The 57,671-nt window shown below is 37.2% G+C and carries 49 protein-coding genes (2 of these 49 cut by a window edge); 1 reads left to right on the forward strand and 48 read right to left on the reverse strand.

Annotated features, from left to right (window positions below; all coding sequences use genetic code 11):
- The 14 genes from recA to HNP81_RS00335 all read right to left on the reverse strand — a co-directional run.
- Positions 1 to 67, reverse strand: the start of a protein-coding gene (recA, locus tag HNP81_RS00270) for a recombinase RecA (RefSeq protein ID WP_028392771.1). Its footprint begins 980 nt before the window's first position; only the first 67 of its 1,047 coding nucleotides appear in the window; it begins with the start codon at positions 65 to 67; its stop codon lies beyond the left edge, outside the window.
- Between the two features lie 464 nt (positions 68 to 531).
- Positions 532 to 1,770, reverse strand: a complete 1,239-nt coding sequence (locus HNP81_RS00275; protein ID WP_028392772.1) for a competence/damage-inducible protein A — start codon at positions 1,768 to 1,770, stop codon at positions 532 to 534.
- Positions 1,771 to 1,791: 21 nt separating this feature from the next.
- Entirely contained in the window at positions 1,792 to 2,376 is a 585-nt protein-coding gene (gene pgsA / locus HNP81_RS00280; protein ID WP_028392773.1) for a CDP-diacylglycerol--glycerol-3-phosphate 3-phosphatidyltransferase, read from the reverse strand.
- A 78-nt stretch (positions 2,377 to 2,454) separates the two neighbouring features.
- The gene (locus HNP81_RS00285) at positions 2,455 to 3,363 is read right to left on the reverse strand and encodes a helix-turn-helix domain-containing protein (protein ID WP_312859634.1); all 909 of its coding nucleotides are present in this window, start codon (positions 3,361 to 3,363) and stop codon (positions 2,455 to 2,457) included.
- Positions 3,364 to 3,371: 8 nt separating this feature from the next.
- On the reverse strand, positions 3,372 to 4,163 hold the full coding sequence (locus HNP81_RS00290; RefSeq protein WP_028392775.1) for a DUF3388 domain-containing protein: 792 nt from the start codon (positions 4,161 to 4,163) through the stop codon (positions 3,372 to 3,374).
- 880 nt (positions 4,164 to 5,043) lie between these two features.
- Positions 5,044 to 5,304, reverse strand: coding sequence for a DUF3243 domain-containing protein (locus tag HNP81_RS00295; protein ID WP_028392776.1), 261 nt, complete (start codon positions 5,302 to 5,304; stop codon positions 5,044 to 5,046).
- Positions 5,305 to 5,373: 69 nt separating this feature from the next.
- Positions 5,374 to 6,096 carry an elongation factor P 5-aminopentanone reductase gene (gene ymfI / locus HNP81_RS00300; protein ID WP_028392777.1) on the reverse strand — a complete coding sequence of 241 codons (723 nt, stop codon included), beginning with the start codon at positions 6,094 to 6,096 and terminating at the stop codon, positions 5,374 to 5,376.
- Positions 6,097 to 6,178: 82 nt separating this feature from the next.
- Complete coding sequence (yfmH, locus tag HNP81_RS00305; RefSeq protein ID WP_182501239.1) at positions 6,179 to 7,465, reverse strand: EF-P 5-aminopentanol modification-associated protein YfmH; 1,287 nt, start codon at positions 7,463 to 7,465, stop codon at positions 6,179 to 6,181.
- A 3-nt stretch (positions 7,466 to 7,468) separates the two neighbouring features.
- Positions 7,469 to 8,740, reverse strand: coding sequence for an EF-P 5-aminopentanol modification-associated protein YfmF (gene yfmF, locus HNP81_RS00310; RefSeq protein WP_182501240.1), 1,272 nt, complete (start codon positions 8,738 to 8,740; stop codon positions 7,469 to 7,471).
- Positions 8,741 to 9,262: 522 nt separating this feature from the next.
- A complete protein-coding gene (locus HNP81_RS00315; protein ID WP_028392780.1) occupies positions 9,263 to 10,222 on the reverse strand; it encodes an ABC transporter permease in 960 nt (319 codons plus the stop codon).
- On the reverse strand, positions 10,223 to 11,269 hold the full coding sequence (locus HNP81_RS00320; protein ID WP_028392781.1) for an ABC transporter permease: 1,047 nt from the start codon (positions 11,267 to 11,269) through the stop codon (positions 10,223 to 10,225). It lies immediately after the preceding gene.
- A complete protein-coding gene (locus HNP81_RS00325) occupies positions 11,262 to 12,797 on the reverse strand; it encodes a guanosine ABC transporter ATP-binding protein NupO (protein ID WP_028392782.1) in 1,536 nt (511 codons plus the stop codon). The genes HNP81_RS00320 and HNP81_RS00325 overlap by 8 nt, the downstream gene beginning before the upstream one ends.
- Before the next feature lie 566 nt (positions 12,798 to 13,363).
- The gene (locus HNP81_RS00330) at positions 13,364 to 14,452 is read right to left on the reverse strand and encodes a BMP family lipoprotein (RefSeq protein WP_028392783.1); all 1,089 of its coding nucleotides are present in this window, start codon (positions 14,450 to 14,452) and stop codon (positions 13,364 to 13,366) included.
- 85 nt (positions 14,453 to 14,537) lie between these two features.
- Positions 14,538 to 15,263: a GntR family transcriptional regulator gene (locus HNP81_RS00335; RefSeq protein ID WP_028392784.1), complete on the reverse strand. Its 726-nt coding sequence runs from the start codon at positions 15,261 to 15,263 to the stop codon at positions 14,538 to 14,540.
- A 551-nt stretch (positions 15,264 to 15,814) separates the two neighbouring features.
- Here HNP81_RS00335 and HNP81_RS00340 point away from each other — a divergent pair.
- Entirely contained in the window at positions 15,815 to 16,105 is a 291-nt protein-coding gene (locus tag HNP81_RS00340) for a DUF6509 family protein (RefSeq protein ID WP_028392785.1), read from the forward strand.
- 225 nt (positions 16,106 to 16,330) lie between these two features.
- Here HNP81_RS00340 and HNP81_RS00345 read toward each other — a convergent pair whose 3' ends face one another.
- The 34 genes from HNP81_RS00345 to rseP form a co-directional block, all read right to left on the reverse strand.
- The gene (locus HNP81_RS00345; RefSeq protein ID WP_182501241.1) at positions 16,331 to 18,676 is read right to left on the reverse strand and encodes a DNA translocase FtsK; all 2,346 of its coding nucleotides are present in this window, start codon (positions 18,674 to 18,676) and stop codon (positions 16,331 to 16,333) included.
- Between the two features lie 116 nt (positions 18,677 to 18,792).
- Positions 18,793 to 19,020, reverse strand: coding sequence for a YlzJ-like family protein (locus HNP81_RS00350; RefSeq protein ID WP_028392787.1), 228 nt, complete (start codon positions 19,018 to 19,020; stop codon positions 18,793 to 18,795).
- Positions 19,017 to 19,769, reverse strand: a complete 753-nt coding sequence (locus HNP81_RS00355; RefSeq protein WP_051405046.1) for a ClpP family protease — start codon at positions 19,767 to 19,769, stop codon at positions 19,017 to 19,019. The genes HNP81_RS00350 and HNP81_RS00355 overlap by 4 nt, the downstream gene beginning before the upstream one ends.
- Positions 19,770 to 19,979: 210 nt before the next feature.
- Positions 19,980 to 21,191 carry a hypothetical protein gene (locus HNP81_RS00360; protein ID WP_182501242.1) on the reverse strand — a complete coding sequence of 404 codons (1,212 nt, stop codon included), beginning with the start codon at positions 21,189 to 21,191 and terminating at the stop codon, positions 19,980 to 19,982.
- Between the two features lie 13 nt (positions 21,192 to 21,204).
- A complete protein-coding gene (locus HNP81_RS00365; protein ID WP_028392790.1) occupies positions 21,205 to 22,041 on the reverse strand; it encodes a hypothetical protein in 837 nt (278 codons plus the stop codon).
- A complete protein-coding gene (locus HNP81_RS00370; protein ID WP_028392791.1) occupies positions 22,038 to 22,727 on the reverse strand; it encodes an ABC transporter ATP-binding protein in 690 nt (229 codons plus the stop codon). The genes HNP81_RS00365 and HNP81_RS00370 overlap by 4 nt, the downstream gene beginning before the upstream one ends.
- Positions 22,728 to 23,111 carry a GntR family transcriptional regulator gene (locus tag HNP81_RS00375; RefSeq protein ID WP_028392792.1) on the reverse strand — a complete coding sequence of 128 codons (384 nt, stop codon included), beginning with the start codon at positions 23,109 to 23,111 and terminating at the stop codon, positions 22,728 to 22,730.
- A gap of 665 nt (positions 23,112 to 23,776) precedes the next feature.
- Positions 23,777 to 24,292 carry an RNA polymerase sigma factor gene (locus HNP81_RS00380; protein WP_028392793.1) on the reverse strand — a complete coding sequence of 172 codons (516 nt, stop codon included), beginning with the start codon at positions 24,290 to 24,292 and terminating at the stop codon, positions 23,777 to 23,779.
- A gap of 21 nt (positions 24,293 to 24,313) precedes the next feature.
- Positions 24,314 to 26,284, reverse strand: coding sequence for a DUF6449 domain-containing protein (locus tag HNP81_RS00385; protein ID WP_182501243.1), 1,971 nt, complete (start codon positions 26,282 to 26,284; stop codon positions 24,314 to 24,316).
- A complete protein-coding gene (locus HNP81_RS00390) occupies positions 26,259 to 27,158 on the reverse strand; it encodes an ABC transporter ATP-binding protein (protein WP_028392795.1) in 900 nt (299 codons plus the stop codon). Before HNP81_RS00390 ends, HNP81_RS00385 begins: the two co-directional genes overlap by 26 nt.
- The gene (locus tag HNP81_RS00395) at positions 27,151 to 27,540 is read right to left on the reverse strand and encodes a GntR family transcriptional regulator (RefSeq protein WP_182501244.1); all 390 of its coding nucleotides are present in this window, start codon (positions 27,538 to 27,540) and stop codon (positions 27,151 to 27,153) included. Before HNP81_RS00395 ends, HNP81_RS00390 begins: the two co-directional genes overlap by 8 nt.
- 843 nt (positions 27,541 to 28,383) lie before the next feature.
- Positions 28,384 to 30,051: a ribonuclease J gene (locus tag HNP81_RS00400; RefSeq protein WP_182501245.1), complete on the reverse strand. Its 1,668-nt coding sequence runs from the start codon at positions 30,049 to 30,051 to the stop codon at positions 28,384 to 28,386.
- Positions 30,052 to 30,652: 601 nt separating this feature from the next.
- Complete coding sequence (dapA, locus tag HNP81_RS00405; RefSeq protein WP_182501246.1) at positions 30,653 to 31,519, reverse strand: 4-hydroxy-tetrahydrodipicolinate synthase; 867 nt, start codon at positions 31,517 to 31,519, stop codon at positions 30,653 to 30,655.
- Positions 31,520 to 31,582: 63 nt separating this feature from the next.
- Positions 31,583 to 32,827 (reverse strand): aspartate kinase, encoded by a 1,245-nt coding sequence (gene dapG, locus HNP81_RS00410; protein WP_182501247.1) that lies wholly within the window; start codon positions 32,825 to 32,827, stop codon positions 31,583 to 31,585.
- Positions 32,828 to 33,037: 210 nt separating this feature from the next.
- Entirely contained in the window at positions 33,038 to 34,093 is a 1,056-nt protein-coding gene (gene asd / locus HNP81_RS00415; RefSeq protein WP_182501248.1) for an aspartate-semialdehyde dehydrogenase, read from the reverse strand.
- 206 nt (positions 34,094 to 34,299) lie between these two features.
- Positions 34,300 to 34,905, reverse strand: coding sequence for a dipicolinate synthase subunit B (locus HNP81_RS00420; protein ID WP_028392801.1), 606 nt, complete (start codon positions 34,903 to 34,905; stop codon positions 34,300 to 34,302).
- Complete coding sequence (gene dpaA / locus HNP81_RS00425) at positions 34,902 to 35,804, reverse strand: dipicolinic acid synthetase subunit A (protein WP_028392802.1); 903 nt, start codon at positions 35,802 to 35,804, stop codon at positions 34,902 to 34,904. Before dpaA ends, HNP81_RS00420 begins: the two co-directional genes overlap by 4 nt.
- Positions 35,805 to 35,995: 191 nt before the next feature.
- Positions 35,996 to 36,244 carry a YlmC/YmxH family sporulation protein gene (locus tag HNP81_RS00430; protein ID WP_028392803.1) on the reverse strand — a complete coding sequence of 83 codons (249 nt, stop codon included), beginning with the start codon at positions 36,242 to 36,244 and terminating at the stop codon, positions 35,996 to 35,998.
- A 321-nt stretch (positions 36,245 to 36,565) separates the two neighbouring features.
- Positions 36,566 to 37,795 (reverse strand): M16 family metallopeptidase, encoded by a 1,230-nt coding sequence (locus HNP81_RS00435; protein WP_182501532.1) that lies wholly within the window; start codon positions 37,793 to 37,795, stop codon positions 36,566 to 36,568.
- A 58-nt stretch (positions 37,796 to 37,853) separates the two neighbouring features.
- Positions 37,854 to 38,810, reverse strand: coding sequence for a polysaccharide deacetylase family protein (locus HNP81_RS00440; RefSeq protein ID WP_182501249.1), 957 nt, complete (start codon positions 38,808 to 38,810; stop codon positions 37,854 to 37,856).
- Positions 38,811 to 39,104: 294 nt separating this feature from the next.
- On the reverse strand, positions 39,105 to 41,222 hold the full coding sequence (pnp, locus tag HNP81_RS00445; protein WP_028392806.1) for a polyribonucleotide nucleotidyltransferase: 2,118 nt from the start codon (positions 41,220 to 41,222) through the stop codon (positions 39,105 to 39,107).
- 280 nt (positions 41,223 to 41,502) lie between these two features.
- On the reverse strand, positions 41,503 to 41,772 hold the full coding sequence (gene rpsO, locus HNP81_RS00450; protein WP_028392807.1) for a 30S ribosomal protein S15: 270 nt from the start codon (positions 41,770 to 41,772) through the stop codon (positions 41,503 to 41,505).
- 127 nt (positions 41,773 to 41,899) lie between these two features.
- Complete coding sequence (gene ribF / locus HNP81_RS00455) at positions 41,900 to 42,850, reverse strand: bifunctional riboflavin kinase/FAD synthetase (RefSeq protein ID WP_028392808.1); 951 nt, start codon at positions 42,848 to 42,850, stop codon at positions 41,900 to 41,902.
- 30 nt (positions 42,851 to 42,880) lie between these two features.
- Positions 42,881 to 43,804: a tRNA pseudouridine(55) synthase TruB gene (truB, locus tag HNP81_RS00460; protein ID WP_028392809.1), complete on the reverse strand. Its 924-nt coding sequence runs from the start codon at positions 43,802 to 43,804 to the stop codon at positions 42,881 to 42,883.
- 348 nt (positions 43,805 to 44,152) lie between these two features.
- Positions 44,153 to 44,518 (reverse strand): 30S ribosome-binding factor RbfA, encoded by a 366-nt coding sequence (rbfA, locus tag HNP81_RS00465; protein WP_028392810.1) that lies wholly within the window; start codon positions 44,516 to 44,518, stop codon positions 44,153 to 44,155.
- Between the two features lie 20 nt (positions 44,519 to 44,538).
- Entirely contained in the window at positions 44,539 to 44,820 is a 282-nt protein-coding gene (locus HNP81_RS00470; protein ID WP_028392811.1) for a DUF503 domain-containing protein, read from the reverse strand.
- Positions 44,817 to 46,988, reverse strand: a complete 2,172-nt coding sequence (gene infB / locus HNP81_RS00475) for a translation initiation factor IF-2 (protein ID WP_028392812.1) — start codon at positions 46,986 to 46,988, stop codon at positions 44,817 to 44,819. The genes HNP81_RS00470 and infB overlap by 4 nt, the downstream gene beginning before the upstream one ends.
- A gap of 19 nt (positions 46,989 to 47,007) precedes the next feature.
- A complete protein-coding gene (locus tag HNP81_RS00480) occupies positions 47,008 to 47,307 on the reverse strand; it encodes a YlxQ family RNA-binding protein (RefSeq protein WP_028392813.1) in 300 nt (99 codons plus the stop codon).
- Positions 47,304 to 47,579, reverse strand: a complete 276-nt coding sequence (rnpM, locus tag HNP81_RS00485; RefSeq protein ID WP_034302013.1) for an RNase P modulator RnpM — start codon at positions 47,577 to 47,579, stop codon at positions 47,304 to 47,306. The genes HNP81_RS00480 and rnpM overlap by 4 nt, the downstream gene beginning before the upstream one ends.
- 17 nt (positions 47,580 to 47,596) lie before the next feature.
- On the reverse strand, positions 47,597 to 48,721 hold the full coding sequence (nusA, locus tag HNP81_RS00490; protein WP_028392815.1) for a transcription termination factor NusA: 1,125 nt from the start codon (positions 48,719 to 48,721) through the stop codon (positions 47,597 to 47,599).
- 22 nt (positions 48,722 to 48,743) lie between these two features.
- A complete protein-coding gene (gene rimP, locus HNP81_RS00495) occupies positions 48,744 to 49,217 on the reverse strand; it encodes a ribosome maturation factor RimP (protein WP_182501250.1) in 474 nt (157 codons plus the stop codon).
- Between the two features lie 308 nt (positions 49,218 to 49,525).
- Complete coding sequence (locus HNP81_RS00500; RefSeq protein ID WP_182501534.1) at positions 49,526 to 53,836, reverse strand: PolC-type DNA polymerase III; 4,311 nt, start codon at positions 53,834 to 53,836, stop codon at positions 49,526 to 49,528.
- Positions 53,837 to 54,204: 368 nt separating this feature from the next.
- Positions 54,205 to 55,908 (reverse strand): proline--tRNA ligase, encoded by a 1,704-nt coding sequence (locus tag HNP81_RS00505; protein ID WP_028392818.1) that lies wholly within the window; start codon positions 55,906 to 55,908, stop codon positions 54,205 to 54,207.
- Positions 55,909 to 56,676: 768 nt separating this feature from the next.
- Positions 56,677 to 57,671 carry the 3' portion of an RIP metalloprotease RseP gene (gene rseP, locus HNP81_RS00510; RefSeq protein WP_182501535.1) on the reverse strand. The gene runs 265 nt beyond the window's last position, so 995 of the gene's 1,260 nt are visible here — the last part of the coding sequence; the start codon falls outside the window, past its right edge — the gene reads right to left on this strand; it ends in the stop codon at positions 56,677 to 56,679.

Here is a 57,671-nt window from a genome sequence, read left to right on the forward strand (position 1 = left end):
AACCTTTACCAAATTGTTTTTCAATTTGTTTCAATGCCATTTCTAGTGCCGCTTGACGATCGCTCACTTAAGTTCCTCCTCTATAGGTTAATCAGCTTGGCTGATTAGATAATAATTTTATTAAACAATAGCTCGTCCCAGGCTTAGATTGCCAGGTAAAATATCAAAAAACTTCTATACTATTTCGACTTATAAAAAAGAAGGGGGAGAAATGCTCGCTTCATTCCCTTTCAAATGTCTATCTCTACTATATACTTTTTCCTTGCATTTGCCAAGGAAAAAACGAACATTCATTCGTTTATTTCTAAAGCTATAATAACTTAAAAACTACATTTCTGTCTAGCAAAAATTCTATTTCTAATTAATATATGCTTTAATAATGAAATTTTAATCTTCTTGTATACTAAGGCTATATTATATAATGATGCAATATTAAGGACTTTTTTATATAACAACATTATTTTCCATCAAAAATAAAAAGAGAATGTCTAAAAAAGCAAAATTCACCTTTTAAGACACCCTCTTAGAAAATTAGTTAGAAAGATGATTCAATAAATAATGGCAGCCGTATTTTACACTTCGTATTCTAATTTGTGTTCTGCTACCAGAGAGATTTAGTTTCTCAACCTTCGAATCTCCATTACGGAAAGCTATACCTATAAAGACGGTTCCTACTGGCTTAGATTCCTGTTCATCTGGACCAGCTACTCCGGTAAAGCTAATTCCAACATCTGCATCGAGCTGTGTTCGAATATTTTCGGCCATCTCGATTGCACATTGCTCACTTATGACACCAGATCCAGAGATGGTTTCATCACGAATTTGAAGCAAATTAGACTTAGCTTCATTTGTATAACTAACGATCCCTCCTTTAAAGACTTTACCAGCTCCTGGAATGGTCGTTAGCTGCTCTTGGAACATCCCACCGGTCAAACTTTCAGCAGCGGCAATTGACATACCTCTTGCAGTTAACTCTTTTACTAATTCCTTAATTAATGAAGTCTGTTCACTTCCATAGTAAAAGTCTCCCACACGTTTCATTATTTCCGTTTCCACTTCACTAATCAGCTGATTACATATTTCTATTGATTCATGTTTTGCAGTAATCCTTAGCGTTACTTCACCATCACCTGCAAGCGGAGCAATCGTTGGATTGGTTTGATTTTCAAGCAAATCATCAATTTTCGTTTCTAACAATGACTCTCCAATTCCAAAAAATCGCAGTACCTTTGATTCAATGCGTTCTTGTTTATCTAGTTTTTCCATTAATTTTTTATAGCCATAAGTTAAGAACATAGGCTCCAACTCTTTTGGAGGTCCAGGCAACAACATATATGTCTTATCCTTTAAAGTAAGAATCATGCCTGGGGCCATACCATGATCATTTGCAAGTACTTCTGCATGTTCTAAAATGAGGGCCTGCTTTTTGTTATTCTCTGTCATCACCCGTCCAGTTTTTGAAAAATAAGCTTGGATAGCTGTTAAAGCATGATTGTCAAAAACAAGATTTTTTCCTAAATGACGGGCAATCGTTTCTTTCGTCAAATCGTCTTTTGTTGGTCCAAGTCCGCCTGTAAAAATAATTAAGTCAGCACGAGATTCCGCAATCTCAATAACAGATTGAAGTCGTTCACTATTATCCCCTACGACAGTATGAAAATAAACGTTAATTCCTATTTCTGCTAGTTGCTTGGATAAAAACTTTCCATTCGTATTGGCAATTTGACCAAGTAGTAATTCAGATCCAACCGCAATGATTTCTGCGTTCATGCTCATCCCCCACAAATTCGATTACTTAGAATTAATAAATACAGCTTTGTTTTTTGCGAAATAATCCCATCCAGACCAAACAGTAAAAACTAACGCAATCCATAAAGTAATGTTAGCGAATGGAAATGAAATTAATACAAAAGGAATATTATGTAATAATAAAGCTGAAATGGCTACAATTTGTGCCCACATTTTTATTTTTCCTAAAATGTCAGCGGCAACTACTTCACCCGTTCCCGCAAGTACAAGCCTCAAGCCTGTAACGGCAAATTCTCTACTAATAATGACAATAGCGATCCATGACTGATTGTACATTAAATCCAAATCAATTAATACGATTAAAGCTGCTGAAACGAGTAATTTGTCAGCAAGAGGATCGAGAAATTTCCCAAGGTTTGTAACCATATTAAATTTGCGGGCATAGTGTCCATCCACCCAGTCTGTTGACGCAGCCAGAATAAAAAGCAGAGTTCCTACCAAGTGATTAACTGGAAGAGTGTAGTCCCCTAGTCTCATCTCTCCCCAAGAAAAAGGTACGAGCATAATAATCACAAAAATAGGTATTAAGATAATTCTCGATATTGTTATTTTATTTGGTAAATTCACTATAGTACCCTCCAAAATTGAATAGCATAAGATTGATTACTTTATATCACAAGCGAAAAATAGCCATCATAAAGATGACTATTCAGCTTTTGTAAATTGTATCGTTACATTTTGAACGTCTTTCTCTGTTGGAGAAATGGCATATTCAAGTTTTTGATCATTAGCAAAAATCTCGGTTTCATAGGCTCTGCCTGTGCGGATGACTACTTCGGATTCATTGGTTGCATCAATTTCTTTTGCTTCTCCAGATTTTATAAGTCCGTTAAAAAGTGTCTGTCCACTGCCGTTTTTCACTTTAACCCATGCTTCGCCTGTAGAAACAACTTTCAATTTAAAAGTTGCAGCGTTTTTCAGTGCATATATGCTGTTTGAGCCACTAGTACTAACCATCGCTAATTCCTGAGTTGGTGTTTCTACAACATCCTCTTCTTTTACTGGTTCATCCTCTTTGCTCTTATCTGTTTTATCCGTGTTTTTGTCTTTATTAGCATCAGGATTACTACCTTTATTTAATGGTGAATTATCAGGTTGTCCGTGATCCACAACTCCTGTACTATCATCAACTACCTTTGGCTTTTCATTTGGAGCAAATTTCAAATATAAGAAATAAATTAAGACTATGATTCCAACGAAAAATAATATTCCTAATATTTTCGGAAATAGCTCCATTGCTTTCGAACTTGTTGGTGATAGCGATTTCCTTGATTGAACACGTGATAACTCTGGTAAATCATCATGATAAATGGCAGGAACCTCATTTTTATACTGATCAAAAATCTCCTCTGGTTCAAGTTCTACCGCTTCACAATATTGTTTAATAAACGCCCGAACATAAAACTGCCCTGGCATCATCGAATAATTTCCTTCTTCGATCCCTATCAAATAACGTTTTTGAATCTTTGTAGCTTCTTGTAAGTCATCTAGACTTAAGCCCTTTTTTTCCCTAGCTTCCTTTAATCTGTTACCTAATTCCGTCAAATCAAACACCTGCCAAATTAAAAATCAAATGAACCAAATTCCGAACCTTGTAATTGATCATTTTGGTTTACTACTTCGTATGTAATCTCTTCATCAGGAGTATTTCTTAATTCAATAATGTAATCAAAATCCTCAAGTTTGTACTCTGAATTTTGAACAAATATATCTGGATGTTCAATCACTTTCACTGCATTTAACCTCATAATTTCCCGTATCAACTGCCAGTGCCTCTCATTGGCTCGTCTTGTCGAAACAATACCGTCTAATATAAAAATATTATTATTATTGTACTCATCTTCAATTAGTTGACTGCGAATCGTTTGTTTAAGAAGGGTGGAAGATACAAATAACCAGCGCTTATTCGCACAAACACTAGATGCAACAATCGATTCCGTTTTCCCAACCCTCGGCATTCCACGAATCCCAATCAATTTATGTCCTTCCTGTTTGAATAGTTCAGCCATAAAATCAACTAGAATCCCTAAATCATCCCTCACGAAACGAAATGTATTTTTTTCATCTGCATCCCTTTGTATGTATCTGCCATGTCTAACAGCTAGCTTGTCAAGTACATGCGGTTCTCTCAGCTTTATTACTTTTATTGTATCCATTGTAGATAAAATTGACTCAAACCTCTCAATATTTCTGCTGTCATTAGCAAGCAAAAGCAAGCCCCTTCTCCCTTCATCGACTCCATTTATCGCTACAATATTAATAGATAGCATACCAAGCAATGAAGAAATATCCCCTAATAAACCCGGTCTATTTTTTTGTATTTCATATTCAAAATACCATTCTTTATTCTCCAATATACTCACTCCTTATCACGAAAGGGGAACCTAGACTTTTTATCATATTTAAAGATTACGCAATTTATCAATGAAGAAGGGATTTTTTCTTTGGCTCTGTTAAATTTGCCTATTGATTGCAACGAGAGGCATTCGCTTTCCGCGGGTGTCCGGAAGCCTCCTCGGCGCTGTGCGCCTGTGTTGTCTCCCTTTGACTCGCTTTTTTCCGCAGGAGTCTCACCATTCCGCTCCAATCAACATAGTGCCGAAAACAACAACGAGCTTTAACATTGCCTTTTCTTTTAGAACATCGATTTCATAAAAGTAGATTTATCTTGTCTCTATAATATAGCATTTTAGTAAAAGTTAAAAGGGAAAACCTTTGTTTTACTTAACATAAGATTAAGCTTTATACAATCTTGGCAATTAATATGTACAAAACATCCATAAGCATCTACTCTAAAGCCCAACGATGAAAAAAGTTCAGGTTCTATAAATGAAACTTCAATAGTGGGCGTTTTCTTCTTCCCCCACTGATTGTAATATCTCCTCTTCGATAAAACGACTTTATGAACCCGAATCAATGAATCACAGACTAAGTGCACCGCATCCTGCGACAACGTCTGTGTGACCCACATCCTGTGGGAGCAAACTTTACCTCTGCTCACGCATCGATAAGTTTCACTGTAACTCACAAATCGGGCTTTTATAGTCAAGTTCTCCTCCTCAATTCCTCTAAGCCTTGGTGGGGTTTTAATGCCCGTCAAATGCGGGATTATGAAGGAGGCGGTGCGAGGCTGGTTTTACGAAGACCTCCCTTTTTCTACAGAAAAAAAGGATGATTCAATTAGTAGATCCCTCAAAAATGAGGTACAAAACTTTTGAATCATCCTTTATGTGTTTAGCTAGAAATACCGTTGTTGTCGACCAATTTAACCATTAAGCAGGCGATCGCATGCTTCTCATCTTCATTTGCTACCGACCACAGATCAGATAATACACGTTCTTGATCGTTTTTGGGATCTACTTGTTTCGCCAGATAATCCCCAATCTCAACTGCCAAACCAGTTATTGCATCTTGGGAAAGGCCTTGCTTTTCCCCTTGATTCAATCTGTCTCCTAAGAAATCTTTCCATTGATCCCAATTTTCTAATACAGACATTGATATCATCCTTTCATTTATTGGTACCATGTTAGCATGTGACAATCGATAATTTTTTATGCAAACAAGTCACATGTACCAGCCACCATTTACCCCTATGATTTGTCCCGTCATATAAGAGGCTTTTTGAGAAAGGAGAAAGGAGACAACATCAGCAATTTCATTTGCTTCACCGATTCTTCCCATTGGAATGTCTCCCTGTAAAATCTCAAGTTCCTCTTCTGTAAAAGATTCTAGCATGGTCGTTGAAACTGCTCCCGGCGCGACAGCATTGACCCTGACACCATTTAAAGCTGTTTCTTTACTCAATGCTTTAATAAAAGCATTTTGGCCTCCCTTGACCATCGAGTACAACACTTCACATGCGCTACCCGTTTGTCCCCATATTGATGTAACTGCGACGATTGAACCTCTATTACTCATTAGTTTAGGGAGTAAGTTTCTTGTTAGCTGAAAAGGGCTTGTCACATGAAGTTGAATCATTTGAGCAACAGTGGAATCAGTCATATCAGTTATTAAGCCATAAAAACTATTGCCGCTATTTAAAACAATCGTATGTAAAGAGAAAATTTGATTACATAAATGTTTATATCCATCTACTTCGCCTAAATCAGCTTGTATGGGAATAAGTTCGATATCATAAGATGATAATTCCTTAATAAGTGCAACAATTGCTTCCTCATTACGATTGTAATGGAGATACAATGAGTAATTTTCTGCTGCAAGCTTCCTTGCAATTGCACTCCCGATTCCCCCGCTTGCTCCTGTAATAAGTGCAAACCGTTTTTCCATCTTAATTTCCTCCTTGAACCACTTCAAAAAGAGAACAGCTCATACAATGAAAAATCATTTGTATGAGCCATTCTCAAAAAACTTATTTAGGCAATACTTGACAAACCGTAATAAATTTTTCATCAATCAATTTTTCAGTAGTAGCCTTAACATCCTTAAACTCAATTTGTTCTAGCACTGGTACAACATCAAATAAATTCATATCATTAAATGCATATCGCGTAAATTGATTAGCGATATATTCTGGGGAATTTAGTGAACGTAAAAACAAGCCAATTCGTTTTTTGATCACTCGTTTCATGCTTTCTTCACTAATTCCTTTCCCTGTTTTTGCCTCAAACAGAATTTGTTTCAACTTTGCTGTTAATTCATCAGGATGTTTCGTATCTCCACCGATTAACGCAAATCCAAAGCCAGCCTCTTGGGTAAAGTCATAGGAAAATGTTTGATCAATCAACCCGTTCATATACAGTTCTTCATGAATAGGCGAGCTTTTTCCTAATAACATTTCAAGCAAGATGCTTACAGTTAATTCTTTTTTTAATAACTCTTGACCACTTAAATCAGGATCTGGCGACTTAATTCCAAGCATAATTTTCGGTGTTTGAACACTCATGTGTAATGTTCGGTCTTTCATCGCTACATCTGAAGGCTCCGTTTCAAATTGGCGTTTAATTTCTTGAGGCGGTTGAAACTCCTTACCGTCTTGATTGTTGCGGATTTTCTCCATAATTTCTTCTGGCTCTACAGGTCCAACAATAAACAATAACATATTGCTCGGATGATAAAAGGTTTCATAACACTCATAAAGTAAATCTTTCGTAATTTCGGCAATAGTTTCAACTGTTCCAGCAATATCAATTTTCACCGGATGGTTATGGTACATGTTTTCGATGGTGCCAAAATAAAGCCGCCAGTCAGGATTATCATCATACATCTTAATTTCTTGACCAATAATTCCTTTTTCCTTTTCCACTGTTTTCTCAGAAAAATAAGGATCTTGCACAAAGTCAATCAGTGTCTTTAAGTTAAGGTCAAAGTCTGCAGTACTTGAGAAAAGGTATGCCGTTCGTGTAAAAGAGGTAAAGGCATTGGCAGAGGCACCTTGTTTACTAAACTGTTGAAATACGTCTCCATCTTCTTTTTCAAATAGCTTATGCTCAAGAAAATGCGCGATGCCATCTGGTACCTTTGCATAGTCTTCTTTACCTAGTGGAATAAAACGATTATCAATCGAACCATATTTCGTTGTGAAAGTCGCAAAAGATTTATTGAATCCTTTCTTTGGTAAAATAAATACTTCCAGTCCGTTCGTCATTTTTTCATGGAATATATCTTCTTGAAGTTGTTCAAATGTTATTTTCTCCATAATTTACACCTCCGTTCCTTTCATGAAATAAATGGTATCTAATTCAACCTTTTGGGCAACTGCTACAATTTCCTCTTTAGTAATTGCTTCTGTTTTTTTCAGCCATTCTTCCAAAGAAACTGCATAACCAGAAACAACATTATGGTAAAGTATTTCTACGAGACCGCGAGCTGAATCAACTGTTTCTAATAGTTGATTTTTGATTACAGCTTTTGTTTGAGATAATTCCTCATCAGTGAAATTCCCCTGTTTCATATCATTCATTTGCTCGTGAATAATGTTAACAGCCTGATCATAATTGGCTGATTCAATGCCCGACATTACCATTAGCAAGCCTTTATGGCTTTCTAGACGAGATGCCGCATAATATGCCAAACTCGCTTTCTCTCTGACATTTATAAAAAGTTTCGAATGTGAAAAGCCACCGAATATTCCATTAAAGACTTGTAAAGCATAATATTCAGGGTCTCCATATACAATATGCGTGCGATATCCGATATTTAATTTCCCTTGTTTAACATCCATTTCCTCTATCTTTTCCTTCACTTCGCTTACCTTTTTCTGCTCACTTTTCATTCTTACAGGCTCACGGTTAGGAAGCTTGAAATGCTGATCGATTAGCTTATGAACTTCTACTTCATTAATATCGCCTATTACATAAACATCCATTTCATCTTCTAAAAGTGCTTTTTTATAATAACTATACAATGATTCTTTTGTAATGCTGCCTAATGACTCGACATCACCCGATGCATCAATACCATATGGTTCATCATCACACATAACTTCCACCAGGCGAGTCGTTGCATACCTCATTTTGTCATCATAAATGGATTGAATTCTCTGTTGAAGCGATCTTTTTTCATTATTAAACGTAGCTACATCAAAACTTTCGCCATCCTTGTTAGGATTAAATAGAACATCTGCTAAGAAGGCAATTCCTTTTTCTAATAAAGGCTCAGAATTATGAAGGAATTTTTCATTGGCTATTTCAAGAACAAAACTAATGATTTGATATTCCCCTTTTTTGGCAACATCTACATAAAAGCTCGCTCCGTATAATTCATCCAAATACGAACGTAATAATGGTGTCGATTTGTATGTAGCTGTATTACTTTGTAATATATACGGAAGCAATGAACGATATGTCGCTGTTTCATGTTTAAGCGGTGCTTTCATTTTTAGTACAAGTGTATTCGTTTTGTATTGAGCTGTTTTAACGATATGCACGGAATAGCCAGGGTTTTTCTTTATTGTGTCAAGAGAGATTCCCATTAAATAGTCCTCCTCATTCATTTTTTATCTTTATATTGTTTGTTAGTTTAAGTGCTTTTAAACCTGTTAGACGAAATTGACCGCATACGATTTTTCTTCAATAACTTTTCTCTTCTTCTAAAATATACCTTGAATAAGAAAATTCATGCAAGTAACATGTTTTTTTATATTTATTTTTAAGCTTTTATACTATTTTTATTAATGGCTCCCATAAACTTTCCTGTAGATTGCAGCGAGAGGCGTTCGCTTTCCACGGGCGGTCCGGGAGCCTCCTCGGTGCAATGCGCCTGTGGGCTCTCCCTTTGACTCGCTTTTCTAAGCGAGAGTCTCACGCCTTCCCCTTCAATCAACAAAGTGCTAAAATCAACAACGAGCTTTAACATTGCCTTATTAATAATAGAAACAGCTACCACGGAGTAGGTACTTGATACGGATATTTAAAATATGTTAATGACATAAAGTACTATGATCAATAAAAAAACCCAGTCACATTTATTAATGTGACTGGGGTTCAATTAATTATTATCTTTTTCCTTTAATATAAGGCAGACCTGATGCTTTCGGAGCGTCTGCACGTCCGATAAATCCAGTTAATGCAATAACGGTTAACACATATGGAGCTATCAATAAATAGACAGCTGGGATATCTTTAAAAAATGGCAAACTAGCTCCAACAATACTTAAACTTTGAGCTAAACCAAAGAATAGTCCTGCTCCCATTGCGCCAATTGGATGCCATTTACCGAAGATCATCGCAGCAATTGCCATAAACCCTTGGCCATTTATGGTCGTATGGCTGAATTCATTGGATACTGTCATGGCATGGACTGCTCCGCCGATTCCAGCAAATGCACCTGATAAAAGGACACCTGCGTAACGAATTTTTGCGACATTAACCCCCATAGTATCTGCAGCCATTGGATGCTCTCCAACAGCCCGAATACGTAATCCAAATGGTGTTTTAAATATTACATACCAAACAATAATTGCTAAAATAATCGCAATATAGGAGATATAATACCCGTTTGAGAAAAATATTTTACCGATAAACGGAATATCGCTTAAGAATTTGATATCAACACGATCAAAATTTTCTGTAACCATGTCTGTTTGGCCTTTTCCATAAAGTTTTTTAACTAAGAAAAGGGTAAGGCCAATAGCTAATAAATTAATAGCAACCCCACTGACCGTTTGATCAGCGCGAAACGTAATCGATGCTACAGCATGCAAGAGGGAAAAAATTGTTCCTGCAACCATAGCGACTAGCACAGCGACCCAAGGGGTAGCAGCTCCAAATACATCAGCAAATGTCAGGTTAAACACAATACCTGTAAATGCACCAATTACCATTAAACCTTCTAAACCAATATTGACAACACCTGAACGTTCTGAAAACACACCGCCAAGCGCAGTGAAGATAAGTGGAGCTGCTAGACCAATCATCGATGGAACAATAATTTGCAGTACTTGATAAAAATCCACTTATTTCACCCCCTTTTTATTAATTCGGTTTAAGATCCAGCGAATGAAATAGCTAGATGCAACAAAGAAGACGATCAAAGCAATGACGATGTCTACGATCTCGTTTGGAATCGGCGTCTCAACGGGTATATTCAGGGCTCCTGCTTTTAAACCACCGAATAAAAATGCAGCTAGTACAACTCCTATTGCTGTATTAGCACCTAAAAGGGCAACAGCAATTCCATCAAAACCAATTCCGGTAAATCCGCTTTTAATCGAAGCATAACCAAATGTGCCGAGTCCTTCCATTGCACCAGCAAATCCAGCAAATACTCCTGATATAACCATTGACATCATAATGTTCCGGTTTACATTCATTCCAGCATATTCAGATGCATGTTGGTTAAAACCAACTGCTTTCAGTTCAAATCCAGTTGTCGTTTTCTCAAGAATAAACCACATAATGATAGCACAGATTATCGCAACAATGATTCCCCAGTGAAGGCGGGATCCATCCGTTAATCCAGATAATAATGGCGACCTTAGTGTTGCTGTTTCAAAGATATTATTTGTCTTGTCTAATTTATCAGTTAACACATAGGAAATAATATAATTGGTCACATGAAGAGCCGTGTAATTTAACATAATCGATACAATTACTTCATGTACTCTGAATTTGGCTTTTAATAAACCAGGTATAAATGCCCATACAGCTCCTGCTAATCCACCAGCAAGAATAGCAAGCGGCAAATGAATCAGCATTGGTAGTTCAAAAGTTATTCCCACCCAAACAGCTGCCAACCAACCGACAATAAGCTGACCTTCAACACCAATATTGAATAGACCTGTTCTAAAAGCAAATGCTACAGCTAAACCAGCAAGAATGTACGGCGTAACTGTTCGGATCGCTTCCCCGAGAAAATATGAATCACCAAATATCCCAAAAAATAAGGCCATATATGCGTCAACTGGATTATATCCACTAACAAGCATGATGATAGCTCCTGCTAATAAGCCTAGCACAACCGATAAAACGGGTATTAATAAACCAAACATTTTTTTAACCACGAGATTTGTCACCTGCTTCCATACGCTTGCTTCCTGCCATCATCAATCCTAGCTCTTGCTCAGTTGTTTCTCTTGGGTTGACGATAGCAACAATTTCTCCTTCATAAATAACAGCAACTCGATCACTAACATTCAAGATTTCGTCAAGTTCAAATGAAATAAGTAAAACAGCTTTCCCATTATCCCGTTGTTCGATTAAACGTTTATGAATGAACTCAATCGCGCCAACATCAAGACCACGTGTCGGTTGTGCAGCAATCAATAGATCAGGATTACGATCTACTTCACGTCCGATGATCGCTTTTTGCTGATTACCACCTGATAGTGCACGAGCAGGTGTATATTCACTTGGAGTTCTAACATCGTATTCCGCGATAATATTTCTGGCTTGATCATAAATCTTCGAATAATTTAAGACTCCAGTTTTAGAAAACGGCTTTTGATAATACGTTTGTAAGACGATATTTTCACCAATGCTATAATCCAAGACTAAACCATGTTTATGACGATCCTCCGGAATATGTCCTACACCAGATTCACTGATTTTTCTCGGTTTTAAATTTTGAATGTTTTTACCGTTTATTTTAATCGAACCATTAATCGTTTTTTTCAATCCAGTAATCGCTTCGATTAATTCTGTTTGTCCATTGCCATCAATCCCAGCAATTCCGACAATTTCACCAGCTCTAACAGCGAGATTTAACTGGTTTACTACTTGAATGCCACGGGCATCCTTCACACTAATCCCATCAATATCTAAAACAACATCTGTTGGAACACTTTCTTTTTTCTCTGTTTTAAATACAACATCTCTTCCAACCATCAGACTTGCTAAAGAGTTCGGATCTGATTCACTAACATTTACTGTGCCAATTCCTACGCCTTTTCGCATAACAGTAACTCGATCACAAACTTCCATAATTTCCTTCAATTTATGCGTGATCAGAATAATCGATTTCCCTTCGTTCACAAGAGATTTCATAATCAACATTAATTCTTTGATTTCTTGTGGTGTCAGTACAGCTGTGGGTTCATCAAAAATCAAGATTTCAGCTCCGCGATACAACGTTTTTAAGATTTCAACACGCTGCTGCATTCCTACTGAAATATCTTTAATTTTTGCATCAGGATCGACACTAAGTTGATATTTCTCAGAAAGCTCTCTTACCTTTTTACTGGCATCCTTTATATTAATTTTTCCAGCCTTTGAAGGTTCTTTACCAAGAATAATATTTTCTGTGACAGTGAAAGGATCCACAAGCATGAAATGTTGGTGCACCATCCCGATTCCTAATTCGTTGGCAATGTTAGGATTTGTAATTTTCACTGGCTTACCATTTACACGAATTTCTCCTTTTTCCGGCTGGTAAAGGCCGAAAAGAACGTTCATTAACGTTGTTTTCCCTGCTCCATTTTCCCCAAGTAAAGCATGTATTTCTCCTTTTTTTACTTGTAGTGTTACATTATCATTTGCAACTATGCCCGGGAACTCTTTACGAATATTGAGCATCTCAATTACATATTCCACGTGTAATCAACTCCTATAATTAAGTAAAACTTTAAAACTGATCCCCTGACATTCGCTTCTGGATGACTTAATCCATAATGCGAAGCGACGTCTCCTTTATCATCTGCCCATTTACTTACGTATTACGAGTAATGGAGCATTTTCCAATGGAATCAATTGGTTCAGGTGTTCAAGTAGTTTCCCACAGTCCACCCAAACAAGACTATCGCAGGTTAAAGTGATACTTCAATGGGTGGGGGTTTTCTTCAGCCCCCACTGATTGTTAGTTGAACCAATCGGGCTTTTACGGGCAGTTAACCCCCACCTCCGCTTCCTCGATTCCTCTAAGCCTTGAGGTGGGGGTTTTACAGCCCTTTATTACTGGATAAAAGTGATTTTTTATAAAGATGTAGATAAAAAGGATTACGTCTACGATCTTTACTTTAGAAAAAATCAAATGAAAAACTATGAATAATCATAGCTTTTCCTTCACTTTTTTCTAAATACACTAAATTAAATCCCCATAAAAAGAAGGAATAAAAGGCAAAGTGCTTGCCCCTTTTATTCCTTCTTCCTTTAGTTCTATATTAGAATCCCATTGCTTCGTATTCTGCCTTAGTCTTAGGAACTTCAATTTCACCAGCTTTGATTTTAGTAATATATTCATCAACAGCTTTTAAAGCCTCTTCAGATACATGGTCTGTATGCTCAGAAATTGCAATAGCGTTTTCTTCAAGACCATATTCAACGTTTTCTCCACCTGGGAATTCACCGTTCATCGCTTTGTTAGATAAATCTTGAACAGCGACGTCAACACGTTTAACCATTGAAGTTAACGTTATGTTTTCTTTTTTACCATTAACTTCAACTGCACCTTCATCATACTGGTCACGGTCAACACCGATTACATAAATTTCTTTGCTAGGATCTTGCTTCTTTAAATCTGTAGCAGCTTTAAATACACCTTTACCTGTTCCTCCAGCTGCATGATAAATAATATCTGCACCAGAAGAATATAAAGTATTCGCAATAGCTTGTCCTTTTTCAGGAGCACCGAAGTTTCCTGCATATTGAATAATCACTTCAGCTTTAGGATTTACTGTTTTCACACCAGCAATAAATCCTGATTCGAACTTCTTAATCAATTCACTGTCCATTCCACCGACAAAACCAACCTTATTTGTTTTTGTTGTTTTTCCGGCAATTACCCCTACAAGGAATGAACCAACATGTTCTTTAAATGTGATACTTGCGACATTATCCCCTTTGGAAACGGCATCAATAATAGCAAAATTGGTATCTTTGCGTTGTGCAGCCACTTCTTCAATCGAATTTTGTAGTAAGTAACCAACACCGAATACTAAGTTATAGTTTTGACGGGCTAATTGAGTTAAGTTCGTATTATAATCTGCATCTGATTTAGATTGAAGGTACGTGTATCCTTCTTTCTCAGTTAAGTTATTTTCTTTACCGAATGCTTGCAGGCCTTCCCAAGAAGATTGGTTGAAAGATCTATCATCAACACCGCCAATATCCGTTACCATAGCAACTTTAAATTTGTCGCTTTCTTTTTTAGCCCCTTCATCCTTTTTGCCATCATCTGAGCCACATGCAGCCAAGATTGTTCCAGCAGCAAGTACTAGTGACATCATTAACCCCATTTTACGCTTTTTCAAGGTTTGTACCCCCTAAATTTAATTGACGCTTAGTAGAGATGCATCCAACGACAGATTGTCCTTCGTTTCAATGCTTGTAAAAAAATTAAATTCGTTTACGAAGCACATGAAAGCTAAACACATCCGCTTTAAAATAATTGACCGAATAAAGGATTGGTTCGTCCATATCATCGAAGTGCATTTGTTTTAAAACAAGTAATGCAGCTTCAGGTTCACATTCTAGAATCGGAGAAACTTTTTCATGATAACCAATCGGCTCAATTTGAGCGACCGCATGAGTAATTGTACGGTTGGATTCTCTTTCAAGAATATGAAAAATCGATTCTTCACTGTACGAGAAGTTCTCCTTAAGAATACTAGCCGGAATCTTATCAATACAATAGACGACAGGCTTACCATTTGCAGTTCTCACTCTTTCAATCACTACAATTTCCTCGTCACAGGAACAAGAAAAACGGCGGATATCGTCTTCGGTCGGTTCCAGGGTTGTCGAGCTCAAGAAAATAGTTCCTGGTTTCATCCCTGCTTGTTTAATCATATTTGTAACACTATTAAGCTGCTCAATTCCAGAGCTAAACACTGGTTTGGCATGCACAAATGTCCCGACCCCGTGCCTTCGGATTATTACGTTTTCTTCTTCAAGAATTCGTAATGCTTCACGTAAAGTAGCTCTACTTACGCCGAGTTTCTTCGCAAGGTCAAATTCTGAAGGTAATTTCTCTTTCTCTTTATATGTACCCTCTTCAATATCCTGCTTGAGGTGATCGATTACTTGTAAGTATAAATGTCGATGATCAGACTTAATAGACATGCAGGTTCCTCCAACTTATTTTCTTCAGACTTCAGACCTCTGAGGTATAATCATTCCTACTAATCCAAAATACTATACCATTTTTCCTATTATAAATAAATAGAGATTTGCAATTTGTCGAAAAATAACGACTAGGGCATTATTCCCTTTTCAGAAATTTCAAAGCTTCAGAAATTTGAGAAATAAACCTTTTGAATAGTTATACATTTACCCTTTACGCCTTGTAGTGGTAAAGATGTATAATCCGCTTAACTTTCGTTATATTACAACACAATAATAATCCCCTAAACGAATAACTGAATTTTACCAATGATCTATCATTTATATTTATTCATTATTACCGACTGAATTAACTCTCTTTTATTAACTTTATCTTTTTCCTTAAACATTCGTTTGTATTGTATCATGTTAGATTATATTAGAATTTTTTAGTAAAAATTACATATTATTCGCTCGTTTCGTTCCATAATTTCTATTAAAAATTTTGTTCAGCATACTAATTAAGTTTTATGAGGTATAATAATATCGATAAGCTTTGGAAGGATGATTAGATGGTAATTACAGAATATAGTATTGAAAAACTTAAAGATCCATTTGGGATATTAACTGGGGAGCGATATGAGGTATTCCTAGATATTACTGTTCCTGAAGATGATGAACTATACACTGAAGCAGGAATTTACATCCGAATATTATATAAGGTAGAAGATCATCAAACAGAAATGATTAAATATGATCTTCTTGATAGAGGATCAGATAAAATTCTGGACTTCGAATTGGAAGATGAAGAGATTAAGGCTGTTCAAGCCTTTTGTATAGAACACTTAGATGAAGCTTTATAGTTCATAAAACTACTTCCAAAAGAAGATAGCCCCATATTGTATATACAGCAAAGATGTAACATCCACATTTTACTGTATTTCCAATATGAGGCTTTTTCTTCATTTTTTTGGACAGATTTCTTTAACACGACCATTATTCATTAAAGTGAAATTGGATGTTAATAAGGTGAAACCATCCACTGGATAATATTTCATTCTTCACCCCATTTAATTCCCTATCGCCACTTATGAGAGGTGTGCTTCGTTAGAAGAGTCTTTTGCGATTAAAACAACTCTTGGTTTACTACCTTCATAAGGTCCAACTATCCCTCGTGCTTCCATCTCATCGATCAATCGAGCAGCTCGAGTATAGCCGATTCGGAAACGTCTTTGCAACATGGAAACTGATGCTGTCTGCATTTCCACAATAAGAGATACGGCATCTTCATATAAACTATCTTCCACTTCACCTGTTGTTTCTATAATTTCATCAGGTATCATTTCTTCATTATACTGTGCTTTTTGTTGAGAGATCACATAATTTACGACATCTTCCACCTCATGATCAGATAGAAAAGCGCCTTGAACACGAATCGGTTTTGATGCACCAACTGGTAGAAACAGCATATCACCTCTACCTAATAGTTTTTCTGCTCCCCCCATATCAAGAATAGTTCGTGAATCGGTCATTGAGGAAACACTAAAGGCAATTCTTGATGGGATATTGGCTTTAATAATCCCTGTAATAACATCGACAGAAGGTCTTTGTGTTGCAATAATCAAATGAATCCCTGCAGCCCTCGCCATCTGAGCGAGCCTTGTAATCGCATCTTCCACATCAGAAGAAGCAACCATCATTAAGTCCGCTAGTTCATCGACAATGACAACAATGTATGGCAATAAAGGTTGTTTATCTTCTTCTTCCTCATTCAAGTGATTGATATATTCATTATATCCCTCAATATTTCTAGTTCCAGTATGAGAGAATAACTCATAGCGTCGTTCCATCTCACTTACAACCTTCTTTAAAGCTTGTGAAGCTTTTTTAGGATCAGTAACTACCGGAGCAAGTAAATGAGGAATGCCGTTATACACATTCAATTCAACCATTTTCGGATCAATCATCATCATTTTTACTTCATGTGGCTTTGCTCTCATTAAGATGCTCGTAATGATTCCATTAATACAAACGGATTTACCACTTCCGGTTGCACCAGCGACAAGTAAATGCGGCATCTTATTTAGCTCTGCCTTTACTGCTTCCCCTGAAATATTCCGCCCTAAAGCAACTTGAAGTTTAGATTCTTCCTTATCAAACTCCTTCGCTTCCAGGACTTCACGCAAGGAAACCATAGCAATTTCGGAATTTGGCACTTCTATTCCAATGGCTGATTTCCCTGGAATTGGTGCTTCAATTCGAATATCCTTAGCAGCTAACGCAAGTGCTAGATCATCTGACAATGAAACGATTTTACTTACCTTCACACCAACATCTGGGTGAATCTCATATTTGGTAACAGCTGGACCTAGATGGACTTGAGTTACTTTGGCTTTTACACCAAAACTTAAAAATGTCCGCTCTAGTTTTGCTGCATTTTCATGAATTAATTCATATTCTCCACTTTGATCAGTCTTTTTTGGTTGATTCAAAATTGAAAGTGATGGAAGATTGTATTCCTTGTTCTCCACTTCGGTAAATGTCATTGGAGGGACAATATCTCCTTCTTCCAACACACCTTCAGTAGCTTCCGACTGCTTTTTCATTGCAATAGATTCACTTGGTTCAGAATCGTCACCTTCGCCGTATGCCGTATCCGCAAAATTGGAAATTAAACGCTTTTGAGGCGAGATAATTTCGATTTCTCCTATTTCCTCTTGAGGTTCTTTGCTTTCTTCTTGTTGTTCTTTTTCTACGTTAAGCTCTTTCTGCTGCTGTTTACGTTCCTTTTTCTCCTGTTTCCATGTCTTCATATCATCTTTAAAAGCTGACCACTGCTCATGCGCAAACTTGGAAAAAGAGGCAAATATTTTACCAAGAGTGTCTCCTAAAGTTTTGCCCGTCAATAAAATAATACCAATAATAATGAAAATAAATGCAGCGATTTTTGAGCCTGCTGCATCAAATAAAAAATATGAGATCGCAAACAAAATAGCCCCAATCATTCCTCCACCCAAATCATGCGTGCTTGTCTTTCCATTTACCTCCATCCAAAATAAATCCCACGTATTTTGAATGACGCTCGGCTTTTGAAAAGGACCACCATCTGCTAATAAGGTAAATAGTTTAACATGACTAAGTAGAAGTATATTCATGACAATTAAATAGAAGCCGACTAATTGCCGCTGTAATAAAAATGGCACCGATCTTTTCACCATTAAATAGAGTCCGATAGCTATTAGTCCGAGTAAGAGCAGAATATACCATTCACCCATAAAGAAACGAACCAAAAAGACAATCGCCTTGCCCACTGCACCAAGTTCAGCAATGGCGATTGCAGATAGCCCAAGAAGACTTAAGCCAATCAGTTCATATTTCATCGTTTTTTTAAAATCTGCTGTCCCTTTTGATTTTCTGCGTTTTTTCTTCGCCATTTTATCACCTTAATTTTCCTGCATTTTATGTACACTGAATGAATAAAGCAGCCATGAGGCTGCTTATTCACAAGTAGTTTTAGTATAGCATAAAATAACTAACATGGACGTTTTTTCTAACTACGAAAGCTTTGTTTAATAGATAGAATGCTACCTGGCTCAATACCTTTTACTAAATAATGCGCAGGGTCTGTACTTATAATTCTTTCTACTCGATACGAATATGGATCAGATTGTTCAGCGATAATTGGGATTCCGTCAAAATTTAGAAAATGAATATTTGCATGCGCCTCAGGATTACCTGGGAAAATGTATTCCTCTGGTACAATCGTATACAACGTCATTGCAGCATGCCCTCCTCATTCTCTTGATCGAGATTGGTCTGATCAATTAACTCATTTAATTTCCTCATCGCTTGACCAACTCCTCCAACTTCATCAATGACTCCGTAATCGACAGCCTCTTGGCCGACTACGTTTGTTCCAATATCCCGTGTCAAATTTCCTTTTGCAAACATAAGGTTTTTAAATTGTTCTTCTGTAACATTAGAATGCTTTGTTACAAAATTAATCACACGATCTTGCATCTTATCTAAGTATTCAAATGTTTGCGGGACCCCAATGACAAGACCTGTTAAACGAATTGGATGAATGGTCATTGTCGCAGTTTCAGCAATAAATGAATGATCACAAGAAACTGCAATTGGCACACCAATCGAATGCCCACCACCTAGCACAATAGAAACAGATGGCTTTGATAATGAACCGAGCATTTCCGCAATGGCTAAACCAGCTTCCACATCTCCACCGACCGTGTTTAAAATAACAAGTAATCCTTCGATGTTCGGATTTTGTTCTATTGCAACGATTTGCGGAATCACATGCTCATATTTCGTCGTTTTATTTTGCGGTGGTAGCTGCATATGACCTTCGATTTGACCTACAATTGTTAAACAATGTATTTTTGAATCTTTGGACATCTGCGGAACATTCGTTTGGCCAAGCTGTTGAATTTTTTCTATTAGTGTTGATCCTTTCTCTTCTTCTCGCCCTTCATCAGGATTTTCCATTTTTCCTTGATCCAATCTACCCATCCCCTTTCAGAATATGAATAGAGTTAGTATGGACTAAGCTTGTATGGTTCATTCTTTATGAAGATATCTAAGATAAAAGTAAGAGGCGGTCCTAAATAAAAGGATCTAAACCCACAGCTACTATATACCGTTAAAACGACTCGTAAATGACACAATAAACGGAGTATAGTTTGTGAGTTCAGACCCTTAAAGGACAGCCTTAGCCCTTGATTATTTAATTTCTAGTGAATGTAATACAAATGGTTTTGTGTTATACTTTTGATCCGGATTTTTCGGGATCACTTCACCTTTATACAAAATTTTACCTGTATTAAGTTCGGCGATAAATAATTGCGGCCGCAGGTTTGCCGTTTTATTTATTTCAAAATCACTCGTCCCAAGAACGTACACTCGATCATTTTTAATAACAAGCGGGAATGCTCCTGCCCAATCACTATTATGAATTAAGAAAGTTTCATCATTTGTTATGGCTTGGTTTCTGATATCAAATGTTGTTACATGCATGCCTTTCGCATCTTGATTGATTATATACAACTTATCTCCAAATAAATAATTTTGACTTGTCACAACACGATTTGCTAATGTTTCAGGCAACTGAATCGTTTCTAATTGATTTTTTTCATAAACATATTCAAATATCACTGGTTTTTCAGTATTATTCACTAATGCCCCACTTTGACTACTAGCATCAGAGCGCTTAATGAAAACAATAGATTTTCTTGGCTGTAATGGGGTGTTTTCCATTGTATCAATAACATCGTATCCCATTTTCATTTGTTCAGGAGTGATAATTACTTCATCATTAAGTAACTTTTGGTTTGCAAGATCAAATGTATATAGATGAACCTCCGACTGTTCTTCATCATTAATATACAGATAATTTTTCGTAACCACTTTTAATTTCGAATGAATAAGTTGAACGTCTAGAACGTGCAAACCATTAGATGTTTCACCAGGAATAGCATGCTCAAAAGATATTTCCTTATTAGAAGCCAAATCCAATAATCCAATATTAAACATGAATTTATTAGCACTTTCAAATTTGTAAACCGCCTCTGCATAGGCGATAAAATCTTCATCTTGATAAAAAGAGTAGATATTTTGTTTCCCACGCATAAATGAACGATGTTTTTTCTTAAGTTCTGCAATTTTGGGTTCATTATTTCCAGTTAGTCGATCCATAAACGATTGCTGGCTCTGATAGATTGTTTCATTAGACGTAATCGTAACATTACTACTTATATCATCTTTTTCAACAGTACCTTTTAAACGAACATTTTTAATTTCACTTTCATGACCCTCTAATGTTTTTATTGAGTAATTTGGAAAATCATTAGCACTAACCATCTTTTTTCCATAATAAGTCCCAATAATCACGATCGACATACAAACGAGAATAATACTGGTGATATACCTTTTCATAGTCATTCCCCCCTTAAACTAATACCCGTTTTGATATTAGCCAATTTCCGATTACGATAGAAGCAGCTGTTATTAAAATTCCAAGTACTAGGAAAATTGCAAAAATTTCTTCGCTATATAAAACAGAATACGTTTCGTTAGAAAGGATAAATAGTGGTGATAGATATAACAAAACCGCTGCAATTATATATAGAATTCCGAACACAATCCCTTTTAGCCGAAAGCTTCTTTCAAACAGAATTGAGGTAAAGAGAACAAACACAAACATCATGCCAATTCCATATGAGATTAGAAAATCACTGAAATATGGCGGCAAAATAATTCCTAACATGACATTAGACTGCAGAATAGATGAAACATCCATGCTCGTCTGTAAAAAATTATCTTGAATGAGTGATTCAAATAATGTATTTTCAAGTGGTAATATGATTAATTGAAATGCTAGTAAACCAATAATGAATAGCAAAATTGCTGAAGCCTTAGAAAAATATAATGAAATTCTAGCGGTTGGTAACATTAATAACCGATAGGCAAATGTATTTTTGCCAAACCAATCACGATACCAAATCATTAAGCAATAAAAGAGTAAGGCAATAATACATAACGCAATAGGACCAACAAACCAAAGAGTTGATGCGAAGTGAGCGAAAGTAAAACCACCGTAATCATGCAAGTATGCCTGCTCAGACAAATTCTGTTCACCCATCACTTCATGGGCTTGATCCATTTTGCTTTTTGCAATAACAATGACACCGATAAATTGACTAAGCAGCGTTATAATCAACAACGTCAGATAAATTTTTATAAAACGATTGATTTCAAAATTGACTAACTTGATGTAGCTTTTCATCCTATATACACCTCTCTCATCACGTCAACAACGGATTTTCCTTCTTCCTGACGCATTTGTTCGGTATTAAATTCTTTTAATACGATTCCGTTATCTAATAAAATGACTTTATCGATTAAATGCTCTATATCGTTAATTTCATGGGTAGTGATGATGACTCCCCGGTCTTCTATTAAATGACTTGTGAACACTTCTGTGATTTGTTCCCGACTAAAGATGTCGATCCCTGAGAATGGTTCATCCATTAAAATATAGTCTACATCAATCGCCAATCCCATCAGTAAATTGATTTTGGCAGTGTTCCCTTTCGATAATTCTGAAATACGCGTTTTTTCATCCAGTTTAAAAAATGTAAGGAGTTCAGTCGCTCGCTCTTGATTCCATTTTTTATAAAAATCTTGCATGAATTGCATTGCTTGTTTAATCGTCATTTGTGGAAGCATCGTAATCGCATCCGGAATAAATGCTACTTTTTCATACGTATTCTTATTGATTGTTTCTCCATCAATTAATATGCTCCCTTTATTGATTGGAGTCAGGCCCATAATTGCCTTTAATGTAGTCGTTTTTCCGACTCCATTTATTCCGATTAAGCATGTAATTTCGCCCTTATTAGCAGTGAATGAAACACCATCAAGTACTTTTTTTCGACCGAATTTTTTTGTGAGCTGATTGACTTCAATCATTTACAGTACCTCCTTACTGCTTTCTTGTGAATATTTTTCCTGCACGATATGAAGGAGCTCATCGATTGAGATATTTAACGGCCGAATAGATTGCATAAACGAATCAACCGCCGCTACAATTAATTCCTCTCTTACACCATGTAAGATATTTTCATTTGTTGTAATTTTACTAGGATAATTCCGCTCAGTTGTAATCAAACCTTGTTCCTCCATTTCTTTATACGCCTTTTGAGCCGTATTCGGGTTTATTTTCAACATGGCTGCAAGTTCTCTCCTAGATGGAATTTCTTGTCCTGCCATCAGATTTCCATTTGCAATTTGTTCCTTAAAATATCGGACAACCTGTATATATACAGGATCACGATTGTTAAAAGTAACATTCATAAAACCATCTCCTATTAGAACTACTTAATTAGTGTATGTATTATCTGGTTCATACACTTCTTATATGTACTATACACGTAGTACGCTTTTTCTGTCAATAGCGTTTTGTTCACCACTATATCAAGACATAAAACATGGCTCTTTTCGTAAAGATTGTTGATATTAGCAAGTAACTAATGCGAGCAGATGTTGGTTGTAGTTGATATGCGAGATTCCTGCTTAGAGAAACGTGTTGAGGGAGAACCCGAAAGTCGAAGCACTGAGGAGGCTTCTGAGACCGCACGCTTAAAAGCAAGTAACTGTAACGGAAATTGCCAGGATAGTATTGTAAATATAGTTTAAAAGCAACCTAGAATATGAAAACATCCTTAAATATTATTGAATATCTAAAACCTGTGACATACATATTAAAGAAACGCCTTTATAAGGAGCATTTAATATTTGTACTACTACTTCCAAATCAAATAAACATTACCTTTTTTTATTGCTGCATCTTTATATAATATTATTCAGATTTAATTCGAATGTAGTTTCATGATTTGGAGGATATCACTCTTTGTCACCCCGCTGAGCTATTAATAAATACAGAAACGATTCTCAATTTCGAGAATCGCTCTTCGTTTTCATATATCACAATTTCATGATATAGTAAGATTTTTCCTTAATCAATTTAACTGCCGCTTTAATTGTTCCTTCAAGCATTTCCTAGAGCGAAAAATCCATGTTTTAATTGTGCCTGTTTTTATAGCCATTTGTTGTGATATCTCTTCTTCTTTTAAGCCATGGAAGGATTTTAGAACAAATACTTTTCTCTTATCTGGATCCCAACCGTTAATTTGTAAATGGACAGCTTCTATTAGTTCCATTAATTCTGCTTTTTGTTCTATTGATTGGTTTAAAAATTCAACGAAGTTTTCGGTATCCTCAATTGGACAAATCGAGTTTCGTTTTTCTTTCCTCAAACAATCAATGGCCGTTCTTTTAGCAATAACAGTCAGCCATGCGCCTATTTTTTCAGAATCTATGATTGTTTCCATTTTACTAAAGGCTTTAATAAAAGTTTCTTGAACGATGTCCTCTGCAAGAAAAGCATCTTTCGTCATTTGATAGACAATTCGATTTAGCTTTTTAGAATATTGCTGATACAATGCAGCAAAATGATCATCTAGATCGTTAGTCATCTGCCTCATCCAATCTTTACGTTATTTTCTGAAATATTCCGTAACAAATTCAGGAATTTTATTATTGATAAAATCCATAACCTCAACATAATTACCATTTTCATAAACAAACAATATTACATATTCACCATCACTAAACCATTTACTGTTTTCCAAAACCAGTCCAATATCCTGCTTATCTTCTACTTTTAACACTGATTTTTTTGATTTAAACTCTTTAATGATTTCATCAGAGCTATATGCATGTAACAAATTCTGATCAATGTCTTTACGTGGAGCTATCCAAACCTGGTAAATATCATTTGCTGTGACTCTTGAGCTTTCTAGCAGATTATTTTGTTTGAGCCAACTTTCGAAATTTTCATAGTCAGGCATCCATTCAATATAAAGACGTTTATCATTATTAAGTAATAGTTCTATGCCGGAATAACCTCTTGATTCATCGATCATTTCTTCATATGTTTCAGAGAGTAAATCCAGTCTTAATGCAGCTATACTATCAAGAATTTGTTTGTGATCCGTTATGGAAACACCTTTATTTACCGGCCCATTAGAAGTAACTGTAATTTTATCAACCTTTGACTCATCTAAGGTCAATATTGGATAAGTCAATTCTTTATATTCTTTAGATTCATAGATTGGTTTTATAAGATGGGTTAAAGAATTATTTTTAGGCAAATTGTATTGGCGAGCTAATTTCTTACCATTCTTTAACTCGTAATAGAAAAAGATATCATCGTAATACTTCTTTCCTATCTCCTGCTCGACATCTTCTTTAATAAGTGCCTTATGTAGTGTTAGGAGATTTTGAATGTTTTCCTTTTCCCTTAAGTATCTTACTTGACCTAACGCGTCAGCATCCCTATATCCATAAATACTATTACCTATATACACTTGTTTGATCTCACTGTATGCTGGAACCTTCTTTTCAAATCCAGTAAAATCGAATTGAAACAATAACATTAATAATCCGGCTAATCCTGCGAAGTAGAGATATCTTTTATATTCTCCAAACACCCTCCATGTTTTCTCGATAATCATTTTTGCTCCGAAATACCCAAGCAAGGATCCTGCAATATATCCAAAAACAAGCCAGCCTGTACTATTTTGCATTTCCCCAAAATACATTCCACAGATAAGCATGACACCTATTGCCATACCATAGATAAAAATCGGTTTAATACCACGAAACGCAATTGCACTCGAGGCTGCTTCTATGTGCCGCTTGTTATACAACCATAGTGATGCAAAATAAAGTAAAATGATTAATCCACTGAATAGAAGAGCAGCAGAGATACTCATAGCACGATGTTCAAAATACGAACCATACAAGATTGGAGAATAAGTTTCTACCTTCGAATTGAGATAATACTCGTACGAAAATCCATGTAAAAAATACTTAACGTTAAAGGCCGCTAACACTACAATTCCAGTCGGAAATAACAAGAGAATATATGTGAAAATTCCTTGAAGAATGGCCATACCGGTAACCATTCCTACATAAACAGCACAAAAGAAAATAAACATAGTAAATAACCATGTAATTCCTGTCCAAATTAGAACTTCTTCTATTGAAATAAACATACCTACATCAAGTACACTTCTTAAAATTAAAACAGAGCAAGAAATAATAAGAACAGGGATCGTTAAAAAAGCAACTCCCATTCCTACATAGTGATTAAATACCACTTTTCTACTCATGGGTAGGCTATGTAGAAAATCAGCTGAATCTTTTAAATGTAAATACAAAAATAAAAAGATTGCTAGAAGCACGGGAATAATCAACATTAATCCATACTGAATTTCAAAAGAATAAGAAAATGGATTTTTTATTTCCTTATAATAAATATATTCATCATTTGTATGCATCATCAGCATCTTTAATGGTAGGGCAAAAACTAACCCTAAAAAATAAACTATGCTGACCCAACTCATATTTCGGATGATTTGCATACATATTTCTTTATTAAACCAAAATGTTTTGGATGGCATAGCCGACTTCCCCCATTTCGTATATAAATATTTCTTCCAATGTGAGAGGAAGCATGTCGAAGATGACCGGTTCATACTGCTCAAAGTATGATTTTACCTCCGTCTCATGTCCACGAACAACACACAACCAAACACTACCTCTGCGTTCATAATGAAGGGTTTTCATTTCTCGAAGCCATTCAGCTTGTGGTTCATTTTTAAAAGCAATCTGAATTTTATGGACGTCTGATTTTAAATCATCCAAGTCCTTTTCAAGAATAATCCTTCCTTTATGGAGAATACCTACATGGTCGCAAATATCTTCAACTTCACGTAAATTATGCGAGGAGATTAATACAGTCATTTCTCGTTCAGCAACATCCTGTATCATAATGTTTTTTATTTTTTTCCTCATTACTGGATCTAAGCCATCAAATGGCTCATCCAATATCAGCACATCTGGCATCGTCGAGAACGCTAACCAAAAAGCAGCTTGACGCTTCATTCCTTTTGAAAATTTATGGAGCTTCTTATCCATCTCAATTTCAAAAATATCTTGAAGCTTTTGAAAGCGTTCCTCATTCCAATTAGGAAAAATGGACGAATAAAAGTTAGCCATTTGTCTTAATGTATATTGAGAAAAGAAGTATGGAGTATCTGGCATGAATATAATTTTTTTCTTGATATCAATATTCTCAAATACCGGTGCTCCCTGAATCGAAACTTTCCCCTTATCTTGTTTAAGAATACCTGCTATTATTTTTAATAATGTTGTTTTTCCGGCCCCATTAGAGCCTAAAAGACCGTAGATTGAACCTTGTTTCACCTCTAACTCCACTGATTGAACAGCTTCATTTCCTTCATACTTTTTATATACTTTCTGACATTCAATCATTTTTTTGTTCTCCTCCTTTCGACGGCTCCAAATCGTGAATAAGTTTGATCAACTCCTCCGGCCTCAATCCAAGGAACATGGCTTCAGAAAGCAATTTTTTTAGCTCTTTTTTTATGATTACTAATTTCTCTGTGTTCTTAACAAGACTAGTTGGATTCACAAAGCTTCCCTTTCCTTTCACCGAGTAAATATATCCTTGTGACTCTAGCTCTCGGTACGCTTTCTGGATTGTGTTAGGATTAATGGTTAACTGCCCTGCCAATGTACGAACGGACGGAAGCTGCTCATCTGGATTCAACACTTCACTAATAATGAGCTCCTTTAACTTATCAACCAATTGTTCGTAAATCGGCTGTCTGCTTCTCATGTCTAATTCAAACAACCAAAATCACCCTCATTCTGTACTGAGTGTACTATATGTATTAGTACACTTAAACTATACATCACCTTTTTGGTAATAACAAGAAAAAATTGCTTTATAAGAGAACTCTTCTTTAAGATGGAATTTAACTTGATAAACTTGTCTTCTTAACATGTAATTCACTGGCCTTATTTTGAACCAAATTATCACGACCACTTTACCTAACTGGAGAATCTGACCAATATGAATGATATTCCTCCAATTTAACTTCTATCTCCTGTTAGCTTAGTTCCCTTTTTAATCCTATCGTCCATTTGTAGATTCCTCATATTAAACAGTACAAATTTTTTCGCTCCCCCAAAAAAACAGCTCTCCTTAAAAAAAGAAAGCAAGTCATTTAAATTCTTACTCACCTAAAGTGTGATTTACTATATCTCCGGTTAATAAAGTGAAACTTCAATTAGTGGTTTTTTTCTCCTCCCACTGATTGTAGTCCCGTTCTACTATACCGCTGAAGATTACAACGGTAAGTTTCACTGTATCTCACCAATCGGGCTTTACGTAAAAAAGCGAGGCGACTGCTTTAAGGAACGTCTACTAAGATCGCTCACGTCCTGTGAGCAAGACGCCATCACATCCTATGATAGTCCGAGTTTGCCACAGAGTATTACAGCTTATGACCTTAAGTAAGGCTAGGAGCCGCAACTAGATTAGGCAGTAATCCCCACCTAAGCTTCTTCGATTCCTCTTAGCCTTAAGTTGGGGTCTTACTGCCCGTTAATGTGGGATAAATTATAAAAATCATAATTTAAGTAACAAAAATGCTCCTAGCGACTTCGTCCAGCTAGGAGCATTTTTTTAGTATTAAATTTCCATGATAATCGGCAAGATCATCGGACGTCTCTTCGTTTTCTCAAAAAGGTATTGGTTTAATGAATCACGCATATCTTGCTTCAATACAGCCCAATCAAACGGATGGCTAGTTCTTGCTTTTTGCACAATATTGTGAACTAACACCGCTGCTTCGTCCATTAACTTCTCTGATTCACGAACATACACAAAACCGCGAGAAATGATTTCCGGCCCAGCTGCAATTGATTTATCTCCTCTGTTCAATGTTACTACAACGATTAATGTTCCATCTTGTGACAAGAGTCTTCGATCACGGAGTACAATATTTCCTACATCCCCCACACCGCTTCCATCAATTAATACATTTCCTGATGTCACTTTACTTGAAAGTCTAATTTGATTAGAGCTAATTTCAACTACATCACCTTTATCTGCGACAACGACATGATCTTTACTTAGACCCGCCCCAATCCCAAGCTTTTGGTGTGCATATAATTGCCGATATTCTCCTCGTACCGGCATTAAGTATTTCGGCTTCATTAAATTTAGCATCATTTTTAGTTCTTCTTGACTGCCATGTCCGGTAACATGAACTATATTACGATTAGATACAACTGTGGCACCAGTACGGTATAACATATCAATCGTTTTAAATAGTGTCACCTCTCCACCTTTTGATGGTGCAACTGCAAGAATCACTGTGTCTTCCCGTTTAATTGAGACATGCTTATGCTGCCCTTTTACCATTTTTTGCAACACTGTTATTGGATCTCTTTGTTGACCAGTCAATAAAATTACTACCTCATGATCGGGATATTGTTTAAGTTGTGACGCTGGTATCAATAATTCTTCAGATAATGTTAGATAGCCCAATTTTAAGGAGGTTTCATATATCCGCTGTATGTTTTTTCCAACCACTACAACTTTTCTACCACTGATTGAAGCAGCATTAAATACATGTTGAATGCGGATAATATTAGAAGCGAAACAAGTTACAATTAATCTCCCTCTTGCTTGTTGAAATGTTTGAATCATTTCCTGTTCTACTATTGCTTCTGACGGGGTATAACCTGAAGATTCAGCTCCAATACTATCTGACATCAGACACAGTACTCCGGCTTCTCCGAGTGCCGCCATTTTACCAATTTCAGGCTTGTACAATTCTGTTGCCGATTGATCAAATTTAAAATCACTCGTATAGACAATTGCACCTTCTTCTGTATGAATTGCTATCCCAATAGAATCAGGTATACTATGATTCGTCCGGAAGAAACTTATTTTGCTTGATGGAAAGTTCAAAATTGAATCAGATTGAATCTCAATTAATTCAGCTTTTCCTTTAAAATCATTTTCCTTCATTTTCTCTTTCGCTAAAGCTAATGTTAGTTTTGTACCATAAACAGGCGCCTTAATATATTTTAAAACATATGACAATGCCCCGATTTGGTCGTCGTGCCCATGACTTAGTAAGATCGCTTTAACTCTTTCTCTATTCTCGATTACATATGAAATATCCGGAATAACCGCATCAATACCTAACATTTCTTCTTCAGGAAACATTAAACCTGCATCAAGCAGGAACATATCTTGATTTACTTCAACTATATACATATTTTTTCCAAGCTCGCCCTGTCCTCCCAGGGGTATAACTCTGATGCCGTTTATTTGATCTTTAGTCAACCGAATATCCTCCTCAAATAAATACAGTTCGAATTCCAATTGTATCCATTATAACTGATACTGAAAAAACATGGCAATCTTTCACTTTCTACCTTTGATTTAATATCAAATTCAAAAAGTACAATTTCTTAATTTTAAAGCGCATACATCGTTTATATACAACAAGCCAATCGTTCCCGATTGGCTTGTATACGATTTCTATATTTATCCCGCATTAACTAACGGGCAGTCCCCCCACCTCAAAGCTAAGAGGAATCGAAGAAGCATAGGTAGTGGATAACTGCCTTATCTAGTTGCGGCTCCTAGCCTTACTTAAGGTCATAAGCTGTAATACTCTGTGGCAAACTACGCCACGCCGTATTCCATCTTTTACTTGTCGGACTATCATAGGATGTGATGGCGTCTTGCGTTTTAGTTGAGGTCCACTGGATGTGGGTCACTCAGACGAAAGACTAAAGGACGCGGCGTACTTAGTCTGATTTCGTTGAACCTTATTCGTACTGTCGATTGATCAAAGCGATAGTGAAGATCTTAGCGACAGTAGAACGGGACTAACAATCAGTGGAAGATGAAGAAAACTTCCACTGATTGAAGTTTCATTTTATAAAATAACAGTGCTAAGTGCCGTTCTTTCCTGCTCAGTAAGTGGTACAAGCGGAAGTCTAACCGAACCGACATCGATTCCCTTCATTTGCAAAGCGGTCTTTACTGGAACAGGACTTGGTGCTGAAAATAATCCTTTGAATACTGGAAGCAATGTCTGATGCTGTTTCGCTGCATCTTTCATGTTTCCTGTAAAAAAGGACTCGATCATTTGCTGCATTTCATTCCCGATAATATGTGATGCGACAGAAACGACTCCAGCACCCCCAATCGCAAGAACAGGAAGAGTAATACCGTCATCCCCGCTATACAGTTGAAAATCTTCACTTGCTTCAGAAATAATTTGAGTCATTGCAGTCAAATCACCACTCGCTTCTTTAACCGCCACAATATTATCAATCTCTGATAATCTAATAATTGTTTCTGGTGCAATGTTAACAGCGGCTCTTCCAGGAATATTATAAACCATGACTGGAAGAGAGGTGCTTTGTGCAATTGTTTTAAAATGTTGATATAGACCTTCTTGATTCGTTTTACTATAGTAAGGTGCTACGAGCATGATGGCATCTGCACCAATTTCCTCTGCTTTTTTCGTAAGTTCAATTGTTGCATACGTATTATAGCTGCCTGTTCCCATAACGACAGGAACTCGTTTATCTACAACATTTACAACATGTTTGAGTAAAGCAATTTTTTCTTCAGATGTTAAAGTAGGTGACTCACCAGTCGTACCTGATATAACTAATGAATCTGTGCCATTTTCAATCAAGTAATTAATTAATAATGTTGTTTTTGCAAAGTCAATATTCCCTTTTTTATCGAAAGGAGTAACCATTGCGGTTGAAACTCTACCAAAGTTAATCATACATACACCTCTTGATTTTATAAGATGAGACTCTCATCATGGATACAATAATTTTAATAAAAGTTATCGATCCGTTATCCGGTATTCCGGTGCTTCTTCATGCAATTGAAATGCGTCATGCAGTGCATTCACAGCAACTGACAAATCTTGTTCCTTTACTAACACCCAAATGGTAGTGTGGCTATCCGCGGATTGTAAAATGCTAATTTCTCGATCTGATAATGCTGAAACAATTTTGGCAGCAACACCAGGCACTCCATTAATTCCAGCCCCTACAACAGAGACTTTTGCACAATTCCTTTGGATATATGGCTCATACCCCATGTTTTCTAAAATTGAAATAGCATTGTTTGTCATTTCTTCTGTAACGGTATAAACGACGGCGTTTGGTGAAATATTAATAAAATCGACGCTTATCGAAGCATTTGCCATCGCTTTAAATACTTCTGCTTGCAGATTATATTGGTCTTTCTTTGCTTTCACTTTGATTTGAGTAATTTTCGAAACATGGGCTATCCCTGTCACAAGTCTTTCTTTTATCTCAGTCCCATTACTGCCTCTATTCATGCTCGTTACCAATGTTCCGAGACCATCTGAATACGTGGATCTGATGCGGATTGGTACCTTTGCCTGCATCGCAATCTCAACAGCTCTAGGATGAATAACTTTTGCACCTTGATAAGCCATATTACATACTTCATTGTAAGTTACTACAGAAAGCGGGCGAGCAAAGTCAGCAATGCGTGGATCAGCTGTCATTATGCCTTCTACATCAGTGAATATATCTACATATTCAGCTTGTAACGCCGAGCCAAGAGCAGCTGCAGATGTATCACTTCCGCCCCGTCCAATCGTCGTTATGTCCCCGTTTTTTGCTGCTCCTTGAAAACCAGCAACTACGACTACATCATGAAGTTCTAACTCTCTTCTTATTCTATCACATTTCATGTCAATAATTTTGGCATTTGTATGATCCTGGTTTGTGAGAAATCCAGCTTGTGCTCCAGTAAAGGTTGTCGCACTTATTCCACTATCCAGCAGTGTATTCGTGAAAACAACCGAGGAGATCGTTTCCCCCACGGATAAAAGTAAATCTTGTTCTCTTTTTGAGAGTTTGCTGTCTGTACCATTTACGAGTGATAAAAGCGTGTCCGTTGCATAGACATCTCCCTTTCTTCCCATTGCCGAGACGACGACCACAACCTTGAACCCATCATTTAGCGCTTTTTGGATATGACGCTTAGCATGTGTTCTGCTTTCCTCATCTCGTACAGAAGTTCCTCCGAATTTCTGAACGATGAATTTCATTCTAAACACCTCAAATGTAAAGGGCTAGCTAAAAAAGTTGCCATTTCGCATTCTACTACAGTAATTGGTAGTAAAAAAACTTTTATACTGTAATCAGTAGTTACGGACTCTACTTTTTTAACCAGCCACATTGCTTATCATAATTCTTTTACTTACAATCTAACAATCCATTCGGTTTGATGATTCACGATTTACTGTTAGTTGCTATCTTTATTTTACCGTAACTAATCCTAATTTCAATAAGCTTTCTGCAATTTGAACTGAATTCCAAGCAGCACCTTTAAGCAAGTTATCAGATACTATCCATAGATGGATTCCGTTCTCTTTATCCAAATCTTTGCGGATTCTGCCAACAAAAACGTCAGGTTTTCCAACAGCATCGGCTGGCATCGGATAAATTTGATTTTCTGGGTCGTCTTGAAGTACGACTCCTGGTGCATCACTTAATAATGATTTGATATCTGCTGCAGTAATGCTAGATGCAGTCGTCTCAACATATACTGACTCAGAATGGCCAGTCTCGACAGGTAGCCTTACACAAGTAGCAGCTACCTGTAGTTTTGGCATATGCATGATTTTTTTTGTTTCATTAATCATTTTCATTTCTTCGTAAGTAAAGCCGTTATCCTGAAATGTATCTATTTGTGGGATGACGTTAAATGCAATTTGATAATGCTTTTTATCACCTTTCACTGGTAATACTGCTGGTTTGATTTCTTGATTATCAAGTATTTCACGAGTTTGCTCTTTTAATTCATTGATTGCTGCAGCACCAGCTCCTGAAACGGCCTGATAAGTGGAAACAATTATCTTATTTAATCCATAAGCCTTTCTAATCGGTTCTAGAGCTACAACCATTTGAATTGTTGAACAATTTGGGTTCGCAATAATTCCATTATGGTTGCGTAAGTCTTCTTCATTCACTTCAGGTACAACTAACGGCACACGTTCATCCATGCGGTAGGCACTTGTATTATCAACCACGATTGCTCCGCGTTTCACTGCTTCAGGTGCCAACTCTTTAGAAATACTTCCACCCGCACTGAATAAAGCGATATCTATACCTTCAAAGCTTTCAGGCTTTGCTTCCTGAACTTCAATTTCTTCGCCTTTAAACAAAAGTTTCTTTCCTGCCGAACGGGCCGAAGATAAAAAAGTGATTTTTTTTATAGGCAGTTCTCTTGATTCAAGTGTTTTTATCATTTGTTGTCCTACTGCTCCGGTCGCCCCGACAACCGCAATATTTAATCCTTTTGTCTCTTCCATTGTCTTTACCCCTTTTCCATTTACATGATGACTTCTATCTATTTGTCATCGATACTGTAACTTTATTAATAGAATTATCATTTATTTTAACATATCAATGCACGAAAGAAACAGGCTTTTACTAATTTATGATGTAATCGAGGCAATACAAGCAAAAAATTTACAAAAATCTGACTATAAAAAAAGCTTTTTCTACTATTTCACTTTTATATTGAAGTAGAATCATTATATCTCTCGATGATTACTGGTTGAATTTGTTTGCCATCTAATGCAGCAATAATCGTTTCACGTATTTGACTCATTCTCGCTACCATAGAAGTCGGTTTCTTCTCCGGATCATCCTGACCGAATGGTACAAAGTAAACATCTTTTGAGTCCATTAGTCTCATTAAATTCGTTCCATTAAGTCCCAAAGCATCATTGGTTGAGATTGCTACTACGACTGGACGATGATTCCTCATCGTCGCTTTTGCTGCCATAAGCACCGGAGAATCGGTTAAGGCATTCGCCATCTTACTCATAGAATTCCCTGTCATCGGTGCAATGACCATACAAGCAAGCGGGGTTTTTGGACCAAGTGGCTCCGCTTTTACGATCGAATCGACAACATGGTGTCCGGTTAATTTTTCTATCCTCCCAATCCAGTCTTCCCCTTTTCCAAATCTTGTTTCGGTATGCTGAACAGTCGATGTAACGATCGGGATGACCTCTGCGCCTTCATTTACCAATTTTTCTATTTCAGGAAAAACAGCATCATACGTACAATGCGAACCAGTTAATCCAAAACCGATTCGTACACCTTTTAAGCTCATTTCGTTTTCCCCTTTCGTTTTTTCATATCTTCCTTAATTAATTCGGATAATGCACTCCCCAAAATTTTACCGGCAGTTTTCGGTGCAACGATGCCAGGTAAGCTTGGTGCAAGCAATGCTTTAATTCCTCTTTTTTCAGCAAAACGAAAATCTGTTCCTCCCGGTTTTGAAGCAAGATCAATGACTAAGGTGTGAACAGGCATGTTCGCTAGTACAGAAGCCGTGATAATTGGATGAGGAATTGTATTAATACATATATCTACATCTCTCACCATCTTCGTCAGATCATTGATATGAAAGGGTGTCATGGCCATCTCCGTAATCCTTGCAATATCTTCCGTTTTTCTAGCCGCTACTCTTACCTTTGCACCAAGTGCTTGAAAGCTTCTTGCTGCTGTCATGCCAACTCTACCTAATCCTAAAATAGCAACGTTTGAGCCATGTAGGGTGAAATCTGTATGTTGTATAGCCATCATAATTGTCCCTTCCACTGTAGGGATTGAGTTATAAATGGCGACGTCATCCCTATCAAAAAGCTGTACAAGTCGCCGATTGGTATTTTTCATAATTTCTGTTAGATATGCATTACTAATTCCAGAATAAAACGTACAATGTGATGAAGTTCTTGATACAATTTCTTCCGTAATCGTTACCTCTTCATTTGAAAAAATCGTATCTACTTTCCCCTCAAGATTTGTACCTGCAACAGGTAGGATGACAACATCAATTTCAGAAAAGTCTACATCTTCAAGCTTTTCTTTTACCGCACCTGTAAATGAATGTTCAAGCTGTTCAAAGCCTACTAGCCAAAGTCTTGCATCAAGTTCAGTCAATTTCCGAACTACCTCTAGCTGACGAGCATCCCCGCCGATAACTGCGATTTGCAAGCCTGTGAGCATTAAAACCGTCACCTTCTTTTTCATGGAAATATCTTCTTAGTTTTTTTCATTGTTTTACCCTTACATCCTATGTATTTCTTTCAAAATAGGTGATTGAAGGATTTTATCTTACATTCGAATTTGAAGTAACATTATCAGGGATTCCAAAAAAAAAACCGCCCTTAGGCAGTAGAAAAAAAGAACTTTAGACTTTACTCTTTATATTGAGTTTCCACGACATCTATAATCACCATATCGGATCCAATCTTTTTTACGTGCTGCCAAGGCACTTTTATTTCATGTCCTTGCCGCTTTAATCCGAACCACTTTAAAGAAGGGATGATTAAAGCCAGAATTTGACCTTCTTCATTGATTTCGAGATCAGTTTGACCTAAAACTCCTAAACGTTCAGCTCTCGCCACATCAACAATTTCTTTTCCACTTAATTCACTAAGCCTCAAAGCCTATCTCCTCCTCATACAGTCATATTTCATCTATATCCGATTTTGTCCAAGAATAGAAGTACAAGTATGACCATTAGAACAAAACAATAAGTGAACACTCTAATCAACCTAAGATATTACAGATATTCTTCATATTTCTTTCACACAAAAAAAGAATTAAACCCTTTCTTAAGAGTCTAATTCTTTTTCCGTGGAGAAGGGGCGAAACTTCACAAAATCAGCTCCGTACCATCACCTTATAAGGTTATACAATTTGAGATACTGAACATTTTTAGATCGTTGCGCATTAGAACAGACGCCCATGAATGTTTTATTAACTTATTTATTCCAGCCTTCTAACGGACTTACTAATGAAGAAGAATAAGAATCGGTGAAAATTTGTTGCGCCATTTTATTTACACTTTCTTCCGTTACTTCATCAATTAATTCTACAATCCGATCAAGAGAACGATGGTTTTCAAGCAGTAGCTCGTTTTTGCCATTTCGACTCATTCTACTATTAGTGCTTTCAAGACTCATCATTAAGCTACCCTTAAGTTGCTCTTTGCTGTTTCTTAGTTCTTTTGCCGAGATTCCTTCCCGCTTAAGCGTTTCTAAAGTCATTTGGATCGTTTCATATAGACTGTCCAACTGATTAGCTCCAGTACCGCCATATATCGTCACTAAACCGCTATCTTGATAACTCGAATGATAGGAATAAACTGAATAGGCCAGACCACGCTGCTCTCGAACCTCTTGGAACAGACGGCTACTCATACTTCCACCTAAAATATTGTTGAGAGTTATTAAACTATACATGTCATCGTGTCCGATGCTCAAGCCTTCAAAACCTAAACATAGATGAGCCTGTTCTGTTTCTTTCTTCTTGGTGAACTGATTTTGATGAAAAAAAGGCTTAATGAGTTCCGATTGAGTATCACCGCCTGTATACGATCCGAAATATCTTTCAACTTCTTGAATCATGCTTTCATCTACATTCCCAGCAATAGAAATAACTACTTTGTCCGGGGTATACATGTCATGTATATATTGTTTTAACGTCTCACTTGTAAACGTAGCAAGCGTTTCTTCTGTCCCAAGGATTGGAAAACCTAGAGGATGTTTTTCATAAACTGCTTCACTTAACAAATCATGGACAATATCATCCGGAGTATCTTCGTACATTTTAATTTCTTCAAGCACTACATTTTTCTCTTTCTTCAATTCTTCTTCGTCAAATGTAGAATTAAAGAACATATCTGAAAGAATTTCAAGAGCATAGCTTGCATGGTTGTCGAGTACTTTTGCATAATAACAAGTATATTCTTTTGATGTAAAGGCATTTACTTGGCCACCAATGCTATCGAAAGATTCAGCAATTTCTCGCGCATTACGAGTAGTCGTCCCTTTAAAGAACATATGCTCCAAAAAATGGGAGATCCCGTTTAATTCTGGTGCTTCATTACGGGAGCCTGTTTTAATCCAAATTCCTATCGCAGCTGAACGAACATGTGGGATGTTTTCAAGTACAATTCTTGTGCCATTTTGACATGTATATTTCTTAATCAATGCACATTCCTCCTTATTCTTTGCTGTAGAAGAAAATGCAAATTGGTACAGCAGCCATTTATTGAATCGTTCTTTTTTCATTAACAGCTTCTGAAACGGTTACAATTTGCAGACCTTTCTTCTTCAATTGTTGAATTAGTTCTTCTAATGACGATGCAGAAGCGTCTGTCGGATGCATCAGGATAAATGCTCCAGAGTGAACTTTACTGAGAACCCTGTTTAGCAAAACATCAGGACTTGGCTTTTGCCAATCAATCGTATCGACACTCCAAAGTATCGTTCCCATCCCAAGACTATTTGCGTCTTCGACTGTTTGATCACGGAAACTCCCACTAGGAGGAGCAAACCACTTCACTTTCTCATCAGTTACAGCTTCAATCACTTCATTTGTTTTTTGCATTTCATTTTTAGCTGCCGATTGAGATAATGTCTTCATATCAGGGTGACTATAAGAATGATTGCCAATTTCATGTTCGCCTTGTTTAATCATTTTCGCTAGTTCTGGATTATTCTTTGTCCATCTGCCCTCCAAAAAGAAGGTAGCCTTAACGTCATTTTCCTTAAGTATGGCAAGCATATCCTGTAAATATTCATTTCCCCATGCCACATTAATTAAAAGTGATACGACGGGTTTTTCAGGATGAGCTCGGTAAATTGGTGCTGGAGTCAAATCGCTTATATGTACGTTAGGTGAAACTTGTGTAAGAACCAATTTTTTTTCATTAAAAACCCCTTTTTCCCTCATTGCTTTATAAGATTCCCTAACGTTTACTTTAAGACCGTTAAGACCAGGTACCGTTTTCCAGATTGAATCAATTCGTGCATCCTGTGGAGCTATTTCATAATCCTTCGCCTTTGATTCAATATCTTGCATAAGCGTGTCACTCTGCTTCACTGCAACAACAGACTGCCCAGTTATTGACTTTACATATACATCTACATATGGATTTTGCACTAATAACCATGATATACCTGCAATGGCACTAAACGCAACTATCTGGCTTAATTTCTTCATTTTTCACCGCTCCTCTCATATAAATAGTATGAGAAGAATGGACAAGGTAGAACGAAAGCCGCTACTGACAAAAATAATAACTCAACTCGTTAAAAAAAATGCAATGTTCTCAAGTGACTATATGTCTACACTCCCGTCCCTTATCTTGTTAAGAAACTGACACCAAGTTTAGACGATGTAAATTGATTACTCAAAACCTAAGGCATCTAGCCCTCGTCAAAGTGTTAAATAGAAAAAAGCATGCAAATTCACAAAGAATCGCATGCATTCATTTTTTCGATATTTTAAACACTCTTAAGCCTGTGATTTTTCTTCACTTTCTTTTTGAGCCTTTAAGATTGCTTTATGAGAAAGATTTACTCTTCCTTGCTTATCGATCTCAACGACTTTAACAGCTAATTCATCGCCTATTTTCACAACGTCCTCAACCTTACCTACACGTTCTTCAGCAAGCTCCGATATGTGAACTAGGCCGTCTTTTCCATTAAAGATTTCAACAAACGCGCCAAATTTTTCAATTCTTTTTACTTTACCAAGATAGACTTCACCAACAACTACTTCACGAACTATATCTTCAATAATTTTCTTCGCTTTTTGGTTCATCTCTTCATCAGTAGAAGCGATAAACACCGTACCATCTTGTTCGATATCAATTTTCACGCCAGTTTCTTCAATAATTTTATTAATATGTTTTCCGCTCGGTCCAATTACATCACGGATCTTATCTGGGTTAATTGCCATCGTTAAAATTTTAGGTGCATATTTAGAAAGACTTTCGCGCGGTGTATTAATAGTTGACATCATTGAATCAAGAATATGCATTCTTCCGCGTTTTGCTTGTTGAAGTGCCTCCTCAAGAATTTCTCTTGATAACCCCTCAATCTTTATATCCATTTGCAGCGCAGTAACACCCTTTGCAGTACCTGCCACTTTAAAGTCCATATCGCCTAAATGATCTTCCATGCCTTGAATATCTGTTAAGATTGTATAATGTTCTCCCGTTTTAACAAGTCCCATTGCAATTCCAGCTACTGGTGCTTTCAATGGAACACCCGCATCCATCATAGCAAGCGTACTTGCACAAATACTTGCTTGTGAAGTCGAACCATTTGATTCAAGTACCTCTGAAACAAGTCGAATTGTATATGGGAAGTCTTTATCATTTGGTATAACTGGCTCTAATGCCCTTTCTCCAAGTGCCCCATGTCCAATTTCACGACGTCCAGCACCACGAATTGGTCCTGTTTCACCTACACTGAAATGAGGGAAATTATAGTGATGCATGAAACGTTTTGATTCTTCAGTACCAAGTCCGTCCAAAATTTGAACATCCCCTAGTGCCCCAAGAGTACAGATAGACAAAGCTTGAGTTTGTCCGCGTGTAAATAATCCTGAACCATGAGTACGAGGAAGGATGTCAATTTCAGAAGAAAGCGGTCTGATCTCATCTGGGTTACGACCGTCTGGGCGTACTTTTTCTTCGGTTATCAAACGACGAACCTCAGATTTCACTAAAATATTTAAGATCTCTTTAATTTGCTTTAATTTATCTTCATCAGTTTCTTCCTCAAATTGCAACAGAACACGGTCTTTTACTTCTTTAATAGCTGCTTCACGAGCATGTTTCTCTTGAACTTGTACGGCTTTATTTAAGTCCGCTTCACATAGACCTTTAATTTCAGCTTCTAGCTCCGCATCTACTTGATACAAAGTGATTGCCATCTTTTCTTTGCCGATTTCAGCAACGATTTTTTCTTGAAATTCAATTAATTTCTTAATTTCATCATGTCCAAACATAATGGCTTCAAGCATCGTTTCTTCAGGTACTTCATTAGCCCCTGCTTCAACCATATTAATCGCGTCTTTCGTTCCAGCTACAGTCAAATTAATATCACTTTGAGCAAGCTGATCTACATTCGGATTAACGATGAATTTCCCATCAATTCTACCAACAACTACACCAGCGATCGGCCCTTCAAACGGAATATCTGAAACGGATAACGCAAGAGATGATCCTAGCATTGCTGCCATTTCAGATGAACAATCTTGATCCACGCTCATTACCATACTGATAACTTGCACATCATTTCTAAACCCATCCGCAAATAAAGGTCGGATCGGACGGTCAATCAAACGACTCGCTAAAATAGCTCTTTCGCTCGGTCTTCCTTCACGCTTAATAAATCCACCTGGTATTTTTCCAACTGCATATAATCTTTCTTCATAATTTACAGTCAAAGGAAAAAAGTCAACATTTTTTGGTTCCTTTGAAGCGGTAGCTGTACTTAAAACAACTGTTTCTCCATATCTTACAAGTACGGCACCATTCGCCTGTTTTGCCAATTGGCCAATTTCAACAGTTAATGATCTTCCGGCCCATTCGTATGAATACGTATGTTTGTTCTGTCCCATCTTTCAATTAAACCCCTCTCTGGATCTTCACTTTAGAGGCCTGGTCGTTTCCACCTAAACCTTATCTAAAATCTTAATAACATATATGTCAAATTAATAAAACATTCATAACCAAACTATTCCTATTATGCACGAAATAAATAAGCATTAACAGCAAAATAGAGTATATTTGAAAAAAACAAGACTTTTTTTCAAATAACCTCTCTTTTACACATTATGTAAAAAGACTTTTGTCTTCAAACATCAAAAAAGCGGGAAAATCTCCCGCTTTTTCGAATAATTATCGGCGTAGGCCTAATTTATTAATTAATGTACGGTAGCGAGTAACATCTTTATTACGAAGGTAAGTAAGAAGATTACGACGTTTACCAACCATTTTAAGAAGACCGCGGCGTGAATGGTGGTCTTTTTTATGAGTGCGTAAGTGACCGTTCAAGTTATTGATTTCTTCAGTTAATACTGCAATCTGAACCTCTGGTGATCCAGTGTCAGTGTCGTGAGTGCGGTACTCAGCGATAAGTTCGTTTTTACGTAATTGTGTAATTGCCATTGTTATTTCCTCCTAAAGTTTCTGTAAAATCCCCAATTACTGAGCCAGCGTCGGAGACTCGCTTAGCCAAGCAACGGTTATTTTCATACTTAAATATCATACAACCTTTTTTTACAAAATGCAAGTTCTATTCTTCTATATGCGCGAAATACTCGATTGCATCCATTTTATCTATCTCAATCTGTTGAACTAATTGTTCTAGTCCATCAAACTTTTGCTCACTACGGAGCCTTTTATGCCATTCGACCGTGACCTCTTCTCCATATATAACTCGATCAAAGCCAAGCACATGGACTTCAACAGATGGATACTTAGGTCTCTCCTCATGGAAGGTTGGCTTATACCCTACATTGCAAACACCATTAAACCACTTATGATCAATTTGAATTTTCACAGCGTACACACCTGTAGATGGGAATATGTATCGATCCTTAATGTCGATATTTGCAGTAGGAAATCCAAGCTTCCTTCCACGTTTCTCACCGTGTATTACAGTACCACGGACAGAATACCATCTTCCTGTTAACTTATTAAAGTCAATAAAGTCTCCTTCTTGTAAAGTCTTTCTTAACTTTGTTGAACTAATTTTCTCATCTGCCATTGTTTGCTTTTCAACAACAGTTTGCGTAAATTGACCTTTTGAATGAACCGAAAGCGTGTCCATCGTTCCTTCGCCAAACCTACCATATGAGAAATCAAACCCTGCTACAACATGAATTGTACGAAGGTTGATTAAATAATCATCCACAAATTGTTGAGGTGTTAGCATTGCGAATTCTTTTGTAAAATGGATAACAAAAACATAATCGACACCAAGCTTTTCAATAATCTCTATCTTTTCTTGCAACGGTGTAATATATTGGACCGATTGCTTGTCGTTACCGAGTACGGCAGATGGATGGGGGTCAAAGGTCATCACTGCTGATTTAGCATCCATCCTCATTGCTGCATCTTTTGCCGTCTGAATCACTTTCTGATGTCCAATATGTATGCCATCAAAAAATCCAAGCGCAATAACTATAGGTGGAAATTCTTCAGGATTAAATATTTGAGGATGTTCTATTGTAATTACTTTCACGATTAAATCTCCTCTTTCTCCCGGTAAACCTCACAGTTCATCTATTACCAAAACTTTAACTGGTTTGATTACTTGATCTTTTACGGGATGCACTTGATAAATTGCTAAGGCTCTTCCATTTTCATTTATCATGACAAAAGGTTCACCTTTAGCATAAGCCAAATCATCCGGCTGCGTTAAAACCGCACCGTTTAGGATTTTCATTGCTACTTTATCATTAATCTGATATTTCGGCAAATGATAAAGACCACGTTCTAATGGCAGCAAAAATTCCTTTTCTTTTCCTTCTTCGAATAGGTTTTTCACTTCTTCAAGCGTTTTGCAATCATTTAATGTAAATCCTGCTGATTCGATTCGAATTAAACTAGACATATGCGCTGGGTATCCGAGGCGTTCTCCCATCATGACAGCAAGCGTTCGGATATAAGTCCCTTTACTGCACTTCACCTTAAATTTAAATGAAATGGTATCCCCCTCAAAAACTTCACGATCATCGAGTAATGTTAATTCATGAATGGTCACTTCTCTTGAAGGCCTTTCGACCTCAATCCCAGCTCTGGCATATTCATATAATTTCTTGCCATTCACCTTCACAGCAGAATACATCGGTGGTGTTTGGGTGATTAGACCCGTTAAAGATTGAAACACTTCTAGGATACGTTCTCTAGTAATTACATCAGAAATAATTACTTCGTCCAGTTTTTCACCACTGCTATCTTCAGTAGTCGTTGAATAACCGAGCGTAATTTCACCTTCATATGCTTTTCCAGCGTCTGTAATATATTCAGCAATTTTCGTTGCCCTGCCGATACAAATAGGCAAGACACCTGTAACATCCGGGTCAAGAGTGCCAGTATGACCTACTTTCTTTGTTTTTAAGATTTTTCGAAGTTTAAAAACACAGTCATGCGAGGTCATTCCTTTTGGTTTTAATAAAGGCAAAATACCTTCCATTTTTGACACCTCTATTCATTTTGGTTGAAGGACATGGGGACGGGGCTTCACGACTTGTTAATACAGCCAAACTACTTAGCAAGGTATACTTATAGAATCGAGACAGCATCCGACATTCCAGCACCACACCGCCAATATTTATGATTAGGCGAGTGTAAAGTGCTTAATGATATATCCCTCATGATAAATGGTGGCGTGTTAACGCCATATTCATTTTGTATTCTCTTAATTTTTGGCAGAAAAAAAGATAGACGAATTGTCTACCTGTTTTTAAAAAGAAAAAAATGATGAATGTGGATGCCCCAAAAAGGTCTAACCTTTACGTTATGGGGCACCCTCATTCGGTTGTTATTCTTCGTCTTTATTAGCAGGCTTTTCTGAATGAATCTGAGTAATAAGTGATTCGATTCGATTTCCATAAGCAACCGATTCATCAAATTCAAAAGAAATTTCTGGAGTTTTCCTCAAGCGGATTCTCTGGCCTATTTCTGAACGGATGAAACCTGTTGCTTTTGAAAGACCCTTTAACGTATTTTCTTTTTGCTCTTCATCGCCAAGTACTGAGATATAGACAGTTGCTTGTTGAAGATCACCCGTAACAGCAACATCTGTTACCGTAACAAAACCAATCCGAGGGTCTTTTATTTTACGACCGATAATTTCACTTAACTCTTTCTTCATTTGCTCGCCGACACGATTCGCACGAAGGCTCATTTACATCACCTCGCTTTTACCTATAGCCATTCAATATCTGTTAGTGTTCGTTCTAATTCCGGAAAGGAATCTAGAAATTGCAGGGCATTCTGTATTTCTCTCTCAGTTGCTTTCCGAGAAGAGGTCACCGCTACGATGGCAATTTGTGTTCTTTGCCACGTATCTTGGAAACCTACTTCGCTTACAGAAATATTGAATTTCTGCTTTAGCCTTGTCAGCACTCTTTGTAAGACAGCCCTTTTATCCTTCAAAGAATGAGCGTCGTATATGATGCATTCACAAACGACAGAACTGATTATCATTTTCGCTCTATTTCTTGCATCACGTAAGCTTCAATGATATCTCCCTCTTTAAGGTCATTAAAGTTCTTAATCGTGATTCCACATTCATAGTTTTGTGCAACTTCTTTAACATCATCTTTAAATCGTTTTAATGTATCTAATTCGCCTTCAAAGACAACAATACCTTGTCTAATTAGACGTACGCTGCTGTCTCGGGTAATTTTCCCATCCGTTACATAGGAACCAGCAATTGTACCAATTTTAGAAACTTTGAATGTTGTACGTACTTCTGCTTGACCAATCACTTTTTCTTCAAATTCAGGATCAAGCATTCCTTTCATCGCTGCTTCGATTTCTTCGATCGCTTTGTAAATAATACGGTGAAGACGAATATCAACATTCTCTGTTTCTGCTGCTCGCTTAGCATTCGCATCAGGGCGAACATTGAATCCAATGACAATCGCATTAGAGGCAGAGGCAAGAATAATATCAGACTCTGAAATTGCACCTACACCAGAGTGAATGATTTTCACTTTAGCGCCTTCTACTTCAATTTTTTGAAGTGATGCCGCAACTGCTTCTGCCGATCCTTGAACATCAGCTTTCAAAACGATATTCAGTTCTTTTATTTCTCCTTGTTTCATTTGCTCAAACAAGTTATCAAGTGTAACAACAGATTTTTCATTACGTGATGAAGCCAATTGTCTTTGAGCACGTGTTTCCCCAACTTGACGGGCTGTTTTTTCATCTTCAAAAACGATAAAACGATCCCCTGCATCCGGAACCTCATTCAAACCTGTGATTTCGACTGGTGTTGATGGACCAGCTTCTTTCACGCGGCGACCAAGATCGTTAACCATTGCGCGTACACGTCCGAATGAATTACCAACTACAATCGGATCTCCAATTTTAAGAGTACCGTTTTGAACGAGCAACGTAGCAACTGTTCCACGGCCTTTATCCAGACGAGATTCAATTACCGTACCAACTGCTCTACGTTTTGGATTTGCTTTATATTCTTCTACTTCACTAACAAGCAAGACCATTTCAAGTAAACTGTCAATTCCTTCACCTTGTTTAGCAGAAATTGGAACAAAAATCGTATCCCCGCCCCACGCCTCAGAAACAAGACCGTGTTCTGTTAATTCCTGCATGACCCGATCAGGATTAGCAGATTCTTTATCCATCTTATTCACGGCAACGATAATTGGCACCTCTGCTGCTTTAGCATGGTTAATTGCCTCAACCGTTTGTGGCATTACGCCATCATCAGCAGCTACAACTAGAATGGTAATATCGGTAACTTGCGCACCACGCGCACGCATTGTAGTGAACGCAGCATGCCCAGGTGTATCTAAGAACGTAATCTTCTTACCACTAACTTCAACTTGATATGCACCGATATGCTGTGTAATTCCACCAGCTTCTCCCTCTGTTACTTTTGTGTTACGAATTGAGTCTAGTAGTGTCGTTTTCCCATGGTCAACATGTCCCATAATCGTAACAACTGATGGACGTTCAATCGTATTTTCTGGATCATCTTCAGTAACAAGTGATTCAAGATCTGTTAAATCAACTAAGATTTCTTCTTCTACCTCAACACCATATTCACCAGCAATCAATTCAATTGCATCTTTGTCTAATGTTTGGTTGATGGTAGCCATTACACCAAGCATAAATAGCTTTTTGATAATTTCCGATGGCTCACGGTGTAATTTTTTAGCAAGTTCTTGTACAGTTAATGATTCAACAAACGTAATTTTAGCAGGTAGCTCACGTTCTTTTCTCTTTTGAACCGGAGCTTGTGTTTGAGTTTGGGTTCTGCCTTTATTGTTTTTATTACGATTATTGAAATTACTTTTACCTCTATTGGAGTTGTTTTTTTGTCCGCCTTGAGGGGTAGTTTTGCCTGCAACCGGCTTAACAGGTGGTTTTTTCTTCACCTTTTCCTTATTAACCGTATTGCTTTTCTCATTTGCTTCTTCTTCATATTTTTCCACAGTAGTAGAAGTAGTATTCGACTGCTGTGTTTTTGGTTTTATTGAATGATTTAATTTATCAATCGTAGAATCGTCTAATGTTGTCATATGGTTGGATACCTCTATATTCATTTCTTTGAGTTTATTAATTACATCCTTGCTTGAAACGTTCTTTTGTTTTGCATATTCATGTACACGTATTTTAGTCATACGTTCACCCCCGTAAAATTTAATCGAGCAACGTTTGGAGTTTTCTTGCAAAACCTTCATCTAAGACAGCGACAGTAACCCGCGCATCTTTTCCTATCGCTTGACCGAGCAAAAATCGATTTTCGACTTTTTTTATAGGAACCTGATAATACAAGCATTTATCAGTAATTTTTTTTTCTGTATTGGGAGAAGCATCGCAAGCCAAGATGACTAGTTTTGCTTTACCACTTCTCACTTCTTTTACAACTAATTCTTCTCCTGAAATTAGTTTACGCGCTCGATTTGCTAAACCTAGTAGAGACATCCATTGTTGTATCATCTTGTAGAAGTATTCTCCTTATCCACTAATTCAAGTAGCTGTTCATAAATGGAAGGATCGATTGCCGCATTTAGTTGGTTGGCCAAGATATTTTTCTTCTTGGCTAGCATAATCGTTTCTTTATCCAAAGTTAAATAAGCACCACGCCCTGCTTTTTTTCCTGTAGGGTCAATGCTCACTTCTCCTTCTTTTGATCGAACGATTCGCATCAACTCTTTTTTCGGCTTCATTTCACCAGTTGCAACACATTTGCGCATTGGTATTTTTTTCATAATCGATCACCTCTATCTTATTCGTCATCTTCGACAAATTCATCTTCATTAACGTAGCTGTCTCTACTTAATAAAAACTCTTGCTCCTCCACAGGATAGATTCCTGCTTCACGAGCTTCTGTTTCACTTTTAATATCAATTTTCCAACCAGTCAATTTTGCTGCTAATCGTGCATTTTGTCCTCGTTTCCCAATTGCAAGTGAGAGCTGGTAATCAGGTACAATAACCGTTGTTGCTTTTTCTGCTTCTTCAACGATTACTTCTAGCACCTTTGAAGGGCTAAGTGCGTTAGCGACAAATACGACCGGATCTTCTGACCAATTAACGATATCGATTTTTTCGCCTTTAAGCTCGTTAACAATCGCTTGAACCCGTTGTCCTTTTTGACCCACACATGAGCCAACCGGATCAACCTCTTCATTATCAGAATGAACGGATATTTTAGAGCGATCGCCCGCTTCACGCGCAACCGATTTGATTTCTACTGTTCCATCAAAAATCTCTGGAACTTCAATTTCAAATAAACGCTTTAATAGACCAGGATGTGTGCGTGAGACGAAAATTTGCGGACCTTTTGATGTTTTTTCAACTTTTGTGATAAATACTTTAATTCGATCATGTGGTTTATAATGCTCATTTGGCATTTGTTCACTAATAGGAAGTAATGCTTCAATTTTTCCTAGACTAACATAAATAAACCGAGAATCATGACGTTGAACAATTCCGGTCATAATGTCTTCTTCACGGTCAATGAATTCTGAATAAATGATACCGCGTTCTGCTTCACGTACTCGTTGTGTGACGACTTGCTTAGCAGTTTGTGCTGCAATCCTTCCAAAATCCTTCGGTGTAACTTCTAGCTCCACAACATCTTCGAGTTGATAGCTAGGATTAATTTGTTTTGCTTCTTCCAAAGAAATTTCAAGTCGTGCATCGAACACCTGATCCACAACATCTTTTCTGGCAAATACTCTCATTGAACCTTTTTCAAAATTTAAATCAATACGAACATTTTGCGCCTGATTAAAATTTCGACGGTAAGCTGAGATCAATGCTGCCTCGATGGCATCAATCAGAACTTCCTTTGAAATACCTTTATCTTTTTCTAAAACATTGAGAGCATCCAATAACTCACTGCTCATGGTTGTTCCCCCTTAATATTTTTTAAGAAAATGTAACGGCTAGTCTTGCTTTAGCAACCTTCTCAAAAGGGATTACTACCGTTTTCTTTCTAGTTTTAATTTTCACTTCTATCACTACTTCTTGTCCATCAAAGCTTTTCAAGATACCTTCAAATTCTTTTTCATCCAAAATTGGTTCATATGTTTTTATGTAAACATTTTTCCCAAGTGCTTTATGAAAATCCTTCTCTTTTTTCAAAGGCCTCTCTGCTCCAGGTGACGATACTTCAAGGAAATAGTTTTGCGGAATTGGATCTGTTTCGTCCAGCTTTTCGCCTAATTTTTCACTTACTGTGCCACAGTCTTCAATGTCTACACCAGTTTCTTTGTCAATATAGACACGAAGGAACCAACTTTTACCTTCTTTGACATACTCGACTTCTACCAATTCAAGTGCCAATTCATCTAAAATTGGAATCACAAGTTCCTCTACGGTTTCCGTTACTTTTTTACTCATTCGTTTCCTCCATACATGGTCCGTATACATATCTTTGTAATGGATTCAAAAATTTAGTCAATTACAACACGAAAGAGTGGGTTTCCCCACTCTTTCCATTGGTTCTGCTTAGTATTTCCAATAAAAATATACCATAGTCAAGGGATTTTTGCAAATAAAGTACAACCTTTGTTCGTTTAATTCCCTGATACTATAAGGTTTAGCGAATATAATGCTTCATTTATCTCTATTATTGAACATTTTTTTGAAACAGAGTATTAAATACTCCATCACCTAGCAAAATCATTTGCAACAACAAAGTATGGTTATCAGAACAGAGAGAGTTGGTTTTGGTCAGGCAATGATTCTAAGCAGCCTTGCTTATCCAAGTACTCTAGAATGGTTTTTGAAACCTTTCCACGCTGTTGCAGATCCTCTTTAGAAAGAAATTCTCCAACTTCACGGGCACGAACTATATTAATTGCTGCATTCGTTCCAAGTCCAGGAATGGAATTGAATGGCGGAATTAGTGATTTCCCTTCAATAAGGAACTCATCTGCACTTGATTTATACAAATCAACTTTACTGAACGAAAAGCCCCGTTCACACATTTCAAGTGCTAATTCTAGTACTGTCAGCGTATTTTTTTCCTTGGTTGAAGCATCAAGCCCTTTCGCATTTATTTCTTCTACTTTTGAACGAATGGCTTGTGAACCTCTTGTCATAGCCTCGATTTCAAAATCTTCGGCTCTAACAGTGAAATAGGCTGCATAATACAATAATGGCAAATGTACTTTGAAATAAGCGATTCGCACTGCCATTAATACATATGCAGCTGCGTGAGCTTTCGGGAACATATATTTTATTTTTTTACAAGAATCAATATACCATTCAGGAACTTCATTTTCCCTCATGCTTGCTTCGAATTCTTCAGTGAGTCCTTTCCCTTTACGAACAGATTCCATAATTTTAAATGCAAGGGAAGGTTCTAGACCTTGATAAATTAAATACACCATAATATCATCCCGGCAGCCAATAACTTCACTTAGTGTACAAATTCGGTTATGAATCAGCTCTTGTGCATTTCCAAGCCATACATCGGTACCATGTGATAATCCAGAAATCTGAACGAGTTCTGAGAATGTCGTTGGTTTTGTATCTTCAAGCATTTGACGGACAAATCGGGTTCCGAATTCCGGAATGCCAAGCGTTCCTGTTTTACACATAATCTGGTCTTCAGTAACCCCAAGCGACTCTGTTCCACTGAATATTTTCATTACTTCAGGATCATCAGTTGGTACTGTTTTTGGATCAATTCCGCTCAAATCTTGCAGCATTCTTATTACTGTAGGATCATCATGTCCAAGAATATCAAGTTTAAGAATATTATCATGAATAGAATGAAAATCAAAGTGAGTCGTTTTCCATTCAGAATTACGGTCATCCGCTGGAAATTGGATAGGTGTAAAGTCGTAAATATCCATATAATTTGGTACTACGATAATCCCTCCTGGATGCTGCCCACTCGTTCTTTTTACGCCCGTACATCCAGCAACAAGACGATCGGTTTCGGCACCGCGCATATGAAGATTGTTATCTGAAGAATATCCTTTTACATAGCCGTATGCGGTCTTTTCAGCAACCGTACCAATGGTCCCAGCACGAAAAACATAATCTTCTCCAAATAATACCTTTGTATAGTTATGAGCATTCGGTTGGTATTCACCGGAAAAGTTCAAATCGATATCGGGTACCTTATCTCCATTAAATCCTAGAAAGGTTTCAAACGGGATATCTTGGCCGTCTTTTTTATAACTTGTACCACAGTCTGGACAGTCTTTATCCGGTAAGTCAAATCCAGAACTTACTGAACCATCATTGAAAAACTCGGATTTTTTACAGTTTGGACAAACATAATGTGGTGGAAGTGGATTGACCTCGGTAATTTCCGTCATTGTTGCAACTAACGATGAACCAACGGATCCCCGTGAACCAACGAGATAGCCATCATCAAGAGATTTTTTTACGAGCTTATGAGAAATTAAGTAAATTACAGCAAAACCATGGCCGATGATACTTGTTAATTCTTTTTCAAGCCGCGCTTTTACGATTTCAGGAAGTTCATCGCCGTAGATACTTCGTGCCATACTATAGCTCATTTCTCGCATCTCATCATCTGCACCTTCAATTTTCGGTGTATACAGATCATCTTTAATCGGCTTAATATCGTCAATCATGTCTGCAATCTTATTCGTGTTTTCAACAACAATTTTCTGAGCTTGATCTTTACCTAGAAACTCAAAGTTCTTCAACATTTCATCCGTCGTTCGGAAATGAACATCCGGCAATTTGTGACGATTTAGCGGATTGGCGCCACCTTGTGAGTTTACTAATATTTTGCGATAGATTTTATCATTCGGCTCAAGATAATGAACATTACCTGTTGCAACAACGGGTTTATCTAACTTTTCCCCAAGTTTCACAATATTAGTAAGAATTCCTTCCAACGATTTTTCATCGCGAATATATTCCATTTCAATCATATGTTGATAAACATCTTTAGGATGAACCTCGAGATAATCGTAGAATTCGGCAATCTCGGTAACTTCGTCGAATCCCTTCTGCATCATCCCCTCAAACACTTCACCTTTATCACATCCGGAACCAATCAAAATTCCTTCACGAAACTTTTTCAGCTTTGATCGTGGAATCCGAGGCACTCGATAAAAATAATCGATATGTGATAGAGACACAAGCTTAAACAAATTCTTCAATCCCTCTTGGGTCTGGGCGATGAGTGTGCAGTGATAAGGTCTTGAACGTTGAAATGCATTTCCTGCACCCATATGCTCATTAAATTGGTCATGATAAAGGATTTCTTTTTCCGTTGCATCTTTTAGCATTTTTAATAGTAAATATCCTGTCGCTTCAGCATCATAAATGGCCCTATGATGTTGGGTCAGTTCAATATCGAACTTTTTAGCTAACGTATTCAAACGATGATTTTTGAATTCAGGATATAGAAAGCGACCTAATTCTAATGTATCTATGACAGGATTTGTAGCTTTTGGATGCCCAATCTTTTTATAACCGACATTTAAAAATCCCATATCAAAGCTTGCATTATGAGCAACTAAAATAGCATCTTCGGTCCAATTTCGAAAGTTCTCAAGTACTTCGGATACTTCCGGAGCATTTTCTACTAAGTCATCCGTAATACCAGTCAAATCAATGGTCGTCGCTGATAAAGGATGATGTGGGTTTGCAAATGATTCAAAGCGGTCAATGATTTCACCGTTTTGTATTTTCACAGCTGCTAGCTCAATGATCGTATCATAAACAGCGGATAAACCAGTTGTTTCAACATCAAACACTACATACGTATCTTCTTCGAGCAGACGATGCGCATCGTTATAGGCAATCGGCACCCCGTCATCGACTAAATTCGCTTCTACCCCATAAAGAATTTTAATATCATTTTTCTTTCCAGCACTAAATGCTTCTGGAAATGATTGAACACCGCCATGATCCGTTATCGCTATTGCTCGATGCCCCCATTTCTTCGCTTGTGTTACGAGCGCAGAAACCGGAGAGACTGCATCCATTTGACTCATTGGCGTGTGAAGATGGAGTTCTACCCGCTTCTCACCTTCTGGCGCCTTGTCGATACGCCCTTGCTTCGTAATTTCGTTTATATCATTTGCCATCATAACTAAATCACGAATGAAAGTATCCGTTTGGATACTTCCTTGAGCACGAACCCACATGCCTTTTTTCACTCTGGCCAAAATAGCTGCATCTTCTTTGTCTCTAGAGAACACCTTCACAATAATTGAGCTTGTATAATCCGTTACTTTAAAAGTGAGTAATGTTCTGCCGCTTCTAAGCTCTTTGACTTCAGCATCGAACACATAGCCTTCAATCGCAATTCTTCGTTCTTCTTCAATGATTTGTTCAAGACGTCTAAAATCAGCATCATCTTTAATTGTATAGCCGATTTTAACAGGTCCTTCATATTGAGCACCTTCTGCTGATTTTTCACTTTCCTTCTTCTGCATTTCAAGCAGTGCTGCCAAACCTTTTTCTTCATCTTCTTTTTGTTTTTCTCTTAAGAATTGCTGATAATCATTATTTGAGTTAATTTCTGCTACTTCTGCTTCAAGTGACATAGGAGGGAATCCCAATGTTTGATAAGTATTAGAAATTAAACTTGAATACTTTTTCTTTAATTGCCCTGCTTCTGCTTCGTTGCGAGCAGAAACAATAATGCGATGACCTACAATTTTTGGCTCTTGCTCATTTAAAAGCGAGAGCAATGCTGGGGAAATCCCTTGAAGTTCACTTAAACAGTTTTTCCAGTATTCCTTTACTAATTCTTCCGTAACCTTTGGTTGAAGCACACTAAAGCTAAATGATACTTTAGCAATGTGAGCAAATGTACTTGCAAGCTGATGAGAAAATTTTGCATGGATACGGGAAGGAATTAATTCTTCAAGTTTGAAAACAAAATGCCAACTCTTTGATTCCCTTTCAATCAATAGCTTCTCAATCTCCGCACCATAGAAATACTGTACAATTGCATCATCAGTTAACTCAAGTTGCCTGAGCAAAAGTTGAAATCTCTCTCGACCGTTGTTCATTTGTTGATTCAATTGTATCCTCCTTCTTTCACTTACGTATTTCAATATAAAGAAACGGCCCGAGGCCTTCATGTTCGAAATGTAACAGAGGTAATTATACCATAACAAGAATATAGTTATTATTATTTAGGATCTAAAACTCTGATTATACTTCCCCATTATTTCTTTGTAAGATTATCGTTTATTTCTATGTTTAAATCGTTTTTCCAATCGTTTTTAGTACATAGAAAAAGAGGTATCCCAAAGCAAAGGGCCAGACTCCGCAACAACTAAATGCAGTATAAGATTCGTGTATAAAACACTAGATACTGATTTAGAGTGCGAGGTCAGACCCTTATGAGACACCCTCATTTAAAGCTCTATTTTTATTATTTGCTTAGAATTTCAGACAAAGTTTCCACTAAAGCATCTGTACCGATTTCCAGTATTTCACCTGATCTTCTAATTTTCACTTCGATGATACCTTCAGATGCTTTCTTGCCAACTGTAATTCGAACTGGAAGTCCCATTAAATCCGAGTCAGCAAATTTGACCCCAGGGCGCTCTTGACGGTCATCCATAAGCACATCATAGCCTTGTTTTTTCAAGGAGCTATACAATTCTTCAGCAAGAGCAGCTTGACTTTCATCCTTCATATTAACAGGGATCAAGTGAATTTGATATGGAGCTAAATTGGTTGGCCATAAGAGACCTTTTTCATCATTAAACTGCTCTGCAACTGCAGCAAGCGTCCGAGAAACACCAATTCCATAGCATCCCATAATCATTGGTTGATTACGGCCGTTTTCATCCAAGTAAACAGCATTCATCGCTTCACTATACCTTGTTCCAAGTTTGAAAACATGTCCAACTTCGATACCTTTTGCAAATTTAATATATCCATTTCCGTCTGGAGATTTGTCCCCTTCTTGAATAAAGCGAATATCCGCATATTGAGATACTGAAAAATCGCGACCAGGATTTACATTCACATAATGGTAATCCTCTTCGTTAGCACCACAAACCGCATTGACTAATCCTTCAACAGCTTGATCTGCAATCACTTCCACATTTGCAGCGGATTTAATTGGTCCAAGTGAACCAACAGCACAACCTAGTATTTCTTTCGTGTCTACAGCAGAAGCAAGCTCCACATTTGCTGCACCGTAGATGTTTTTTAATTTAATATCATTCACTTCATGATCACCGCGAACTAATACCAATACAAACTTTTCGTCCACTTTAAATAGAAGTGATTTTATACATGTTTTGGCATCAGTTTGAAGGAAACTAGCAACTTCTTCAATCGTTTTTTTGCCGATTGTCTCTACTTTTTCTAAATCTTTTGCCGGTTCATTGTTTTTAACTTCTTCTATTAGTACTGGAGCCATTTCAATATTAGCTGCATAATCCGAGCTGTCAGAGTAGGCAATCGTATCTTCGCCTACGTCAGAAAGGACCATAAATTCATGCGTGTCTTTCCCACCCATTGCACCTGAGTCCGCAATAACTGCTCGGAAATCCAATCCGCATCTACTAAATACATTTGAGTAGGCAGTGAACAAACGTTGATACACCGCATCTAAACTTTCCTGATTAGAGTGGAAAGAATATGCATCTTTCATGATAAATTCGCGTCCACGTAGTAATCCGAAACGCGGCCTTTTTTCATCCCGAAATTTCGTCTGGATTTGATATACAGTTAACGGAAGACGCTTATAAGATTTAATTTCATCGCGAACTAGGCTCGTGATTACTTCTTCATGTGTTGCACCAAGAGCAAATTCACGATCATGACGATCTTTTAATCTCATAAGTTCTGGGCCATATGTATACCAACGGCCGGATTCTTGCCAAAATTCTGCTTGCTGAAGTGCAGGCATTAATAGCTCTACTGCCCCTGCATTATCCATTTCTTCACGTACAATTTGTTCTATCTTTTGTAGCACCTTTTTACCTAACGGGAGAAAGCTATACACACCACTAGAATTTTGCCTCATATAACCTGCTCGAAGCAAAAGCTGGTGACTTTTAATCTCTGCATCTGCAGGTACTTCTCTTAATGTTGGAATTAACGTCATACTTTGTTTCATCATTGCACCTCATTTATAAATAGGAACCTTATTAGTCATGCCTAAATCCCCTTAATTCAAATTATACAGGAGAAAATTCTGCAAATCCACGTATAAAAGCATATAAAGTGAAACTTCAAATAGCCAGTTTTTCTTCAACCCCACTGTTTGTTTGTGCACTAAATCTTCGATAATTCGACACTGCGAACCTGTTTCAATGAATCACAGACTAAAAAACACCACGTCCTTTAGTCTCTCGTCTGCGTGCCCCACATCCTGTGAGAGTCCGACATGCTTTAGATGGGGATATAGCGTGTCGTAGTTTGCCACAGAGAATTGCAACTTAAGACCTTAAGTAGTGCTAGGAGCCGCAACTAGATTAGTCAGTTATTTCCCCCACCTACAACTTCTTTGATTTATCTAAACCTTGAGGTGGTGGCTTAATAACGGGTTAATGCGATAGAATTGAATCTTGTATAATTCAAATTACTGAACGTGACAAAGACAATAGCACAATTTCAAAATGCACTATTGTCTTTTGATTGTTTAGTATTTCATACAATAAAGTGAAACTTCAACCAGTGGGGGTTCTTTATCCCCCACTGGTTGTTAGTCCCGTTCTACTATACCTTTGAAGACCCATAAAGGTAAGTTTCACTGTATCTCACCAATCGGACCTTAACGGGCAGTTTGTTTGTCCCCTACTTATCTTCTGTGTTCCTCAAAAGCTTGAGCTGGGGGACCTACTGCCCGTTAAGCGTGGGACAAATTAGAATTTTTAAGTTTTAATTATAAGAAAAATCGTTGGATGTCATTCCATGTAACCATAATCATCAATAACATCAAGAGCGCAAATCCGATAAAATGGACAATACCTTCTTTTTGACGGTCTATTGGCTTTCCGCGTAGAAATTCTACAAGGAAGAATAATAGCCTGCCGCCATCAAGTGCTGGTAATGGCAGTAAATTCATAATACCAAGGTTAATACTTAATAATCCTGCCCATTTCATTAACATGAATATTCCTGACTTAGCAACTTCTTCAGTGGATTTATATATCCCCACAGGACCAGATAGACTATCCAGTGTAAATCCACCTGTAATTAATTGACCAAGAATAACAAAAATTTGTTTAGTCCAGTGATAGGTTTCTGTTAATCCGTATGAAAATGCCTTTAGCGGTGATTTTTCTACTGGAGCATAAACTCCGATAACACCTATCTTCTCACCTTCTCGTTCAACTTCTTTAGGTACGACTGGAATGGATAGTGTCTGTCCATCTCGTTTGATTACAAATTCGATTTCATTACCGGGGTGTTTTTGAATATTTGCTTGAACATCTTCCCAGGTCGAGACTTCATTTCCATTGATCGATTGAATTTCATCTCCAGCCTGTAACCCTGAAGCAATTGCCGAACCATCATCTGTTAACTCACCAAGTCTTGGCTCATTGACTGCAATCCCTTGAAATAAACCAATCATAACAAAGATAACAAATGCCAACACAAAGTTCATCATAGGACCGGCAAAAATTGTCATCGTCCTATGTCCGAGTGATTTGGATACAAATTGTCGATCATAAGGAGCAATTTGATTCTCCACGCCATCCTCTACTACAACCGCTTCTTCATGAATGCGAAAGGACTTTAATTCACCCTCATCACCTTCCTCATACCCTTGAATAAGAAGTTTATGTTCAAGATCAGCTGCTTCCACTTCGATAATACGGATGTCAGGATATTTATCTTTATTATTTAAGACAATTTGCTTCACTAGGTTGTTAT

It is taken from the genome of Peribacillus huizhouensis (genome assembly GCF_014138605.1).
GTDB classification, from domain to species: domain Bacteria; phylum Bacillota; class Bacilli; order Bacillales; family DSM-1321; genus Peribacillus; species Peribacillus huizhouensis.

Excerpts from the sequence above, each read along its gene's own strand:
- HNP81_RS00360 (WP_182501242.1), bottom strand. The coding sequence starts at position 21,191 with ATGAAAAGGTATATCACCAGTATTATTCTCGTTTGTATGTCGATCGTG.
- HNP81_RS00390 (WP_028392795.1), bottom strand. The coding sequence starts at position 27,158 with ATGATTGAATGTCAGAAAGTATATAAAAAGTATGAAGGAAATGAAGCT.
- HNP81_RS00335 (WP_028392784.1), bottom strand. The coding sequence starts at position 15,263 with ATGTCTATTAAGTCTGATCATCGACATTTATACTTACAAGTAATCGAT.
- HNP81_RS00420 (WP_028392801.1), bottom strand. The coding sequence starts at position 34,905 with ATGAGCTTAAAAGGTGTACGAATCGGTTTTGGATTAACTGGTTCGCAT.
- HNP81_RS00345 (WP_182501241.1), bottom strand. The coding sequence starts at position 18,676 with ATGGCGAAGAAAAAACGCAGAAAATCAAAAGGGACAGCAGATTTTAAA.
- dapA (WP_182501246.1), bottom strand. The coding sequence starts at position 31,519 with ATGATTAACTTTGGTAGAGTTTCAACCGCAATGGTTACTCCTTTCGAT.
- HNP81_RS00365 (WP_028392790.1), bottom strand. The coding sequence starts at position 22,041 with ATGAAAAGCTACATCAAGTTAGTCAATTTTGAAATCAATCGTTTTATA.
- HNP81_RS00380 (WP_028392793.1), bottom strand. The coding sequence starts at position 24,292 with ATGACTAACGATCTAGATGATCATTTTGCTGCATTGTATCAGCAATAT.
- HNP81_RS00470 (WP_028392811.1), bottom strand. The coding sequence starts at position 44,820 with ATGATAATCAGTTCTGTCGTTTGTGAATGCATCATATACGACGCTCAT.
- rbfA (WP_028392810.1), bottom strand. The coding sequence starts at position 44,518 with ATGAGCCTTCGTGCGAATCGTGTCGGCGAGCAAATGAAGAAAGAGTTA.
- HNP81_RS00340 (WP_028392785.1), top strand. The coding sequence starts at position 15,815 with ATGGTAATTACAGAATATAGTATTGAAAAACTTAAAGATCCATTTGGG.
- HNP81_RS00505 (WP_028392818.1), bottom strand. The coding sequence starts at position 55,908 with ATGAAACAAAGTATGACGTTAATTCCAACATTAAGAGAAGTACCTGCA.
- dapG (WP_182501247.1), bottom strand. The coding sequence starts at position 32,827 with ATGAAATTCATCGTTCAGAAATTCGGAGGAACTTCTGTACGAGATGAG.
- dpaA (WP_028392802.1), bottom strand. The coding sequence starts at position 35,804 with ATGCTCACAGGCTTGCAAATCGCAGTTATCGGCGGGGATGCTCGTCAG.
- truB (WP_028392809.1), bottom strand. The coding sequence starts at position 43,804 with ATGGAAGGTATTTTGCCTTTATTAAAACCAAAAGGAATGACCTCGCAT.
- asd (WP_182501248.1), bottom strand. The coding sequence starts at position 34,093 with ATGGAAGAGACAAAAGGATTAAATATTGCGGTTGTCGGGGCGACCGGA.
- HNP81_RS00500 (WP_182501534.1), bottom strand. The coding sequence starts at position 53,836 with ATGAACAACGGTCGAGAGAGATTTCAACTTTTGCTCAGGCAACTTGAG.
- HNP81_RS00275 (WP_028392772.1), bottom strand. The coding sequence starts at position 1,770 with ATGAACGCAGAAATCATTGCGGTTGGATCTGAATTACTACTTGGTCAA.
- HNP81_RS00480 (WP_028392813.1), bottom strand. The coding sequence starts at position 47,307 with ATGATACAACAATGGATGTCTCTACTAGGTTTAGCAAATCGAGCGCGT.
- HNP81_RS00295 (WP_028392776.1), bottom strand. The coding sequence starts at position 5,304 with ATGTCTGTATTAGAAAATTGGGATCAATGGAAAGATTTCTTAGGAGAC.
- HNP81_RS00355 (WP_051405046.1), bottom strand. The coding sequence starts at position 19,769 with ATGGGTAGATTGGATCAAGGAAAAATGGAAAATCCTGATGAAGGGCGA.
- rnpM (WP_034302013.1), bottom strand. The coding sequence starts at position 47,579 with ATGAAAAAAATACCAATGCGCAAATGTGTTGCAACTGGTGAAATGAAG.
- nusA (WP_028392815.1), bottom strand. The coding sequence starts at position 48,721 with ATGAGCAGTGAGTTATTGGATGCTCTCAATGTTTTAGAAAAAGATAAA.
- HNP81_RS00350 (WP_028392787.1), bottom strand. The coding sequence starts at position 19,020 with ATGACGTTGTATACGATTGTACCAGAGGAATACATTTTCCCAGGTAAT.
- yfmF (WP_182501240.1), bottom strand. The coding sequence starts at position 8,740 with ATGGGAATCTCTCTTGACACAATAAAGAAAAACCCTGGCTATTCCGTG.
- ymfI (WP_028392777.1), bottom strand. The coding sequence starts at position 6,096 with ATGGAAAAACGGTTTGCACTTATTACAGGAGCAAGCGGGGGAATCGGG.
- HNP81_RS00375 (WP_028392792.1), bottom strand. The coding sequence starts at position 23,111 with ATGAATGTTACTTTTAACAATCGTGATCCTGTATATATACAGGTTGTC.
- HNP81_RS00440 (WP_182501249.1), bottom strand. The coding sequence starts at position 38,810 with ATGAAGAAATTAAGCCAGATAGTTGCGTTTAGTGCCATTGCAGGTATA.
- HNP81_RS00370 (WP_028392791.1), bottom strand. The coding sequence starts at position 22,727 with ATGATTGAAGTCAATCAGCTCACAAAAAAATTCGGTCGAAAAAAAGTA.
- rimP (WP_182501250.1), bottom strand. The coding sequence starts at position 49,217 with ATGAGTAAAAAAGTAACGGAAACCGTAGAGGAACTTGTGATTCCAATT.
- yfmH (WP_182501239.1), bottom strand. The coding sequence starts at position 7,465 with ATGGAGAAAATAACATTTGAACAACTTCAAGAAGATATATTCCATGAA.
- infB (WP_028392812.1), bottom strand. The coding sequence starts at position 46,988 with ATGACTAAAATACGTGTACATGAATATGCAAAACAAAAGAACGTTTCA.
- HNP81_RS00385 (WP_182501243.1), bottom strand. The coding sequence starts at position 26,284 with ATGCCATCCAAAACATTTTGGTTTAATAAAGAAATATGTATGCAAATC.
- pnp (WP_028392806.1), bottom strand. The coding sequence starts at position 41,222 with ATGGGACAGAACAAACATACGTATTCATACGAATGGGCCGGAAGATCA.
- rpsO (WP_028392807.1), bottom strand. The coding sequence starts at position 41,772 with ATGGCAATTACACAATTACGTAAAAACGAACTTATCGCTGAGTACCGC.